Origin of the sequence: Streptomyces sp. NRRL F-4489 (assembly GCF_001509485.1) — a bacterium.
Lineage (GTDB): Bacteria > Actinomycetota > Actinomycetes > Streptomycetales > Streptomycetaceae > Streptomyces.
Map to the genome: position 1 here is coordinate 1 of NZ_LLZI01000240.1, position 47755 is coordinate 47755.

Below are 47755 nucleotides of genomic sequence, written 5' to 3' on the forward strand. Positions count from 1 at the left end.
GCGGCAGCCTGCGGTGGGGTGGGAGGGGTGCGGTGGGCGGGAGGAGGGGGCGCAGACCGGCGGCTTCCAGGACGCGGACGGCGGCGCGGCCGACCTCCGGGGAGAGGTGGTTGGTGAAGGTGTCGGGCCAGAGGATGACCACCGGGCGGTCGCCGTCCGGCTTCACGGGGTACGACCGGCGGCGGCGCCACCACCACTGCCGGAACGTCTCCCCCGCCAGCTCCGGGAGCGGGCGCTCCGGCGCGATCCCGGCGAGGCGCTTGGCGATGGCGGCGAGCGGGGTGCGGGCCAGGGCGTTGACCAGCGGGGCGGCGGGGGCGGCGGCGCGCAGCCAGCGCGGCAGGCGGCCGAGGGCGTAGTGGGCGGCGGGGCGGAGCCGGCCCGCGTAGTGGTGGTGCAGGAACTCCGCCTTGTAGGTGGCCATATCGACGCCTACGGGGCAGTCGCTGCGGCAGCCCTTGCAGGAGAGGCAGAGGTCGAGCGCGTCGCGCACCTCCGGGGAGCGCCAGCCGTCGGTGACCACCTCGCCCGCCAGCATCTCGTGCAGCAACCGGGCCCGGCCGCGGGTGGAGTGCCGCTCCTCGCCGGTGGCCCGGAAGGACGGGCACATGACGTCGGCCGCGCCCGGACCCATCGATTCCGTACGGCACTTGGCGACACCGACGCAGCGGCGCACAGCGGCGGAGAAGTCCCCGCCGTCGTGCGGATACCCGAACTCGACCGGGACCGGGCCCTTGGGCAGCGGGGCGAAGCGGAGGTTGTCGTCGAGGCGGTGCGGACGGACCAGCATGCCGGGATTCAGGCCCGCGGCCGGATCCCAGAGGTCCTTGAACCGGCCGAAGAGGCCGACCAGTTCACCGCCGTACATCTTCGGGAGGAGCTCGGCGCGGGCCTGGCCGTCGCCGTGCTCCCCGGAGAGCGAGCCGCCGTGCGCCACCACCAGGGCGGCCAGGTCCGTGGAGAACTCCCGGAAGCGGCGGATACCGGGCGGGGTGAGCAGGTCGAAGTCGATCCGGACGTGGATGCAGCCGTCGCCGAAGTGGCCGTACGGGGTGCCGCGCAGGCCGTGCTGGGCGAGCAGGGCGCGGAAGTCGCGCAGATACGGGCCGAGCCGGGCGGGTGGCACGGCGCAGTCCTCCCAGCCCGGCCACGCCTCCGTACCGTCCGGCATCCGGGTCGCCGTACCGGACGCGTCCTCGCGGATCCGCCACAGGGCGCGCTGCCCGGCCGGGTCGGTGACGAGGAGGTGGCCGGTGGCGCCGTCCCCGGTGGCCGCTCGGCACAGCTCACGGGCCCGGGCCGCGGCCTCCGCCGGGCTCGCGCCGCCCGTCTCGGCGAAGAGCCAGGCGCCGCCCTCGGGCAGCCCGCCGGCGCCCGCGCCCACCAGGTCGGTGGCCATGCCCTCGATGGTGAGCGGGGCGTGTGGGAGGAGGGTGTGCGCGGCCTCGGCGGCGGCGCTCTCGTCCGGATACGCGAGGACGGCGAGCGCGCGGGCGGCGGGCGCCCGGACGAGGCGGACGGTGGCCTCGGTGAGGACGCCGAGGGTGCCCTCGCTGCCGGTGAGGGCCCGGGCGAGGTCGGTGCCGGCCTCGGGGAGCAGGGCGTCCAGGGCGTAACCGGAGATACGGCGCGGGAGGCCGGCCGGATAGCCGGTGCGCAGCAGCGCCAACTCGCCGTCCACCAGGGCCTTGACGCCCTCCCGGAGGCGCGGTGGCAGGCCGGTGGGGAAACCCTCCCGGTCGGTGCCGCGGCCGGCCGTGACGCGCTCGCCGCCGTACGTCAGAAGCTCCAGGGTGCGGACGTTGTCGGCGGTGGTGCCCCAGGCCACGGAGTGGGCGCCGCAGGAGTTGTTGCCGATCATGCCGCCGAGGGTGCAGCGGCTGTGGGTGGACGGGTCGGGGCCGAACGTCAGGCCGTGCGGGGCGGCCGCGGCCCGGAGGTCGTCCAGGATGACGCCGGGCTGGACGACGGCGGTGCGGGCCTCCGGGTCGAGGGAGACGATCCGGCGCATATGGCGGGTGAAGTCCAGGACGACGCCGGTGCCGGTGGCCTGGCCGGCGATGCTGGTGCCGGCGCCGCGCGGGAGGACCGGGACGCCCCGGGCGCGGCACACCCGGAGCGCCGCGGCGACGTCCTCGGCGTCCCGGGGCGCGACCACCGCGTCCGGCACGCGGCGGTAGTTCGACGCGTCCATGGTCATCAGCGCGCGGTCCGCCGCGGCGGACGAGACCTCGCCCCGTATCGCGGCGGCCAGTTCGCGCGCCAGATCGCGGCGCCGCGCCGCGTCCGCCCCGCCGCCGTTCCGCTCGTCCGTCTCCCTGCGATCAGCCATGCCTCAAGCGTGCCCCCGCGGGGTGGGGGCACGGCAAGGGCTGTGGATAACGGTGTGTTGGCGGCGCGGAGACGGGCCGGGACGAGGCCGCGGGTGCGGCCTGGGCGGGGACTCGGCCTACGACCCGGGCGCGCCCTATGCCCCCGACGCGTCGTACGACCGGGACTCGTCAGGACCGGCACTCGTCGGGACCTGGGCTCGCCAGGACCGGCACTCGTCAACACCGGCACTCGTCAGGACCGGCCCCCGTCGTACGGATGGAACCGGAAGACGTTCTCCGGGTCGTGGGCGGCCTTCAGGGCGGTGTGGTGGTGCCATGCCTCCGGGGCGTGGGTGCTGCGGGCCACCTCGGCGGCGTCCGGCCGGTCGCGGTGCTCGCCGAAGAGGAAGTTGACGCTCCGGCCGATCCGCCAGGGGGCGACCTCGGCGAGGGCCGCCGCGTGCACCGCCCGCGCGGCCGCCAGGTCGCCCTCCGGGTCGTCGGCGCCCAGCGGCGACAGCACGCGCAGCAGGAACCGCGCGTCCCGGTGGCCGACCCCGCCGGCCCCCGCCCCGCTGCCGCCGTCCGGCCCGGTGGCCAGCGCGCCACCCAGGTGGTTGAGCTGGACCACCACCATCACCGGGGACGCCGGGCCGGTGAGCGCCGCCACCTGGCGCAGCGCCGCCGCGTCCACCCCGCTGAGCAGGGCGTTGTCGCCGTTGTAGGCGTGCGGGTCGGCGGGGTCGCGGTGGATGGTGTGGGCCTCGGTGTACGGCATCTCGCGCAGGTCGTCGCTGACCACCGGGCCGACCGCGCGCAGCGGCGCCACCAGGCGCGCGCCCTCCTCGGCGTCCCCGGTGAACGCGATCCGGATCTGGAGCAGATGGCGGCCGCGCAAGGGCGCGGGGAGCTGCGGCAGATCGGGGTAGACGATCAGCGCGAGGGAGGAGGTCAGGGTGTCCGGGACGGTCTCGGTCCAGCGCAGGTACGCCGCCAGCGCGTCGTCGATCTGCCCGGCGCCGAAGACCAGTTGGCCCCCGTAGAGCCGGGCCACCGGCATCAGGCCGAACTCCATCCCGGTGACGACCCCGAGGCCGTGCCCGCCGCCCAGCAGCCCCCGGAAGAGCGCGGGGTCGGAGTCGGCGGTGACCCGCACCTGCCGCGCGTCCGCGGTGACGAGATCGATGGCCCTGACGTGGTCGGCGGCGAACCCGTAGGTGCGGGCCAGCACCCCCACCCCGCCCCCGAGGGTGTACGAGACCACGCCGACCCCGGGGGCGGAGCCGTTGAGCGGGGCGAGCCCATAGGGGGCGGCGGCCTCGATGACCTGGCTCCAGACGGCGCCCGCGGCCACCCGCGCCGTACGGGTCGCGGGGTCCACGGTGACCTGGGACATCCGCCGGGTGCTGATCAGCAGGCCGCCGTCGGTGGCGGCGGACAGGCCGTGGCCGGTGACCTGGACCGCGACCGGCAGCCGGTGCGCGCGGGCGAAGGCCACCGCGGCGGCCACGTCGTCGGCGTCCGCGACACCGGCGATGACCGCGGGGCGGTGCCGGTAGCCGGCCTGGAAGCCGGAGCGTTCGGCGTCGTAGCCCGCGTCGCCGGGGCGGAACACCGGCCCGTGGAGCCGCCGGGCGAGCCCGTCGAGGGCCTCGGGGGTCAGAGGGGCGTCAGGTGCGTCAGGTGCGAGGGGCGCGGCAAGGGGGCCGGAGGCATCGATCGTCGTCATGGGCTGCACTCTGGGGCCATAACCTGACACCCGCCGTCATATTTGGACCGGCCCCGGCGATGACGTATCCGGACCGGCCCCGGCGGCCTCTCCGGACCGACCCCGGCGTCACGGCGTCCCGTCCCTGCTGGACCGACCCCGGCGCCATACGGGGTCCGACCCCGGCGGGACAGCCCTCGGCGCCATACGAGGACAGCCCCGCCCTGCCGCCGCCCCATCGGGCGACCGGTATAAACCCCGTTGTGAAGGCCGACCGTCTGCTCTCGATCCTGCTGCTCCTCCAGACCCGCGGCCGGGTCCCGGCGAGCGAACTGGCCACCCGTCTGGAGGTCTCCACCCGCACCGTCTACCGGGACGTCGAGGCGCTGTCGGCGGCCGGGGTGCCGGTCTACGCCGAGCGCGGGCGGTACGGCGGGATCGCGCTGCTGCCCGGCTTCCGCACCGACGTGACGGGGCTGACCGCCGACGAGGCCCGGGCGCTGTTCGTACTGGCCGCGCAGGGCGCCCATGAGGCGCTCGGCCTGGACGACGCGCTGGGGTCGGCGCTGCGGAAGGTGATGGCGGCGCTGCCCGCCCCGCACCGCCCGGCCGCCGAACTGACCGGCCGCCGCATCCTGGTGGACCCCGACCGCTGGCTCGGCGGCCCCCGCCCGGCGGTGGACCTCGACGCGCTGCACACCGCCGTCCTCACCGACCGGCGGCTGCGGATCCGCTACCGGCACAGCGGCCGCACCGAGCCGCGTACCTACACCGTCGACCCTTACGGGCTGGTCGCCAAGGCCGGCGTCTGGTACCTGGTCGCGGACCGGCGCGGCCGGCCGCAGCTCTTCCGGGCCGACCGGGTCGCCCGGGCGCGGCTCACCGACGCGCCCGTACAGCGGCGGCCGGGCGCCGAACTGGCGGAGGTCTGGGCCGAGCTGCGGCGGCAGGTGGAGGAGCGCCCGGCACCCGTACGCGTCACCGCCCGCATCCGCCGCGACCGGCTGGACCTGGCCGTCCGGATCCTGGGCCCGGCCCTGCTCGCCCCGCCCCGGCCGGAGGACCAGGAGGGCGCGCAGGATGACGAACCGGCCGGCGGCGACGCCCCGCCCGGCGCCTGGGCCGTCCTGGAGATCGGCTATCCGGTGCTCTCCGCCGTGCGCCAGCTGCTCCAGTTCGGCGACTCGCTGGAGGTGCTGGACCCGCCGGAGGCCCGCCGCGTACTGGCCGGCTCCGCCGCCGCGCTCACCACCCTCTACGCCGCCGACGCCCCGTAGGCACACCCGTACGGCGGCCCTCACCGACCCCACGGCCCCCTGAGAGCCGCCCCCGGGAACGAGTCGCCCCAAAGGACCCCGTCCACACTCCGACCACCCCCCATCTCACCCGCTGGACGCCCCCTCCGGCCCCCGGCCGACCCTTTAGGCTTCCCCTCGTGGCTGATATCGAGATCCCCGCTGACATCAAGCCCGCCGACGGACGCTTCGGCGCGGGCCCCTCCAAGGTGCGTACGGAGGCGCTCGACGCGCTGGCCGCCACCGGTACCTCCCTGCTCGGCACCTCCCACCGCCAGGCCCCGGTCAAGAACCTGGTCGGCTCGGTGCGGCAGGGCGTGCGCGACCTCTTCCAGCTCCCCGAGGGCTACGAGGTCGTCCTCGGCAACGGCGGTTCCACCGCGTTCTGGGACGTGGCGACGCACGGTCTGATCGAGAACAAGTCGCAGCACCTCTCCTTCGGTGAGTTCTCCTCGAAGTTCGCCAAGGCCGCCAAGCTGGCCCCGTGGCTGGCCGAGCCCACCGTGATCTCCAGCGACCCGGGCACCCACCCGGAGCCGGCCGCCGAGCAGGGCGTGGACGTCTACGCCTTCACCCACAACGAGACCTCCACCGGTGTCGCCGCCCCGATCCAGCGGGTGGCCGGCGCCGACGAGGGCGCGCTGGTGCTCGTCGACGCCACCTCCGGCGCCGGCGGCCTCCCCGTGGACATCGCCCAGACCGACGTCTACTACTTCGCGCCGCAGAAGTCCTTCGCCTCCGACGGCGGTCTGTGGCTCGGCGTCTTCTCGCCGGCCGCCCTGGAGCGGGCCCGCGCGATCCACGCGTCCGGCCGCCACATCCCGGAGTTCTTCTCGCTGCCCACGGCGATCGACAACTCCCTCAAGAACCAGACGTACAACACCCCCTCCCTCGCCACGCTCTTCCTGCTCAACGAGCAGCTGGAGTGGATCAACGGCCAGGGCGGCCTGGACTGGGCGGTCAGCCGCACCGCCGCCTCCTCGCACGCCCTCTACGGCTGGGCCGAGGACTCCAAGTACGCCACCCCGTTCGTCACCGACCCGGCCAAGCGCTCGCAGGTCATCGGCACGATCGACTTCAGCGACGACATCGACGCGGCCGCCGTCGCCAAGACGCTGCGCGCCAACGGCATCGTCGACACCGAGCCGTACCGCAAGCTGGGCCGCAACCAGCTCCGCATCGCGATGTTCCCGGCGATCGACCCGGCGGACGTCGAGGCGCTGACGGCCTGCATCGACTACGTCGTCGGCAAGCTGTAGCGGCCGGCGCGCCGCGGCGCGCACCGCACCGACGCACGGGCCCCGGCAGCGAGCACCCGCCGGGGCCCGTCCGCGTAACCGGGCCCGTCCGTGACCGGGCCGCTTCGCGCCTCGGAGTGCCTACCGCCCGAACCACACCTCCCGGAGGTTGAAGCAGCCGCGCGAGGTCCGGCGGACGCGGAACACGGAGACCCGCCGGGCCTCGAAGCCCTCGCCGGGGCGGTGCAGCCCGAGAGCGACCGTGCCGAGCGCGCCGTACTCACGCTCGCACGGCTCGCCGTCCGGCTCGAAGCCCGCCTCGGCCGCCGTCTCCCGGTCGGCGCCCATCGCGCGCAGCACCTCGTCCGGGTCGCCGCGGTACACCCAGCCCTCGTCGCCGTCGCAATCCCACCCGCCGGCGAACAGATGCTCCCCGGTGGGCAGGACCACCTCGTGCTCCAGGTAGGAGTTTCCGTAGTCCAGGCTGACCGAGCCGACGAGGCGGGCCTGCGGGTGCCGCGCGCGGAGCTCGGCGATCTCGTTCGACATCGCGTCGGAGAGCAGGTCACTGCCGAGCGCCGGATCGAATATCTGGACCAGACCACCCCAGCAGCCGACCGCTATCAGATCGAGGTCGGCACGCACCTCGGGGCTCGGTATGTCCCACACCGAGCTCGCCGGAAGCTCCTCCAGCACCTCCTCAACGGTGCTCAGCTGCTCCGCGAACGCACGCGCGCGCACCGGATCGAGCGGCGGCAGGGCCGGGCGGACGGTCCCGGCCGCATCGGGAAACGGCGGGAAAAGCAGCGACAGCGTGATATCGGCCCCGCGCCACAGCGCCACCTCTTCCTGCGGATCGCCCTCGCACTCATGAACTTCCGTGCCAGTCATATACGCACCGTAACTCCCGCCACTGACAACGCCGTTCGGCCCGGGACCGCCCCATGGACCAACGGCCGGGGCGGCGACCCCGGGCCGGCGCCTCACCGGCCGAGGCGCTGGAAGCGGCGGACCGCCAGCGGCAGGAACACCGCGGTGAGCACGGCCAGATCGACCGCCGCGTGCAGCAGATCGGCCACGCCCCGCCCGGTGACCACCGCCGACGGCGCCATGGGCAGCGACATGCCGGGCAAGGCCGAACTCCTCGGCCTGATGCTGGATTCGGTGGCCGCGCTCCCGGTGGACGGTCTGCCCGAGCCCGGCCCGGAGACCGGCTGGCGGCCCGCCCTGGAAGCCGTGGCGCACGCCAGCTGGCGGCTGCACCTGGAGCACCCCTGGCTCCTCCAGGTCGACCAGGGCCGCCCGCTGCTCGGCCCGAACGCCCTGGACTGCTGGAGTACCGGCAACCCGCCCTCACGCAAGCCATGCTGAGCGGGCGGTATCCGGCGCTCGCCGGGCTGGACGAGGACGTCTTCGGCGGGGTGTCCGGGGACGGCGGCGCCAACCCGGTCTTCGCCCTGGGGCTGGCGGCCCTGCTGGACGGTTTCGCGGCGGTCATCGCGGCCCGCGCGGCCGCGTCCCCCGCGCCCCCGCCCCGGGGGACGCGCCCCGAACCGCCGCCACCCGGGGCGACGCACCGCGCCGCAACGTGACGAAAAGGGGCGGATACGGCTTTTATGGAGGGCATGAGGATCCCTCCCAGCCCCGGACTCGCCCCCTTCGACCGGCAGGGGACGATCCTGCTGACCACGTACAAGAGGGACGGCACCGGTGTCGGCACCCCGGTGAACATCGCGGTGGACGGCGACCACGCCTACATCCGGACCTTCGGCAGCGCCGGGAAGGTCAAGCGGATGCGGAACTTCCCGGAGGTGGAGTTCTGCGCCTCCACCTGGCGCGGCCGGCCGACCGGGCCGCCGGTCCGGGCGCGGGCCCGGCTGCTGAACCCGGCCACCCGGGAGAACCGGCGCGCCGAACGGTCACTGACCCGCAAGTACCCGCTGATCCACGGGCTGGTGTCGCCGCTCCTGCACCGGCTGCGGCGGGAGCCGACGCTCCACTACGAGCTGCGGCTGATCGAGGACGGGATCGAGGAGGAGCCGCCGGCGTAGCCGGAGAACGCCGGGCCCCCTGGCCGCCCGCTACCCGGCCCCTAGCCGCGCTTGCGGCGGAACAGCGCCCGCCAGGCCAGGAGCAGGGCCGCCGCCCCGGCCAGGACCAGGGCGCCCTTGCCGTAGCTGACGGTGGTGCCGCCGCCTCCGCTCCCGCCCCCGGACGGCCGGTCGCCGGACCCGCCGTCGTCCCGGCGGGCCGTGTCCGGGAGCTGCTCCCCGTTCAGCGCCACCGGCTCGACCTGGCTGCCGCGCCCCTCCGACCCGTACATCAGGGTCCGGCCATCGGCGGTGAAGGTCACCGACTCGCCCTGGCGCTGGAGCGGGACCGGTACCGCGCCGAGGTCCTCGGGGCGGCCGTCGCGCCAGCGGTAGAGCCGGGCGCCGAAGTAGCCGCGCAGCACCAGCCGGGTGCCGTCCGGCGAGAACGCGCCGTCGGTCACCCACAGGTCCACCGGGGCGACCTTGCGGAAGGTGTTGCTCCCGGTGGTGGTCAGCCGGGCCGGGCCCTCGTAGAGCGCCGCCCCGCCGCCCTGCTTCTTACTGGCGAGGTAGACCCGGCCGGTCCCCGGATGCACCATCAGCGCCTCGGCGTCCCGGGGTCCGTCTGCGTACCGCACGGTGAACTGCTCGGCGGTGACGGTCGCGTCGCGCAGCACCTCCGGCTCCGGGAAGCGGTAGATCCAGACGTGGTCCCAGCTGCCGCCGAGGTTGTCGCCGATATCGCCGACGTAGATCCGGCCGTCCGGGCCGAGCGCGATGGCCTCCACATCGCGGGGCGCGCCGATACCGCGCAGGGTGATCGTGGCGACCGTGCGGCCGGTGGCGGAGTCCACCGCGTAGACATATGGGCCGTCGTCGCTGTCGTTGTGGGTCCAGTAGACGCCGGGGTGGGCGCGGCTGGCGGCCAGACCGCTGGACTCGGTGATCCGCGGGTCGGTGACGGTGAACGCGCCGGGTTCCGCGGCGGCGGCCGGTGCGCCCGCCGCGACCGGCAGCACCAGCGCGGCCGCCGCCACCATCGCCGCCCCGGGGCGCGGGAGCCACCGTCGCGGACGCGGAGCACGCGGCACGGCGAGCACGGGTACGGCGGGTACGGCTGCGGCTACGGGCACGGGCTCGGCGGCGGGCATGGCGCACAGCCTGCCACGGCGGGCGGCCGGGCGGGGCCGCGTGGCCAGCGTCACGTACCCGGCGGTAGCGTTGTCGGCCATCATGGCCGGATGAGGATCATGTTCGTCGGGGACTCCATGACGATCGGCAGCTCCGGCGACTACACCTGGCGCTACCGCATGTGGCGGCACCTCGCCACCACCGGCTCCGGGCCGTTCCGCATCGTCGGGCCGCGCCGCACGCTCCACGACCCGGCCGCCGACGCGCCCGTCTCGCTCGACTACGCCGACCCCGCCTTCCCCGAGAAGGCGCGCTGCCACCTGGCGGGCTGGGGCGAGGGCTGGCTGCACATGGCGCCGCTGATCGAGGACGCGGTGCGGGAGCACCGGGCCGACACCCTGCTGGTCTCGCTCGGCCTGATCGACCTCGGCTTCTACACCGACCCGGAGCAGACCGCCGGGAACGTCCGGGAATTCGTGGCCCGGGCGCGGGCCGCCGATCCGCACGTCCGGATGGCGGTGATGCCCGTCATCGCCAATATCCGGGCGCTCGCCGACCCGGATTTCGGCGCGCAGTGCGCCCACTTCAACGAGTTGCTGGCGAAGGCCGTCGCCGACCTCTCCACGCCCGCCTCACCGCTCCTGCTCGCCTCCGAGCCGGCCGGCTGGGACATCGACCGGGCCACCTACGACGGCACCCACCCCTCCGAGCACGGCGAACACCTCCTCGCCGCCGCCTTCGCCGACGCGCTCCACCAGGGGTGGGACGTGGGCGGGCCGTACGCGCGCTGAGGCGGCGCGGGGCGCGCGCCCAGGGGTCAGCGGAGGGCGGCGGCCACGACGACGACGATCAGCAGGACGGCGAGCAGACCGGACATGATCCGGTTACGGGTCTTGGGATCCACCCGTCGAGCGTAACCGGGGCGGAATCGGGGCCCGCACCGACCCGGCCCACGGACGGTGGTCCCCGGCCGGGACCGGCGCGCGGCGGCTCAGCCGGTCAGCGGCCAGCGGGCCAGCGCCTCGTAGCGCGGGCGGCTGCCCGGGACGCCGGGCGGCGGCGGGTGGCTGCGCATCAGGGCGAAGTCGGTCACCGTCCAGGGGGTGCCGGTGAAATCGGCGAGGGCGGCGGCGTACGGGACGAGGTCGAGCCGGCCGGTGCGTTTGCGGGCGAGGGTGAGGTGCGGGGTGTACGGGCGGTGCTCGCCCATGGCCAGGCCCGCGCGGCGGCCGGCGGCCTCGGCGGCGTCCGCGAGGTGGCGCATGGCGGGCCGGTCGCCGTCCGCCCCGGCCCAGACGACCCGGTCGCCGAACCGGCCGCCGCCGGCGATCCGCAGCTCGTACGCGGCGCGGCGGTGCGCGGCGCGGGCCAGCCGCTCCTGGAGGCCGGGCAGCGCCTCCTCGGGCACCTCGCCGTAGAAGGCGAGGGTGAAGTGCCAGTCGTCCGGGCCGGTCCAGCGGAGCTGGTCGGCGCCGGGCAGCCGCCGCAACTCCCCCACCTGCTCGGCGAGTTGGCCGAGCGGGCGGGTCGGGGGCAGCACCGCGGCGAAGAGTCTCATGGGGCCAGTGTCGCCCCGGCGCGCCGCCGGGCGACCGCCGGACACCCGGCCGCGCGCCCGCCGGACCGCTACGCCGCGGCCGCCAGCTCCTTCTCCCGCGCCTCGCCCGGCGCCCCGCCGGACGCCCGCGGTACGAACGCCACATGCCGGTGGCCGGGCCGCAGATCGACCTTCAGGCGCAGGCCGCCGGACCGGGCCAGGGCCAGGCCGACCAGGGCCGCGGCCGCCGCGGAGACCACCCCGCCGGCCAGGAAGCCGATCCGGGGCCCGTAGGCGTCGGTGACCCAGCCGACGACCGGCGCGCCGAGCGGCGTACCGCCCATGAAGACCATCATGAACAGGCTCATCACCCGGCCGCGCATCGCCGGGTCGGTGGCCATCTGGACGCTGGAGTTGGCGGTGACGTTGATCGTCAGGCCGACCATGCCGATCGGGGCGAGCAGCGCCGCGAAGACCCAGAAGCCGGGCGCCAGCGCCGCCACGCACTCCAGCAGGCCGAAGACCAGCGCCGCGCCGACCAGCATCCGCAGCCGGGAGCTCGCCCGGCGGGCGGCGAGCAGCGCGCCGATCAGCGAACCGGCCGCCATCAGGCCGTTGAACAGCGAGTACGTCCCGGCCCCGGCGTGGAAGACCTTGTAGGTGAAGGCGGTCAGCCAGATCGGGAAGTTGAAGCCGAAGGTGCCGATGAAGCCGACCAGCACGATCGGCCAGATCAGCTCGGGGTGGCGGCGGACGTAGTCCAGGCCCTCCCGCAGCTGGCCCTTGCTGCGCGGGACGCGGTCGACCTTGTGCAGCTCGGCGGTCCGCATCATCAGCAGGCCGGTGATCGGCGCGAGGAACGACAGTCCGTTGAAGAGGAACGCCCAGCCGCTGCCGAAGGCGGTGATCAGCACACCGGCGACGGCCGGGCCGATCAGCCGGGCGGACTGGAAGTTCGCGGAGTTCAGGCTGACGGCGTTGCGCAGATCGCGCTGGCCGACCATCTCGGAGACGAACGCCTGCCGGGCCGGGTTGTCGACGACGGTGACGAGGCCGAGCAGGAACGCGCCGGCGTAGACGTGCCAGACCTGGACCTGGCCGGTGAGGGTCAGGCCGGCCAGCGCGACGCCGATCAGGCCCATCGCGGCCTGGGTGCACAGCAGCAGCCGGCGCTTGGCGAAGCGGTCGGTGAGGACCCCGCCGTAGAGGCCGAAGAGCAGCATCGGCAGGAACTGCAGGGCGGTGGTGATGCCGACCGCGCCGGAGGAGCCGGTGAGGCTGAGCACCAGCCAGTCCTGGGCGATGCGCTGCATCCAGGTGCCGGTGTTGGAGACGACCTGGCCGGTGGCGAAGAGCCGGTAGTTGCGGATGCGGAGGGAGCTGAACATGCCCGTGCGCGGGGCGGCGGCCCGGTCGGTGGGGGTGCCGGCCGCCGTGGCCCCGGCGGCGGCCGGGCCGGTGGGGTCGCGGTCAGGGGTGGGGTCGGATTGCGGTGCGGGGGCGGAGTGTGCTCCGGATCCCGTACTCAACGGGCTTCGCCTCCTCGGCGGGGTGTCTGTCTACAGCTGTGCGAGTTTCTCCAGTACGGGCGCGGCGGCCCGGACCTTGGCCCATTCGTCCTCGTCCAGCCCGGAGGCCAGCTCGGCGAGCCAGGTGTTGCGCTTGCGGCGGCTCTCCTCGAGCATCGCCTCGGCCTGCTCGGTCTGGGTGACGACCTTCTGCCGGCGGTCCTCGGGGTGGGCTTCGAGCCGGACCAGGCCCTTGGCCTCCAGCATCGCCACGATGCGGGTCATCGACGGCGGCTGGACGTGCTCCTTGCGGGCCAGCTCACCGGGGGTGGCCCGGCCGCACCGGGCGAGGGTGCCGAGCACCGACATCTCGGTGGGGCTCAGCGACTCGTCCACCCGCTGGTGCTTCAGGCGGCGCGAGAGGCGCATCACGGCGGACCGAAGGGAATTCACGGCGTCAGCGTCGGCGCCGTTGGACAGTTCCGGCATGGTCGTTAGCGTAGCTCATTAGCCTATCTAAGTAAAGCGAGGCGGTCGCTGCCCTGGAGGGAGGCCCCGCTCGTCACCCGTATGAGTGAGGACGGAGCGGAAAACGACACATCCGACCGCGCCGGGCGGGGACCTTTGTCCGTATGGGATCGAGAGTGCTCAGCCTGCGCGTCGACGGGGAGCTGCTGGAGCGCCTTCGGCAGCATGCCGCGAAACGCGGAATGAGCGTCCAGGACTATGTGGTCCGGACGCTCATCCGCGAGGACTTCGATGAACGGTTGTCGACGTCGGTCGAGAAGACCGAGCGGCTGGGCGGCTGGGGGCCCGCCGCCAGCCGCTCCTGACCGCCCGGCTACTTCACGCCGAGGATCTGCTCGATCGGGTTGAGCAGGAAGTAGACCAGGAAGCAGACCCCGACCGCGTTCAGCAGCCAGGGGATCTCCTTGAAGCGGCCGGTGACGGTCCGCAGCAGGATGTACGCCAGGACGCCCATGCCGATGCCGTTGGTGATGCTGTAGGTGAACGGCATCGCGACCAGGGTCAGGAAGGCCGGGACGGCGACGGTGAAGTCGCTCCAGTCGATGTCCCGGACGTTCGCCGCCATGATCAGGAAGCCGACGACCAGCAGGGCGGGCGTGGCGGCCTGCGAGGGCACGACGGTGGCCAGCGGCGTGAAGATCAGCGCGAGCAGGAAGAGCCCGCCGGTGACGAGGTTGGCCAGGCCCGTGCGGGCGCCCTCGCCGACGCCGGCGGTGGACTCCACGAAGCAGGTGTTGGCCGACGCGGAGCCGAAGCCGCCGCCGGCCACCGCGATGCCGTCGGCCATCAGGATGCGGCCCATGTTGGGGAGGTTGCCGGTCTCGTTGTCCAGCAGCCCGGCCTCCTCGCCGACGCCGATGATGGTGCCCATCGCGTCGAAGAAGCCGGACAGCAGCACGGTGAAGACGAACAGGCAGCCGGTGAGCACGCCGACTTCCCTGAAGCCGCCGAAGAGGCTGATGTGGCCGATCAGCCCGAAGTCGGGCGCCCCGACGATCTTGTGCGGGACGTTCGGCACGGCCAGGCCCCAGGACGCGTCCGGGATGTCGGCCACCGCGTTGATGATGACCGCGACGACGGCCATGGTGACCATGCCGATCAGGATCGCGCCCTTGGTCTTCCGGACGGTCAGCACGAACATCAGCGCCAGGCCGAGCACGAAGACCAGCACCGGCCAGCCCTTGAGCTGGCCGCCCTGGCCCAGGCTGAGCGGGACGGTGGTGTGCGCGGCGTCCGGGTTGCGGCTGACGAAGCCCGCGTCGACCAGGCCGACCAGCGAGATGAACAGGCCGATACCGATCGCGATGGCGCGCCGCAGGCCGTTGGGGATGGCGTCCATCACCCGCTGCCGGAGTCCGGAGGCGACCAGGATCATCAGCACCAGGCCGGCCAGTACCACCATGCCCATCGCGTCCGGCCAGCTCATCTTGGGGGCGAGCTGGAGCGAGACCACGGCGTTGATGCCCAGGCCGGCCGCGATGGCGATCGGGACGTTGCCCATCAGGCCCATGAGGACGGTGCCCAGACCGGCCATCAGGGCGGTGGCGGTGACCAGCTGGCCGTTGTCCAGATGGTGACCGTATTTGTCGACACCGGCGCCGAGGATGATCGGGTTCAGCACGACGATGTACGCCATGGCGAAGAACGTGGCCAGACCGCCGCGCAGCTCCCGGCTGACCGTGGAGCCCCGCTCGGAGATCTTGAAGAAGCGGTCGAGGGCGTTCCTGGGGGGCTGCGGGCCAGGGCTTTTCACGGTGTCGACCGGCGAAGGGGTCGAGGGCGACATGCGGGACCTCAGTCGTACGGGCCGGGGCAGGCGCGGCCCGTAGGCCGGGAACACGCACAGGCGGCGGGACGGCAACCAAATGACCTGGAACAGCATGGAGGGATCAGATTGGAGGAATCAACGATCCGAACCGGTCAGTTCCAGAAAGGTTCAGTATGAATAAACAATTCGTTGATCGCTATCTCCGCGCGTAGACACCCGCTGGCCAGCCGCGCGGGCGTCCCTGCCGGGCCGCGTCCCGCACCGCCCCGGGTCCGGACCGGCGCCGCCCCCGGCCCCCGTAAGCTGACACCCATGTGGAAGAAGTCCGAACTGCGGGCGGCCCCGCCGCCGCTCGAAGGTCCCGTCGTCGGCACGATCACCGGCGGCACCGCCCTCTGGTTCGTGCTCTTCCTCGTCCAGCTGCCCTTCTACGGCTGGTACGCCGACCACGGCCACACGTGGTTCCTGTGGACCTGCCTGGCCGGCGGCGGACTCGGCCTGGTCGGCGTCTGGTACGTGCGCCGGCGGGACGCCGCGATCAAGCGCGCGGCGGCCGCGGCGGCGACCGGGACGCCCGCGCCCGACCCGTCCTGACGCCGGGCCCCGCCTGACGCCGGGACCGTCTGTCGCCCCGGCCGCCCGCCGGCGGGTGAACCGGGCATTCCCCCCGTAACGTCGAGGACATGACGGACCCGGCGCGAACGGAAGTCGAGGAACCGGAGCCCGGCGGACGGTCCCCCGGCGGCACCGCCCCGGAGCCCGCGCACCGCGGACTGACCTCCGCCGAGGTCGCCGAACGGGTGGCCCGCGGCGAGGTCAACGACGTCCCGGTGCGGTCCTCCCGCTCGGTCGCGGAGATCGTCCGCGCCAACGTCTTCACCCGCTTCAACGCCATCATCGGCGTGCTCTTCGTGATCATCCTGATCGTCGGCCCGATCCAGGACGGCCTGTTCGGCTTCGTCATCCTCGCCAACACCGGCATCGGCATCATCCAGGAGCTGCGCGCCAAGAAGACCCTGGACAGCCTGGCGGTGGTCGGCGAGGCCCGGCCGACGGTGCGCCGCGACGGGACGGCCACCGAGATCCCCACCTCCGAGGTGGTCCTCGGCGACGTGCTGGAGCTGGGCCCCGGCGGCAAGGTCATCGTCGACGGCGAGGTGGTGGAGTCGGACGGCCTGGAGGTCGACGAGTCGCTGCTGACCGGCGAGGCGGACCCGGTGGTGAAGAAGCCCGGCGACCGGATGATGTCCGGCAGCTTCGCCGTCGCGGGCGGCGGCGCGTTCACCGCGACGAAGGTCGGCCGGGAGGCGTACGCGGCGCGGCTCGCCGAGGAGGCCAGCCGCTTCACCCTGGTCGACTCCGAACTCCGCACCGGCATCAGCCGGATCCTCAAGTACGTGACGTGGATGATGGTCCCGACCGCGCTCGGCCTGATCTGCAGCCATCTGCTGACCCTGGGGCTGCCCGCCGACGCCGCGGTGCGCCGGATGGTCGCCGGGATCGTGCCCATGATCCCGGAGGGGCTGGTGCTGCTGACCTCGGTCGCGTTCGCCATCGGTGTCGTACGGCTGGGCCGCAAGCAGTGCCTGGTGCAGGAGCTGCCCGCGATCGAGGGGCTGGCCCGGGTGGACGTGGTGTGCCTGGACAAGACCGGGACGCTCACCGAGGGCGGGATGGACCTCGGCGAGGTGCGGGCGCTCGACGGGGGCGACCCGGCGCGCACCAAGGAGGTACTGGGCGCGTTCGGGGCGTCCGATCCGCGCCCGAACGCCTCCCTGAAGGCCGTCGCCGACGCCTGCCCGCCGCCGGACGGCTGGCGCTGCACCGGCACCCTGCCGTTCTCCTCGGCGCGCAAGTACAGCGGCGCGGCCTTCGAGGAGCCCGGCGGGGAGCGCTCGGGCTGGCTGCTCGGCGCCCCCGACGTGCTGCTGGCGGACGGGGATCCGGCGCTGGCCGAGACCGGGCGGCTGAACGCGCGGGGCCTGCGGGTGCTGCTGCTGGCCCGGGCCGCACGGCCGCTGGACCACCCCGACGTCGCCCGCGAGGTGGTGCCGGCCGCGCTGGTCGTCCTGGAGCAGCGGCTGCGCCCGGACGCCTCCGACACCCTGCGCTACTTCGCCGAGCAGGGCGTCCAGGCCAAGGTGATCTCCGGTGACAACGCGGTGTCGGTGGGCGCGGTCGCCGGGAAGCTGGGGCTGCCCGGTGCGGACGACCCGGTGGACGCCCGGGAGCTGCCGCACGGCGACGCGGACGCGATGGCCCGCGCCATCGAGCGCGGCGCGGTCTTCGGGCGGGTCACCCCGCAGCAGAAGCGGGAGATGGTCGGCGCGCTCCAGTCCCGGGGCCACCATGTCGCGATGACCGGCGACGGCGTCAACGACGTGCTGGCGCTCAAGGACGCCGACATCGGGGTGGCGATGGGCGCCGGATCGGCGGCGACCCGGGCGGTGGCCCAGATCGTGCTGCTGAACAACAGCTTCGCCACCCTGCCGTCGGTGGTCGCCGAGGGCCGCCGGGTAATCGGCAACATCACCCGGGTCGCCACCCTCTTCCTCACCAAGACCGTCTACTCGGTGCTGCTGGCGGTCCTGGTCGCCTGCTGGCAGATCCCCTACCCGTATCTGCCGCGCCATCTGACGCTGCTGTCGACGCTGACCATCGGCGTCCCGGCGTTCTTCCTCGCGCTGGCGCCCAACAAGGAGCGCGCCCGTCCCCACTTCGTCCGCCGGGTGATGCGGTACGCCGTGCCGTCCGGCCTGATCACCGGCCTCGCCGCGTTCGCCACGTACCTGCTGGCGCGGGCGCACTACACCGGTCCGGACGCGCTGCCCGCGCAAACCAGCGCCGCCACCCTGACCCTCTTCCTGACCGCCCTGTGGGTGCTGGCGATCATCGCCCGGCCGTACACCTGGTGGCGGATCGCGCTGGTGCTGGCGATGGCGGTGGGCTTCCTGATCGTCCTGGCCACGCCGTGGCTCCAGCGCTTCTTCGACCTGCGGCTGGTGGGGACGGTGATGCCGTGGGCGGCGGTGGCGGTCGCGGCGGTGGCGGCCGTACTGCTGGAGGTGGCGTGGCGGTGGGTGGGACGGCGGTTTCCGGCGTGAGGGGGCGGCCGGTGCGGGTCGCGGGCTGCGGCCGGCCCCCGGCCCCGGCCCGGCTCAGGCCGCCGTGGGCCGGCGGAGCACCTCGATGACGCTGGCGTAGCTGTCGGAGCCGTGGCCGGCCGCGGCGGTGCGCTCCATCAGGCCCTTGAGGAGTTCGGCAGCGCGGTGTCCAGTCCGCGCGCCGCGGCGGCGTGCAGCAGATGTCCAGTGGCTGCTCAACCAGCGGCTGGCGCGCGCCCAGGCGCTGCTGGAGTCCACCGGCCTGCCGATCGAGAAGGTGGCCGAGCTGAGCGGTCTGGGCACCGCCAACAACCTCCGCCACCACTTCCTGCGCCACCTCGGCGTCACGCCCGGGGACTACCGACGCGCCTTCCCCGGTCACTGAACCGTTACCGGCGGTCTTGATAACGGCCCGCGCAAGCGGTGATCTTGGGTGCGGGCGGTTCGCGCCGCGCGGTCGCCGCCCCTACCCCACCTGAGGAGAGTCGTGCCCGTGAACCGAGAAGCGCCGGACATCCTGTCACCGGAATTCGCCGCCGACCCCTACCCGGTCTACCGCGTCCTGCGCGACGACTTCCCGCTGCTGTACCACGAGGCCACCCGCAGCTACCTCGTCTCGCGCTACGAGGACGTCGAACGGGCCTTCAAGGACCCGGTGTTCAGCACCGACAACTACGACTGGCAGCTGGAGCCGGTGCACGGCCGCACCATCCTCCAGATGAGCGGCCGGGAGCATGCCGTCCGCCGGGCCCTGGTCGCCCCGGCGTTCCGCGGCAACGCCCTGGAGGAGTCGTTCCGGCCGGTGATCGAGCGCAATTCGCGGGAGCTGATCGAGGCGTTCCGCGGCCGGGGCGGCGCCGATCTGGTCGCGGAGTACGCCACCCGCTTCCCGGTCAACGTCATCGCCGACATGCTGGGCCTGGACCGGGCCGACCACGACCGCTTCCACCGCTGGTACACCGCGATCATCGGCTTCCTGGGCAACCTCTCCCAGGACCCGGAGGTGGCCGCGGCCGGACTGCGCACCCGCGACGAGTTCGCCGCGTATCTGCTGCCGATCATCCGCGAGCGCCGGGAGAACCCCGGTGACGACCTGCTGTCGGCGCTGTGCGCCGCGGAGATCGACGGCACCCGGATGACCGACGAGGACGTCAAGGCGTTCTGCAGCCTGCTGCTGACCGCGGGCGGGGAGACCACCGACAAGGCGATATCGAGCCTGGTGCACAACCTGCTGCGCCACCCGGAGCAGCTGGCCGAGGTACGCGCCGATCCCTCGCTGATCGCGCCGGCGTTCGCGGAGACGCTGCGGTACACCCCGCCGGTGCACATGATCATGCGGCAGGCGGCGGAGGACGTGGAGATCGGCGGCGGCCTCGTACCCAAGGGCGCCACGGTCACCTGCCTGATCGGCGCGGCCGGGCGGGACGAGCGGCGCTACGCCGAACCGGACCGCTTCGACATCCACCGGGCCGACCTCTCGGCGGCCACCGCGTTCTCGGCGGCCGCCGACCATCTGGCGTTCGCGCTCGGCCGGCACTTCTGCGTCGGCGCGCTGCTGGCGAAGGCGGAGGTCGAGGTGGGGGTGGCGCATCTGCTGGAGGCGCTGCCGGACCTGTCCCTGGCGCCGGGCGCGGAGCCGCGCGAACTGGGGCTGTTCACCCGGGGGCTGGACGCGCTGCCGGTGCGGTTCGGACCGGCGGCGGACTAGCGGCCGCCGCGCGAACGCGACGGTGCCGGGCGATGTTTCACGTGAAACACCGTCCGGCACCACAGCGTCGCGTTCGGTGATGTTTCACGTGAAACACCGCGCACGGCCGACCACTTGGCGATGGTTCACGTGAAACACGCATCGGCACCGGCCAGTTGCGGACGGTGAGCCGCCCGCGGTCCTCAGCCGGACAGTCCGCCGCCGGCGCCCACGGCCGGGATCGGGGTGTAGGTGGGCGTGAACTCCACCGGCAGGCTGACCAGTCCGCGCATCCACAGCGACGGGTGCCAGGCCAGTTCCGCGTCCGGCACCGCCAGCATCACGTCGGGCAGCCGGTCCAGCAGCACCTCCACGGCGGCCTTGGCGATCACCTCGGCGATCTCCGGGGCCGGGTAGGGGCAGGCGTGTTCGCCGTGGCTGAAGGACATATGGGCCTGGTTGCCGTCCGAGCCCGCGTCGGTGAAGTCCGGGCGTACCTGCGGGTCGCTGTTGGCCGCGGCCAGGCCCAGGATCAGCAGATCGCCGGTGCGGATCCGGCGGCCGCCGAGCTGGGTGTCGCGCACCGCCCAACGGCCGATGAAGTTCTGCGTCGGGGTGTCGTGCCACAGCACCTCGTTGAGGGCCTGCCCGACGCTGCGCCGGCCGCCGGTGAGGCTGAGCGCGAAGCGGTCGTCGGTCAGCATCAGCCGCAGGGTGTTGCCGATCCAGTTGGCGGTCGGCTGCTGGGCGGCGGCCATCACCACCAGCAGATCGATGACCACCTCCTCCTCGGCCAGCCCGGCCGGGTGGGCCAGCAGCCGGGACGGCACATCGGCGCCCGGCCGCTCCCGCTTGGCCTTGACCAGCCGCGCCATCCGCTCGGCGACCCGCTGGTGGGCGGCGATGGCGCCCTCGTCCTCGTTCAGCGACGCGGCGATATCGGCGGCGAGTTCGGGCACCTCGGTGTGCGGGAAGCCGAACAGCTCGGCGATGACCAGCAGCGGGAGCCGGGCGGCGTACCGCGCCATCAGGTCCGCCTCACCGGAGCCGGCGAACGCGTCGATCAGCCCGTCCGCCAGCCGCTCGCAGATCTGCCGCAGCTCGAACTGGTCGATCGCGGTGAGCGCGTCGCTGATCGCGCCGGCCCGGCGGCGGTGCTCGGGGCCCTCGGCGAACATCACCGACGGCTGGTAGCCGACGAACGGCAGCAGCGGCCACCCCTCGGGGATCCGCTCCCAGGCGTGCCAGCGCCGCGAGTCCCGGGCGAACAGCTCGGGGTTGCTGGTGACCTGGTGGAGTTCGCGGTAGCCCATGACGAACCAGCCGGGGATGTCGCCGTCCAGCAGGATCGGCGCGACCGCGCCGTGGCGGGCGCGCATCTCGCGGTACAGCCGGGCCGGGTCGCCGCTCAGACCGGCGCCGTAGAGCGGCACGGCCTCCGTACCGCCGGGACCGGCCGCCCCGGCCCCGAAGGGGCAGCCGCCGGCGGTGGGGTGCTGCTGCTCGGTCACGGTGCGGTCTCCGCGGTCTCCTGGACGGGTACGGCGTCCCGGGTGGACAGGTCGTAGAGGTGGTTGACCAGGGCGATCAGCACAGCCTTGCTGGACTCCCGGTCGCGGGCGTCGCAGGCGACCAGCGGCACCTCCGGCGAGAGGTCCAGCGCCTCGCGGATCTGCGTGAGGGTGTGCCGGTCGCCGCCGAAGTCGTTGTGCGCGACGATGAACGGCATCCCGTGCGCCTCCAGCCGGTCGATGGCGTACCAGGAGCCGTCCACCCGGCGGGTGTCGACGAGCACCACGGCGCCCAGGGTGCCGGAGAACAGCCGGTCCCACAGGAACCAGAAGCGCTCCTGGCCGGGCGCGCCGAAGAGGTACAGCACCGCGCTGTCGTTGATGGTGATCCGGCCGAAGTCGAAGGCGACGGTGGTGGTCGTCTTGCCCTCGACGCCGGTCGGGTCGTCGACGCCGACCCCGGCGCGGGTCATCGTCTCCTCGGTGTTCAGCGGCCGGATCTCGCTCACCGAGCGGACCATGGTGGTCTTGCCGACGCCGAAGCCGCCGACGATCACGATCTTCAGGCCGTTGTCGGCGGTGGCGCTCAGCGGGGAGCGGTCGGCATCGGTGCCGGCGGCACCGGCCGGATCCGCGCTCTCAGAGGCGGTGGAGTGCATCGAGCACCTCCTTCAGCAGGTCGGCATCGGGGAGTTGGGCGGTCGCGGCGACGCGCGGGTGCCGGGCGGTGACCTGGCCGCGGTCGAGCAGGTCGGACAGCAGGATCCGGACCACGCTGACCGGCATCCGCAGCTCCGCCGAGATCTCCACCACGGCCGTCGGACGCCGGCACAGGGTCAGGATCCGGGCATGCTCGGACTGCATGCCCGGCGTCGGGTCGGATTCGCTGACGATGAGGGTCACCAGGTCCAGCACCCGGTCGTCGGCGGCGCGGCTGCGGCCGCCGGTCACCGTGTACAGCCGGTCCGGATCGTCGTCAGGACCGAGCCGCTTCATGCGGATTGCCCGCTCTCACCACGCGGGGCGGCCTGGAGGTACTCGCCGATCTGCTCCACCAGCTCGTTCATGTTGAAGCCGATCAGGCCGACGTCGGCGTCCTCGACGGCGATCAGCGCCAGATGCGCGCCGTTGCCCGCCTCGACGATGAACAGCACCCCGCCGTGGAACTCCGTCATCGCCTGCCGGACGCCGCCGGTGCCGTCGCCGAACTCCACGGACGCGCCGTGCGACAGGCTCTGGATGCCCGAGGCGATGGCGGCCAGCTGGTCGGCCTGGTCGACGGTGAGGTCCTTGGAGTGGCAGAGCTTCAGCCCGTCCCGGGACAGGACCAGCGCGTGCCGGGCTCCCGGGGTTTTCTGGAGCAGGTTCTCCAGCATCCAGTCGAGGCTGTGGTCGGTGGTGTTCATCGGGTCTCGTCCTCCGGAGGTGCTGGAGAGGGTGCGGGGGGTGGAGCGGGGGTGCCGCTGCCGCGGGGGCGGCCGGCGTCGTCCGGGCCGCCTTTGCCCTGGACGGCCCGGCGGAAGGCGCGGAACCGGGCCGCGGACTCCTCCCGGGAGCGGGCGGGCCGGGGCGCCGCGTCGCGGGCCGGCGTACGGCCGCCGGCCGGGCCGGTGCCCATGGGCGCGCCGGCCAGCGTCTGGCCGCGGCGGCGCTTGGGCAGGCCGCTCTCGCCGATCTCGGGGGCGGGGGCCGGCTCGGGGGCGGGACCAGGGGCGTCGGCGGCGTCGGCGGACGCGGGGCCGGACGCGGGCGCGTCGGCGGCGGGGGCGTCGTCGGCGGAGGCCCCGGGCCGGGGCGCGCGCCGCGGCAGGGGCGCCAGGTCACCGGCCGCGGGCGCCTGCGGGGCCGGCCCGGCGTCGGGGGCCCGGCGCGGCGCGGGGACGGCGGGACGGGTGGCGGACACCGGGCGGGCGGCGGGCGCGGGCCGGCCGGCCACCGGCGGCTCCGCGTCCGCCCGGCCCGGCCGCCGCGCCTCGGTCACCAGCTGCTGCGGGATCAGTACGACGACGCCCGTACCGCCGCGCGCCGACGGCCGGAAGGAGACGTTCAGACCGTGCTTGCGGGCCAGGCAGCCGACGACCGCGAGGCCCAGCCGGGTCCCGGACAGCGACATCAGGTCCAGGGTGTCGGCGGAGACCGTCTCCTGGGCGCGCTGCAGCGCGGCCTCGCCCATCACCAGCCCGCTGTCCTCGACGCTGACCACCACACCGGCCTGCGCCTCCTCCACGTACACGTGCACCGGCGACGACGGCGGGGAGAACGAGGCGGCGTTGTCCATGATCTCGGCCAGCGCGTGCATGATGCCCTCGGCCGCGTGTCCTGCGATCGCGACCTCGCTGCTGTGGTGCAGCTGGATCCGGCGGTAGGCGCTGATCCGGCCCATCGCGCCGCGCAGGATGGACTCCATGGCGATCGGCTTGTTCCAGCGGCGGCCGGAGCGGGCGCCGGTCAGTACCGCGATGCTGTCCGCCAGCCGGCCGGCCTGGGCGGTCGTGTGGTCCAGCTTCAGCAGGTCGCCCAGGACCTCCTCGCCGTGGCGGTTCTCCATCTCGCGCAGATCGGCGAGCATGCCGGTGGCGAGCGCCTGCACCCGGCCCGCGGCGTTGGCGCACGCGGACATCGCCGCGGCCCGCATCCGCTCACCGCGCCCGACCTCCTCGGCGACCGTCCGCAGGATCCGCTGGTGCGCCGCGGCCCGCGGCAGGGCGATCCGGTCCAGCGCGGTGTCCGCCGACGCGCCCTCGCGCACCAGGGCGACCAGTGCGGGCAGCGTCTCGTCCGCCAGCCGCTCGGCCTCGGCCCGGATGTCGGCGATCCGCGCCCGGTGGTGCCGGACCAGCCGCGCCTGGAAGACGGCGGTGGCCAGTGCCGCACCGATCAGCACCGCACCGGCGCCGGCGCTCCACGCGACCGGCGTCCGGGCCGCCTCGGGCAGCAGCGCGACGAGCCAGACACCCAGTCCGCCGGTCACCACGAGGGCGGCCGCCAGGGTACGCAGTGCGGCGCCCAGCGGCGTGGGCGCCGCCCGGCGGGAGGATATCCGTGGTGGCATCAAACAGGTCCTCGGGTGCGATGGCGGCGGCCGGACGGCTGGCGGGCGGACCGCGGAACGGGCCCGGGGCATCGGGGTGCCGAGCCTCGGCGGGCGCCGTCCACGACGGGTTACGGGTGCGACGAGCAGGTGAGCGAAGATCGCCCTGGCACTCTAGCCGGTCGCGGCGATCCGGCAACTCCCGCGGCACACTCCACGTTTGACGCCCCGTTTGCCGGGGCCGTCCCGCTTATCCGGTTACGCACGCCCGGGCGGCACACTCCCGGGCCCGCGACGACCGTACGACGACCGCACGACCGCCCCGCGACGGCCGCGGGGCGGCCCCCGGACCTCCGCCCGCGAACCGCCCCGCCTCCTCCGTACCGGAACCGGACCCGACCCGGGCCCCGGACCCGGCCGTCAGTCGAACCACCGCTCCCGCGCCAGCTCCTCGCCCCGCTCCGGGTCCTCCAGCAGCGCCGCGACCTCGAAGCGCCGCGGCCACTGCCCGGCCGCCCAGGCCAGCCCGGCCGCGAGCCCCTCCAGCGTCGCCGCGTGCAGGGTGCCGTCCGGCGTCCACCGCCAGTCCAGCTCCGCCGTCCCGTCCGGGCCGTCGACCAGCAGCTCCTCGTGCTCGGTGTACGTGACGGGGACGGCCGGGCCGAGCAGCGCGCGGACCGCGTCCGGGACGTCGTGGACCTCGCCCTCGGACCGCACCCGGGCGGTGACCGCCTCGCTCAGCCGCTCCACCTGGAACAGCTCGGCCAGCTCCGCGGCCCGGGCCGGCCGCACCGGCAGCAGCGGCCGGCCGCCGGCCAGCGGCATCAGGTCCGGGGCGTCCGCGACCACCGCGTCCGCCGCGTCCACCACCCGGATCTCCCCGCCGGCCACCGCCCGCACCTCGTCCGGCAGCGTCACCTGATCGGGGTCGAGATCGGCCAGCAGCCCGTACAGGGCGTGCAGTTGGGCGGTGCCCACCGGCCGGTCCGGGTCGGCGAGCCGGGCCAGCAGCTCGGCCGCGCCGCCCGGCTCGTCCAGCAGCGCCGCGACCGAGGTGCGGACGCCGAGCGCGCGCAGCACCTGCGCGTCCACCCGGCCCGCGTCCGCCGCCTCGTACAGCCCGGCCAGCAGCGGATCGCCGCCCGCGGCGCGCAGCCCGGCGGGGCGGCGCCCGTCCAGCACCGGGTGGCCGCGCAGCCACCACGCGGTGTACGGGCGCACCGACTCCGTCGTGCCGTCCGGGAGCAGGACCCGCACCGGCGCGGTCAGGGCGTCCCGCAGCGGCGGCTGGGAGAGCATCTCCAGCACCCGCGGCCAGGCGTCGTCGGCGACCAGGTCCAGATCGCGGACCGCGACCAGCTCGGTGACGACCGGCGGCACCGGCGTCTCCGGCAGCGCGTCGAGGAGGTCCTCGCACCACACGTCGACGGCGTCCAGCAGTCCGGCGTCGTCCGGCTCGGGGAAGTCGCTGTCGCGCGGCTCCAGTTCGTCCGGGTCGAGCACCACATCGGTGGCCCGCACCAGCGCGAAGGTGGCCAGCACGCCCACCGCGGTGAGCGGCTGCCCGCCCCAGCGCTCCGCCAACTCCGCGTCGCAGGCGGCGAGTTCACCCTCCCGGATGACCTGCTCGAAGTCGCTGCCCGGCAGGACCAGTTCACCGGCCGGCGCCAGCTCGCCGTCCTCGTCGGGCAGCGCCAGCGCCGCCAGCCACGGCTCGTCACCGGGCGCCAGACCGGCGTCCCGGACCAGCCCGAGCACCGCCTCGGCCAGCTCCTCGGCGCCCAGCGGCACCCCGGCGCCGGGCGCGAGTTCGTCCTCGAAGACGTCGTAGGCGTCCTCGTCGGCGTCCAGGGAGTTGGCGACCGCGGCCCGCACCTGCGGGGTGGTCAGGACGGCGCGGGGCGCCGCCGGGGTCGCGCCCAGCTTCTCCAGCAGCGGGTGGACCGCCTCCGGGTGGGCGACCTTCAGGCCGAGCCGGGTCAGCGCCCGGTGCCGGCCGGCCGCGTCCTCGCCCCCGTCCGGGCCGCCGCCGGGCAGCGGCAGCAGCACCTGGCGCGGCCCGATGACCGTCCGCCCGGTGCCCGCCAGCGGCACCGGCAGGCCGCTGAGCCGGTCCGGGTCGGTGCCGGCCAGCGCGTCGTAGAGCCGCCACCACCACTCCGGGGCGCGCTCCACGCCCGCCAGCCGGTCGATCATCTCGGTGAGCGGCACCCGGGCCACGCCCAGCGCCCGCAGCTCCTGGCGGCGCTCCAGCCCGGCCGGCAGCAGCCCCGGGAACAGCTCGGCCAGCACTCCGACCGCCGCCGCGCCCGCGCCCTCCACCAGCTCGGCGTCCACCGGCCGCAGCACGTACCGCTCCGCGGCCTCCTCGTCCCACTCGCCGGCCGCCTCCGGGGCGGCCCCGGCGGGCGCCGCCGCGCTCGGCAGGAACCGCACCCGCGGCAGCAGCGCCAGGATCCGCCGCCGCACCTCGCCGTCCAGCGCGCCCTTGCCCAGCGGGCCCGGTACGAGGTCCAGGGTGTCCGCCGACACCGGCTGCCACCGGCCCAGCAGGTCCGCGTACGCGGCGGCGGCCCGGCCGGACAGGAAGTCCGCCAGCGGCCCGGGCGCGACATGGCGCCGGGTCGGCTCCAGCGGGAACGAGGCGATCAGCAGCGCCGGCAGGCCCAGCGGCTCATCGGTCGGGGTCGGCGCGTGCACCACCGGCGCGGTGCCCGGCCGGACCGGCGCGCCGGCCTCGTCCACCGGCACCGCCCAGGTCACCGACCAGAACGGCCGCAGCCGCTCCTCCACCGGGCGGTCCGCCAGCAGCGCCGGGTCCAGCGGCCCGCCGTCGGACGCCACCCGCCAGCGGGTCGCGCCCCGCTCGCTGTCGTCGATGACGACCAGCTCACCGTCCTGACGGCGGGTCAGGGTCCGGACGCCCTCCGGGGTCTCCACCACGACCTCGGCGAGCCCCGGCAGCGTCAGCAGCAGCGCCGCGTCGATCCCGGCCAGCAGCCGTTCGGCGAGGTCCTGCGCGGCGCCGTCCCGCAGCGGCAGCACCACCGCGGTGTCGTAGCCCTCCGGCGCGGTGCCCTCCGCGGGCAGCGGCAGCCGCAGCAGCGGTACGTGGCCCTCGCGGCGCCGGAGTTCACCGCCCAGGCCGGGGCTGTGCGCGGCCACCGCCTCGGTCAGCTCCCGGGCCTCGGCCAGCGACCAGCGGACGCCGCCGGTCCGGCCCACCAGCGCCGGTTCGTCGCTGACCGCCAGCACCGCGGCGAACCCGACGCCGAACCGGCCCACCGCGCCGGCCGCCGCGCCGCTCTCCCGCTTCGCCGAGGCCCGCAGCGTCGAGAGCGATTCGACGCCGGCGGCGTCCAGCGGCGCGCCGGTGTTGGACGCGACGAGCACCGCCGGGGCGCCGCCGTCGGCGGCGTGCAGGGTCAGCCGGAGCCGTCCGGGCACGCCGGCGCGGGCCGCCGCGTCCGCCGCGTTCTGCGCCAGCTCCACGGCCAGCCGGTCCCGGTACCCGCCGAGCGCGAGGTCCTCCTCGGCGTTGGCGTCCTCCCGGAACCGGGCCGGCGAGGCGGCCCAGGCGTCCAGCACGCCGCGCCGCAACCGGGCCGTACCGAAGGGGTCGGCGCCCTCGTCGGCGCCCCGCACCCACGGCATACCTGCCACGTCTCGTCTCCCTCGTCCAAGGTGTCTGGTCCCGACGGTACCCGCACGTTGTCGGCTTTCCCGCCGTGGTGGTTGCTGTTCCGCGCCTTCGGCGCGAGGGGGTGTTGCGGGGTGGGGCCCCGGTGAGTGGTGGGTGCCGGGTGTGGGGCCTCCGGGGTGGGTGTGCGGACTGCTGACGCTTTACGTCCGCACACCCACCCCGGAGGCCCCACACCCTCCCCGCCGTCAGGGGACCCCACCCCAGGAGGGGGACAAGGGGAGGTACGAGGTGCCCACGCACAACGTCAGCTTCTGGCTGAGGGGCCACCCCTACGGGGCCCTGCAACTCCCCCACCGGGCGGGGGTCACCGAACGGGGTAACGGAAGGGGGCCTGTGGGGCGGGCCGGAGGGGGTGGTTGTTCGGACGTAAAGCGAAGCAGTCCGAACAACCACCCCCGGAGGCCCGCCCCACAGGCCCCCGAACCCACAACCAACGGGCAGAAGCAGGCGAACCCCGCCCACACACCACCCCCGCCGAAGGCGAAAGAACCGCACCCCGCACGGCGGAAAACCCGACCACGTGGGCGAGGCGCCAAGCGCTAACTGTGGCCGAGTTCCTCGGCCGGCCCGCCGTCCTCGACGGACCCCCCGTCCGGGGCCGGACGGATCGAGACCGGCTCGACAACGGTCTCGTCAAGCACCGGCTCCGCCGGCTTCGGCGGCTTCGGCATGACGGCGGCCTCCGAGTGCGCCCCGCACCCGTACGAGAGGGAGACCACCCGGCCGTCCGCCGGGGAGAACTCGTTGGCGCAGACGCCGAACGCCTGCCGCAGCGAGCCGGCCATCGGCGTCAGGAAGCCGCAGGACACGCAGCTGGCGGGGGCCGCCTGGGCCATCGGGGTCTTGGGCCCGAAGGCTTCCTCCCAGCGGTCCGCGGCGGCGTGCAGGCCGTAGCGGGACAGGACCCGGGCGCGGGCCATGCCCAGCTCGCCGGCGACCGCGGCGATGCTGCCGCGGTCCGGCACCGGCTGGACCGCGGGCGAGCCGGGGAGGACCTCGGCCTCCTCGGTGTCGGCGACGTCGGCGGCCATGCCCTCGGCGACCGGGGCGTTCGGCGGCGGGACGTCCTCGCCGCTGAAGCCGGGCTCCAGCCGCAGGTCGTCGGCCTCGGTGGGCAGCAGGTCGCCGGGGCCCATGTCACCGGGGCGCAGGCGTTCGCTCCACGGCACCCACTCGGGGGCCAGCAGCGCGTCGGGGCCCGGCAGCAGCACCGACTCGTCGAGGGTGACGACCTTGGCGCGGGCGGCGCGGGTGACGGTGACGGCGTAGCGCCAGCCGCGGTAGCCGGGCTCCCGGCAGTCGAAGAGGTGGGTGACGACGCGGTCCGCCTCGGCGACGGCGTCGAGGTGCTCGCCGACCATGCCGGGCGCGGCGTCCTCCTCGGCCGCCGCCCGGGCAAGGTCGACCGCCTCGGCGCACAGGCGGTCCGGGGTACGGCTTCGCATCGCAGCACTCACAAGAATCGATTCTCTCTTCCACGCCGTCTCACGAGCGCGCCAGCCGGAGCTGTCCTGATCCTGTCCGGACGACCGGCGGGACCGGGGCGGGCGGAGCGGACCGGGGGACCGCGTCGACGTCCGCGCCCGGCTGGATCGTTCGGTCGAGCGCACCTCTTACGTCCCATTCTGCGTGATCGCAGGGAAATGAGGTACGCGGCCGGAACGGACCGCCGGTGGCGCTCTGGACACGCTACCCCTTCAACGCTGTACGACCCCTCGGCGGGAGCGGCAAATCTCTCCGGGGAGCGGCGGCGCGCCGTGCGGACGGCGGCCGGCCGGGGCGGGTGCGGCCCGCCGGGACAGGGGGAGAAAACGCCGTCTCTGGGGTGAGTTGGGGCAGTATGGCCGGGTGGCCGCGGTCAGGGAGTCGAGGGCCCGCCGGGCGGGCCGGGCGGCCGGGCGCGCGCTGCACCGGCCGCTGTCCGGCGCGGCCCGGGGCGTGCGGCGCGCCACCCGCGCGGAGGGCGCCGGCGAGACGGGGCTGGCGCAGCTGATCGAGCTGCACGCGGTGAATTCCGCCGGCGACATGCTGATCACGGTCGCGCTGGCCTCGACGGTGTTCTTCTCCGTGCCGACGCACGAGGCGCGCGGGCGGGTGGCCCTGTATCTGGCGGTCACCATGGCGCCGTTCGCGCTGCTGGCGCCGGTGGTCGGGCCGCTGCTGGACCGGGTGCCGCACGGCCGCCGGGCGGCGATGGCCGGTTCGATGCTGGCCCGGGCGGTGCTGGCGCTGACGATGTCGGCGGCGGTGGCCGGCGGCGGACCGGCGCTGTATCCGGCGGCGCTGGGGGTGCTGGTGGCGTCGAAGGCGTACGGGGTGGTGCGCAGCGCGGTGGTGCCGCGGCTGCTGCCGCCGCGGGTCTCGCTGGTGCGGGCGAATTCCCGGGTGACGCTGGCGGGGCTGCTGACGACCGGGGCGGCGGCGCCGGCCGGCGCCGGGCTGCATCTGCTCGGGCCGGCCTGGCCGCTGTACGGGGCGTGCGCGGTCTTCGCGGGCGGGGCGGTGCTGTCGTTCGCGCTGCCGCACGCGGTGGACTCGGCGAAGGGCGAGGGCCGGGCGCGGCTGGCGTCCCGGGACGGGGCGGGGCCGGCCGGGCCGGGGCGGCGGGCCCGGCCGGGGCTGCGCACGGTCGGCCCGCCGGTGCCGGACGCGCTGCGGGCGAACGCGGCGCTGCGCGCGCTCTCCGGTTTCCTGACCTTCTTCCTGGCGTTCCTGCTGCGCGAGCGGCCGCTGGACGGACTGGGCGCGGCGGTGTCGCTGGGGCTGGTGGCGGTGGCGGCGGGGGCCGGCAACGCGCTGGGGACGGCGGTCGGCGCCTGGCTGCGGGCGCGCGGCCCGGAGGCGATCATCGCCGCGGTGCTGGGGCTGGCGCTGGCCGCCACGGTGGTCGCGGCGCTGGGCTACGCGGTGCTGGCGGCGGTGGTGGTGACCGCGGCGGCGGCCGCGGCGGGCCTGTGCCAGGCGCTGGGGAAGCTGGCGCTGGACGCGCTGATCCAGCGGGACGTACCGGAGACCGTGCGCACCTCGGCGTTCGCCCGCTCCGAGACCGTGCTCCAGCTGGCGTGGGTGGCGGGCGGGGCGCTGGGCATCGCGCTGCCGCTGGTCGGCGCGCTGGGCCTGGCGGTGGCGGCCTGCCTGGTGGCGGCCGGTGCGGCGGTGTCGGCGCGGGGGCTGCTGGGCGCGGCCCGGCGCGGCGGCCGGGCGGCTCCCCGGGTGGTGTGACGCGCCGGTGCGGCCGGTCCGGGCGTGCGGCGCGCCGCACCCGAGCGCGGCGCGCGCCGGGACGCCCGATAGCCTGCCCGTATGACCGCTGCGTTGATCTCCCGGGGCAAGGGCCGCCGGGCCGCCGCCGCCCTCGGTGCCGTGTCCCTGGGCCTGCTCACCCTCTCCGCCTGCCAGCAGCCGACGTCGCTGGCCACCGTGACCGTCGGTTCGGGGACGGCGACCGCGGAGGTGACCCCCGGCTGCGACGGCGACGGGAAGTCCCTCAGCCAGGCCGAGCTGAAGAGCTGCATCACCAAGAAGGGCAGCGAGACCCTCACGGTGCGCCCGGGCGAGAAGATCCGGGTGGGTGTCGACCCGAAGGTCGCCAAGGCCGGCTGGTTCGCCGTGGGCGCCACGCCGTTCATGCAGCCCACCACCGAGACGTACCGGTCGTTCAACGTCGACGACCTCTTCAAGCAGACCAACCCGGTCACCGGCCAGTCCGGCTACGTCAGCGAGGTCACCCTGCTGGTCGCCGAGGCCGGCAAGGAGACCGGCCAGGGCCCGCAGGCGCTGTGGCACTTCAACCTGAAGCTGAAGGACTGAGCGCACTGGGCGCGCGGCCCGTGCGGGTGCTGGTGGTCACCGCGGTGGCCGCCGAGCGCGACGCGGTGTGCGCCGCGCCGGAGCCGGGCGACGGCGGCGGGTACGTCCCCGAGGAGCTGCCCGGCGGCTACGCGCTGCACCGCGCGCCCGGCGGCTCGGGCGCCCCGGACGTGCTCGCGGCCGGGGTCGGCCCGGCCGCCGCGGCCGCCGGCACGGCCACCGCGCTGACCGCCGCCGCGCTGGCCGGCGCGCCGTACGGCCTGGTGGTCTCGGCCGGTATCGGCGGCGGTTTCGCGCCCGCCGCGCCGCTGGGGACGGTCGTCGTCGCGGACGCGATCGTCGCCGCCGACCTGGGCGCGCAGACCCCGGACGGCTTCGTTCCGGTCACCGAGCTGGGCTTCGGGACGGTGCTGCACCGCCCCGATCCGGCGCTGGCCGCGGCCGTCGCGGCGGCGGCCGGCGGGCGGACCGGCCCGGTCGTCACGGTCTCCACCGTCACCGGCAGCGCCGCCCGCGCCGCCGAGCTGGCGGAGCGTCACCCCGGCGTGCTGGCCGAGGGGATGGAGGGCTTCGGCGTCGCCGAGGCGGCCGCCGCGCACGGCCTGCCGGTCCTGGAGATCCGCACGATCTCCAACGCGGTCGGCCCCCGGGACCGCGCCGCCTGGCGCATCGGGCCCGCGCTCGCCGCGCTGACCGGCGCGTTCCGCACGTTCCCCGGCGCCCTGGCGGGCACCCTCGCGGCGGCCCGCGTTCCGGCACCACCCCACACTCTCGGGAGGACCCCATGACCCGGCCGCTGTCCATCGCCTACTCGCCGTGCCCGAACGACACCTTCGTCTTCGACGCCCTGGCGCACGGCCGGGTCCCGGACGCGCCGGAGCTGGACGTCACCTTCGCCGACATCGACCGCACCAACGGCATGGCCGAGCGCGGCGAACTGGACGTGCTGAAGGTGTCGTACGCGGTGCTGCCGTGGGTGCTGGAGGAGTACGCGCTGCTGCCCACCGGCGGCGCGCTGGGGCGCGGCTGCGGCCCGCTGGTGCTGACCCGGCAGCCGGGCGGCCCGGCGGACCTGGCGGGGAAGACCGTCGCGGTGCCCAGTGAGCGGTCCACCGCGTACCTGCTGTTCCGGCTGTGGGTGGCGGACCAGGTGCCGGGCGGGGTCGGCGAGATCGTGGTGCTGCCGTTCCACGAGATCATGCCGGCCGTGCGGGACGGCAAGGTGGACGCCGGGCTGGTGATCCACGAGGCCCGCTTCACGTACCAGGACTACGGGCTGCGGTGCCTGGCGGACATGGGCGCGCACTGGGAGCTGACGACCGGGCTGCCGATCCCGCTGGGCGCGATCATCGCCAAGCGGTCGCTGGGCGCGCCGCTGCTGCGCCGGCTGGCGGACTCGATCCGCACCTCGGTGCGGATGGCCTGGGACGACCCGGAGGCCGCCCGCCCGTACGTCCTGGCGCACGCCCAGGAGATGGACCCGAAGGTCACCGACCAGCACATCGGGCTGTACGTCACGGAGTTCACCGCCGGCCTCGGCGAGGACGGCTACGCGGCGGTGCGCGGGCTGCTCACCCGCGCCGCGGCCGAGGGGCTCGTACCGCCCCTCGGCCGCGATGCGCTGGCGTTCGTCTGAGGACAGCCGCCGGCCGGCTCAGACGTCGAGCTGGTCGGCGACCGCCCGCAGCATGCCGGCGATCTTCGCGCCGTGCTGCTTCTCGGGGTAGCGGCCCCGTTCGAGCTGCTGGGTGACGTTCTCCAGCAGGGTGGTGAGGTCCTGGACGATCGAGGCGAGCTCGTCGGGCTTGCGGCGCATGGCCGCGGCGACCGAGGGGGCTGGTTCGAGGAGGTTGACGCTCAGGGCCTGGTCGCCGCGCTGGCCCGCGACGACGCCGAACTCCACGCGCTGGCCGGGCTTGAGCGTGTCCACGCCGTCGGGCAGCACCGACGAGTGTACGAAGACGTCACCGCCGTCGTCGCGGGAGAGAAAGCCGAAGCCCTTCTCGCTGTTGAACCACTTGACCTTGCCGGTAGGCACGTCTGTCCTCGTCCTCGTACTCGTCGGAAATGCGGGTCTGGTCCGCCGCGGGCACTGCCGTCGAGGCCGCGGCGGGGAAAAAATGGGTCTGGATAGCAGTGCAGCGGGCCACGGAGCCCGCCTACCCCAAGGCTAATGGTCCGGGGCCCGGTGACAAGACGTCGCCGGGGGGATCCTCGGCGCTTCCCAGCCGGACTTACCCTGGTCAGGTGTCTGATGAAACGCCCCAGGCCGGGGATCTGCTGGTCCGAATCGGCGCGATCGTGTTCCTAGTTGGCGCACTGGCCACTCTCGTCACGGTGCTGCCGCTGTTCCTCGGGACGCGTCCGCTGCCGTGGGAGTTCTACTGGGTGTCCATGCTGATGGGCGCCGGTTTCCTGCTCGCCGGGGCCGGAGTGGTGCGCTCCGCGGCCGCCCAGCGGCGTCAGGCGGAGGCGGCCACCGCGGCGGCCCCGCCGGCCTCGCCGTCGCCCTCGGCGAGGTAGCGATCCAGCCACCCGGGGAAGTGCGTGAGGTCGTCCAGCAGTACCTGGGCGCCGGCCGCCCGCAGCTCCTCCGGTGCGCACGGGCCGGTGGCGACCGCGACGGACAGCGCGCCCGCGGTCCGGGCGCCGCGCACATCGCCGGTGTGGTCGCCGACGTAGACGCCGGCGCCGTGCTCGCGCAGCGCGGTGGCCTTGGCCTCGGCCCACAGCGAGCCGACGACGGCGTCCGGGGCGATGTCCAGGTGGGAGAGGTGCAGCCGGGCGTTGGGCTCGTACTTGGCGGTGACGACGACGGTCCGGCCGCCGGCCGCGCGCACCGCGTCCACCGCCTCCCGGGCGCCGGGCATCGCCAGGCTGTCCGCGATGGCGTACGACGGGTACAGCTCGCGGTAGACGTCGCAGACCTCGGCCACCTGCTCCGCCGGGAACCAGCGGGCTATCTCCTCCGCGAGCGGCGGCCCGAGCCGGGTCACCGCGGCGTCCGCGTCGATGTACGTCCCGGTGCGGGCGGAGAGCGCCTCGTAGGCGGCCTTGATGCCGGGGCGGGAGTCGATCAGCGTCATGTCGAGGTCGAACCCGACGGTCAGGGAGTGCGCAGCCATGCCTGCCATTGTGCCTGCGGGCCGAACCGGCCAGGGCATACAGTTAGCCTTGCCTTACCTAACCGGCGGGTCCCGGGCCCGCACCCAGAGTTGACGACCGGAACGGACCCGACCCCTTGATGCCATGCCCGTGACGCCCCGGAAGCGGAGCCGGCGGCTCGGCCTGACCGCCCTGGCGGTGCTGGCGCTGCTGCTCGCGGTGGTCCTCTCGCTCAGCGTCGGCAGCGGCGCGTTCTCGCCGGCCGCGGCGCTGGACGGCCTGGTGCACGGCGGCAGCGGCGACGCCGCGCAGGTCGTCCGGTATCTGCGCCTGCCGCGCACCCTGATCGGCGTGATGGTCGGCGCGGCGCTGGCGGTGGCCGGCACGGTCTTCCAGGGCCTGACCCGCAATCCGATCGCCGACCCGGGCATCCTCGGCATCAGCCAGGGCGCCTCGGCCGCCGTGGTGGCCGCCATCGCCTTCGCCGGGGTGCACACCCTGACCGGCTATGTCTGGTTCGCGTTCGCCGGGGCGGGGGTGGCCGCGGTCGTCGTGCACGGGATCGCGAGCCGGGGCCGGGGCGGCGCGACGCCGGTGAAGCTGGCGCTGTCCGGCGCGGCGATCAACGCGCTGCTGGTGTCGGTGTCGATGGCGATCCTGACGACGAAGGCGGCGGCGCTGGACGAGTTCCGCTTCTGGCAGGTCGGTTCGCTGACCGGGCGGGACGCGGACGTGGCCGCGCGGATCTGGCCGTTCCTGCTGGTCGGCGCGGTGCTGGTGGCGTCGGTGGCGCGCGGTCTGGACGCCCTGGCGCTCGGCGAGGACGTGGCCCGGGGGCTGGGCCAGAAGATCGCCGCGGTACGGATCACCGGCGGGCTCGGCGCGACGGTGCTGACCGGCGCGGGCGTGGCGGCGGCCGGGCCGATCGCGTTCGTGGGCCTGGCCGTCCCGCATGTGGCGCGGGCCCTGGTGGGCGGCGGGCACCGCTGGTCGCTGCCGATGGCGGCGCTGCTCGGCCCGGTCGTCGTCCTGGTGGCGGACACCGTCGGGCGGGTCCTCTTCCCGCCGTCGGAGGTCCCGGCCGGGGTGATGACGGCGCTGATCGGCGTGCCGTTCCTGGTGTCGCTGGTGCGGCGGCGGGCGGTGGCGGCATGACGGCCCGCACCGACACCGCCGCGCCCGCGGCCCGCCCGGTGCCGCTGCGGCCCGCCGGGTACGCCCTGGTGCGGGCCGGGCGCGGCTCGTTCCTGCTGCACCGCCGCGCCACCGCGACCGCCGCGGCGCTGGCCGTCCTGCTGGCCGCGGTGTGCGTGGCGTACCTGTGCGCCGGCGAGAACTGGGTGGCGCCCGCCGAGGTGCTGAAGGTGCTGGCCGGCGAGCCGTCCGGGCAGCAGCTCGTGGTCGGCACGCTGCGGCTGCCGCGGATGGTGGTCGGACTGCTGGCCGGCGCCGCGTTCGGGGTGGCCGGCGGGCTGATCCAGACCGTCGCCCGCAATCCGCTGGCCAGCCCGGACATCATCGGCGTGACGCAGGGCGCCGGGGCGGTGACGGTCGGCGCGATGACCTTCGGCGTCACCTCGTTCGCGGTGCTGCCGTACGTATCGGTGGCCGGCGGGGTGCTGGCGGCGCTGCTGGTCTACGTCTTCGCGTGGCGCGGCGGGCTGCACGCCACCCGCTTCGTGCTGATCGGCATCGGCTTCGCGGTGGCGCTGCGCTCGGTCACCCAGCTGTTCCTGACCAAGGGCGACTACCTGGTCGCGCAGCAGGCCCAGGTATGGATGACCGGGTCGCTCAACGGACGCGGCTGGGCGGAGGCGGCGCCCCTGGGGTGGGCGCTGCTGGCGCTGCTGCCGGCCGTGGCGTGGGCGGCGCGGGCCCAGCGGACGGTGTCCCTGGACGACGGGACGGCGACCGCGCTGGGCGTCCGGCTGGGCCGCGTCCGGCTGGGGCTGGTGGCGGTCGGGGTGGTGCTGGCGTCGATGGCGACCGGCGCGGCCGGGCCGGTGGACTTCGTGGCGCTGCTGGCCCCGCAGATCGCCCGCCGGCTGACCAGGACGGCGCAGATCCCGCTGGTGTGCTCGGCGCTGCTGGGCGCCGTCATCGTCGTCCTCGGCGACCTGCTCGCCCGCAAACTGCTGGCGCCGACCGAGCTGCCGGTGGGCGTGCTCACGGCCGCGGTCGGCGCCCCGTATCTGATCTGGCTGCTGGTCCGGGGCCACCGGGCCCGCGGCCGGGCCACAGGAGGAGAAGCGTGACCGGTACCGGCACCCCGCGGCCCGCGCCCCAGGCGGGCCCCGCCGCCCAGGAGACCCCCGCGGCCCGCCTGGCCGCCCGCGACCTCACCCTGTCCTACGAGGAGCGGACCGTCGTCGAGGGCCTGGACCTGGACGTGCCGGACGGCGCGGTCACCGTCGTCGTCGGCCCGAACGCCTGCGGCAAGTCGACGCTGCTGCGCGCCCTGGGCCGGCTGCTGCGGCCCCGCCGCGGCGCGGTCCTCCTGGACGGCACGGACCTGGCCAGGATCCCCACCCGGCGGATCGCGCAGGCCCTCGGCCTGCTGCCGCAGACGCCGGTGGCGCCCGAGGCGATCACCGTCGCCGACCTCGTCGCCCGCGGCCGCCAGCCGCATCAGCGCTGGTGGCAGCAGTGGTCGGCGGAGGACGAACGGGCCGTCACCGAGGCGATGGCCCGCACCGACGTCACCGCGCTGGCCGACCGGCCGGTCGACGAACTGTCCGGCGGCCAGCGCCAGCGCGTCTGGATCGCCATGGCCCTGGCCCAGGAGACCGACCTGCTCCTGTTGGACGAGCCGACGACCTACCTGGACATCGCCCACCAGGTGGAGGTGCTGGACCTCGTCCGCCGCCTGAACCGCGACCGCGGCCGGACCGTCGTCGCCGTCCTCCACGACCTCAACCAGGCCGCCCGCTACGCCGACCACCTGGTGGCCATGAAGGCGGGCCGGATCGTCGCCCAGGGGCCTCCGGGGGAGGTGGTCACCGCCGGGCTGGTCGAGGAGGTCTTCGGCCTGGCGGCGGTGGTCGTCCCGGATCCGGTGACCGGCTCGCCGCTGGTGGTTCCGGGCCGTCCGTGGGAAGGGGACTCCCGGCGGTGACGGCCGCGCCGCAGGGCGCCCGTCCCGCCGACCGCCGCGCAGCCGAGCCGAAAGGACAGGGGATGCCCCGCTCGACGCCCCGCTCCACCGCAGCCGCCCGCCGCACGACCGCCCGCATCGCCGCTCGTACCGCCCGGCGGGCCGGCGCCCGTATCGCCGGGCGCACCACCGCTCGCGCCGCCGGGCGCGCCACCGCCGCCCGCGCCGCGGCCGCCGCCGTCGCCGGCGCGCTGCTGCTCACCGCGTGCGGCGGCGCGGACTCCGGAGGCTCCGGGGGCTCCGCCGCCGGCCCGGACGGCACCTTCAAGGCCGCCGACTGCCCCGCGCAGCCCACCACCACCTGGCCCGCCCCGGCCCCCAGGGACGGCGGCCACCACCCCGTACGCACCGCCATGGGCGAGGTCTCCGTCCCCGACAGCCCGCGCCGCGTCGTCGTCCTGGACACCGCCGAACTGGACTCCGCGCTCACCCTGGGCGTCACCCCCGTGGGCGCCACCCGCGCCGACACGGCCGCCGGCTTCCCCGCCTACCTCCCCAAGGACAAACTCGCCGCCATCAAGAACGTCGGCACCATCGGCGCCCCCAACCTGGAGGCGATCGCCGCCCTCCAGCCGGATCTGATCCTCACCAGCAAGGTCCGCGACGGGCAGCGCTACGCCGAACTGTCGAAGATCGCGCCGACCGTGATGACCGAGTCCACCGGCTACCCCTGGAAGCAGAACTTCGCCGTCCACGCCGCCGCCCTCAACCGCGTCCCCGAGGCCAAGCGCGCCGTCGCCGCCTACCGGGAGCACGCCGAACGCGTCACCCGCTCCCTCGGCGGCCCCGCCGCGGCCCGCGCGCTGCGCGTCAACGTCGTCCGCTTCGTCCAGGGCGCCGACACCCGCGTCTACGGCTGCCGCAGCTACATCGGCACCGTCCTGGACGACCTCGGCACCGGCCCCACCGCCGTCGTCAACGGCGCCAAGGACGGCCTGATGGTGGAGGTCGGCCCCGAGCAGATCACCCGCGCCGACGCCGACGCCGTCTTCTACGCCACCTACGGCACCCCCGAGAAATCCCAGGAGTCCCAGATCACCGCCGGCCCCCTCTGGAAGCACCTCCGCGCCGTCCGCAACGGCAAGGCCCTGCGAGTGGACGACCAGCTGTGGATCCAGGGCATCGGCTACACGGGCGCGAACAGGATCCTGGACGAGATCGGGCGGGGGGTGGGGCGGAAGTGACCGGGGGCGGTTGGCTTGGGTGCCCCCGGGGCGGTCGGCTGGGGTGCCCCCGGGGCGGTCGGCTGGGGTTCGGGTCAGGCGCCGCCTGACGCCGCACCGCGCGCCGTCCGCCGCAGGCGCCAGAGGAGGAACAGGGCCGAGGCGATCGCGGCCGCGCGGGCCGTGGCGGGGAGGGCGGCGAGGAGTTCCTGGCCCAGGTGGCCCGGGGGCAGCGCGTCGCCCCAGCGGCCCTGGGAGCGGCCCCAGATCCACAGCACCAGGCCGCCGGCGAAGACGCCCGGCACGCCGAGCGCCGCGAACTTGGTCTCCGTACGGCCCAGCCGCCGCGAGACGTAGGCGAGCCCCCAGCCGCCCGCCAGGGCCAGCCAGGAGCCGGTCACCGCGCCGGCCAGCAGGAGCAGGACGGCGAGCGCGGGTACGGGGCTGAGCCAGGCGCGCAGCGGCAGCCGGGCGGGGGCGGTGGCCTCGGCGTCGGTTGTCCCGTCCGTCGCGGGCCCGGCCCCGGTGCCCGTGTCCTTCCCCGGCTCCCCGGTTGCGGGCGCGGCGGGGCGGCGCCCGAGGGCCCGCCGCAGCAGGGCCGGGAGGGCGGCGCCACCGCCGCGTTTGGCCGGGGCCGCGCCGTCCGCGCCCTTCTGCGCGCCGTCCTTCGCCGCGGCGTTCTTCTCCTCCGGGTGCTCCCAGACCTCCGGCAGTTCGATGCCGCCGACGAATCCGGGTACGGAGTCGGCCGCCCCGTAGGCGGTGCCGTCCGGCCCCTGGGGCCCGCCCTCCGGCCCGTAGGGCGCGGCCTCCACCCGCCACCAGTCGGGCGGGTCCTGGGCGTCGCCCAGTTCGTGCGCGGCGGCCAGATGGGGCGGCGCGGCGATCTGCGGCGCCTCGGGGGCGGCGGGCCGGGAACGTTTCGTCAGGAAGCCGGGCCGCCGGCCGCCGTCCTCGGCGTCCCCGTCGCGCGGCGCGGGCACCTTGCCGATGAGCCCGCCGAGCCGCTCCCGGGCCTCGGCCCACGGGGCGGGACGGCCCGGCCCACCGGACGCCGCTGAGGGCCCCGGGCTCGGCGGGGCCGCCGGGGCCGGGCGTGGTCCTGGCGCCGCGCCGCCGTCCTGGCCGGTCCGGCCCTCCGCCTCGGCCGCGGCCCGTACCACCGCCTCCGGTGTCCCCAGCCGGGCCAGCATCCGCTTCACCCCGGGCACCGAATCGGCCTTCTGGTCGGCCCGCTGGGCGTCGATCTCGGCCCGCAGCGAGGCGACCAGCCGCATCCGGGCGCCGGACGGCAGGCCGCGCTGCTGGGCCAGATCTCCCACCCGGCTCAGATAGTCAAAGACGAGCTGCTCGCTCTCGATCCCCACGAAAACCCCTGCGGCAGGCGCTGGTTGCTGCCCCGACGGTACCGGGTGGGCCGGGGCCGCCACCGCCGGCGGCCCGCCCCGCGCCCCGGGGCGGGCGGGGGCCGCACCCACCGGCACCCCGTCCCCGAAACCGCCCGCCCCCCTCGCCTCCTCCCGCGCCCCCGCCCGCCCGGCTAACGTAGGACGAATGACCAGCGCTACGCCCCGCACCCTCGCCGAGGAGCTCAGGACCCGTTCGGACCGGGGGCTCGCCGGGCTGCTGCGGGCCCGCCCCGACCTCCTCAACCCGGTACCGGGCGATCTGACGCAGCTGGCCACCCGGGCCGGCACCCGCGCGTCCGTGGTGCGGGCGGTGGAGCGGCTGGACACGTTCACCCTGCAGACCGCCGAGGCGCTGGCGGTGGCCCCCGACCCCTGCCCGTACGGGACACTGGAGGCGCTGATGGCCGGCGACGCCGGGGATCCGGTGGTCTCCGCGGCGCTGCCCGGCGCGGTGGCGGCGCTGCGCGCCCAGGCGCTGGTCTGGGGCCCGGACGACCGCCTGCGGCTGGTCCGCACCGCCCGCGAACTCCTCATGCCGAGCCCCACCCGCCCCTCCCCCACCGGCCTGGGCCCGACCGTCGCGGAGGCCACCGCCGGGATGTCGCCCGGCCGGCTCCAGGAGATCCTGGCCGCGGCCGGTCTGCCCGCCACCCATGACCCGGTGTCGGCGGTCGCCGCGCTGACCGGCCTGTTCACCGACCGGACGCGGATGGCCGCGCTCCTGGACACCGCGCCCGCCGAGTCCGTCGCCACCCTGGACCGGCTGCTGTGGGGCCCGCCCTACGGGTCGGTCACCGAGCGGCCGGCCGGGCATCTGCGCTGGCTGCTGGACCGCGGGCTGCTGCTCCCGGCCGGCGCCCGCAACGTCGTCCTGCCCCGGGAGGCCGCGCTGCACCTGCGCGCCGGGCGCGCGCACCGCGTCCCCGAGCCGGTGCCGCCCGCCCTCGCGCCGGCCACCGCGCGCGATCCACAGGCTGTGGACGGCGCCGCCGCGGGCCAGGCGTTCACCGCGCTGGCCACCGTCGCGGAACTCCTCAAGGAGTGGGACCTCGGCGGCCCGACCGTGCTGCGCGCCGGCGGCCTGAGCGTCCGCGACCTGAAGCGGACCGCGGCCGCCCTGGACACCACCGAGCAGCTCGCCGCCTTCTGGCTCGAACTCGCCTACGCGGCCGGGCTGATCGCCTCCGACGGCGAGGCCGACGAGCGGTACGCCGCGACCCCGGCCGCCGAGGACTGGCTCCAGCTGCCCGACCACGAACGCTGGGCCGTGCTGGCCGCCGCCTGGCTGCCCGCCACCCGCACCGCCGGGGTGGTCGGCACCTCCGACCCCAAGGGCCGCACGCTGGCCGCGCTCGGCCCGCACCTGGACCGCTCGCCGGCCCCCGAGATCCGGTACCGCGTCCTGAGCCTGCTGGCCACGCTTCCGGCCGGTACGGCCGTACCGGAGGCGGCGGTGCTGTCCCGGTTGCGGTGGGAACGCCCCCTCCGGGCCGCCGCCCCGGCCACCGCCCCCCAGGCCGCCGGCCGCCCCGCGCCCCCGGATACCGCCCCGGACGGCCCCGCCTCCGGGGACCTCCGCTCCCGCCTCGCCCAATGGACGCTCGAAGAGGCCGAGTTGCTCGGCGTCACGGGCCGCGGCGCCCTGTCCACCCACGGGCGGGCACTCCTGGGCGGGACGGCGGCCACGGGGCCGGAGGGGACCGCCCCCTCCGGGGACGCCGGGGCCGCCACCGCTCCCCCGGCCCCGCCCCGGCCCACCCCCGCCGAAGCCGCCACCGCCGCCGGCCGGGCCGCCGTGCTGCTCGCCCCACTGCTGCCCGAACCCCTCGACCACGTCCTCCTCCAGGCCGACCTGACCGCCGTCGCGCCGGGCCCGCTGCGCCGCCCGCTGGCCGAGGCGCTCGGCGTGCTGGCCGATATCGAGTCCAAGGGCGGCGCCACGGTCTACCGCTTCACCCCGGGTTCGGTCCGCCGCGCCCTGGACGCCGGCCGGTCCGCCGCCGAGCTCCAGGAATTCCTGGCCACCCACTCCCGCACCCCGGTGCCGCAGCCCCTCTCGTACCTCATCGACGACGTGGCGCGGAAGCACGGCCGGCTGCGGGTCGGCGCGGCCGGCGCCTACGTCCGCTGCGACGACGACGCGCTGCTCTCCGAGATCCTCGCCGACCGCCGGGCCGCCGCCCTGCGGCTGCGCCGCCTCGCCCCGACCGTGCTCGCCGCCCAGACCGCCCCGGACCAACTCCTCGACGGGCTGCGGGCGATGGGCTACGCCCCGGCCGCCGAGTCCGCCGCCGGCGATGTGCTGATCGCCCGCGCCGACTCGTACCGCACCCCGCCCCGTACGGCACCCGCCCCGGTGCCCGACGGCCCGCCGCCGCCCGGCCGGACGCTGCTGGACGCGGCGGTCCGCGCCATCCGGGCCGGCGACCGCGCCGCCACCGCGCCCCGCAAGCCCGCCCCGGGCACGGGTGCCGGCACCGCGGCCGGAACGGCAACCGGAACGGGCACCTCCGACGCCCCGCCCGGCGCCCCGGCCCCGGGGGCGCTGCCCCGCACCACCTCCGCGGAGACCCTGGCCACCGTCCAGGCCGCGGTCCTCACCAGCTCCCCCGTCTGGATCGGCTACGTCAACGCCGACGGCGCCGCCAGCCAGCGCGTGATCGCCCCCGTACGCGTCGAGGGCGGCTACGTCACCGCCTACGACCACACCTCCGACGAGGTCCGCACCTACGCCCTGCACCGCATCACCGGGGTCTCGGAACTGGCCGACGAGGCGGCCGGCGACCTGGCCGACGACACCGTGTAGCCGGGACGAGGTCGAGACCGGGGCGGGACAGCCGGCGCCGGGGCAGCTCAAGCCGGGGCCGGCCGGCCCGCCGGGCGCGACCGGCCCGCCTTGTCGGTGCGATGCGGCACACTGGAGGTTTGGCACGTACGGCTGCCGCGGCGGACCGCGGGCCGGACGGTTCGGCCCCGGAGAGCGAAAGGCGAGGCGCGTGAACGGACCCCTCATCGTCCAGAGCGACAAGACGCTGCTGCTGGAGGTGGACCACGAGCAGGCGGACGCCTGCCGACGGGCCATCGCGCCCTTCGCCGAGCTGGAGCGGGCGCCGGAGCACATCCACACCTACCGGGTCACGCCCCTGGGCCTGTGGAACGCCCGCGCGGCCGGCCACGACGCCGAGCAGGTCGTGGACGCGCTGGTGCAGTTCTCCCGCTATCCGGTGCCGCACGCGCTGCTCGTCGACGTCGCCGAGACCATGTCGCGGTACGGGCGGCTGACGCTCACCAAGCACCCCGCCCACGGCCTGGTGCTGACCACCACCGACCGGCCCGTACTGGAGGAGATCCTCCGGTCGAAGAAGGTGCAGCCGCTGGTCGGCGCGCGGATCGACCAGGACGCGGTGGTGGTGCACCCGTCCGAGCGCGGGCAGATCAAGCAGACGCTGCTGAAGCTGGGCTGGCCGGCCGAGGACCTCGCCGGCTACGTGGACGGCGAGGCGCACCCGATCGAGCTGGCCGAGGACGGCTGGGCGCTGCGCCCCTATCAGTCGCAGGCCGTGGAGGGCTTCTGGCACGGCGGCTCCGGTGTCGTGGTGCTGCCGTGCGGCGCCGGGAAGACGCTGGTGGGCGCGGGCGCGATGGCGCGCGCCAAGGCGACGACGCTGATCCTGGTGACGAACACCGTCTCGGCCCGCCAGTGGAAGCACGAGCTGGTGAAGCGGACGACGCTGACCGAGAGCGAGATCGGCGAGTACAGCGGCACGAAGAAGGAGATCCGGCCGGTCACCATCGCCACGTACCAGGTGCTGACGACCAAGCGGAAGGGCGTCTACCCGCATCTGGAGCTGTTCGACTCCCGCGACTGGGGCCTGATCGTCTACGACGAGGTGCACCTGCTGCCGGCGCCGGTCTTCAAGTTCACCGCCGACCTCCAAGCCCGGCGCCGGCTGGGGCTGACCGCGACGCTGGTGCGCGAGGACGGCCGGGAGTCGGACGTCTTCTCGCTGATCGGGCCGAAGCGGTTCGACGCGCCGTGGAAGGAGATCGAGGCGCAGGGGTACATCGCGCCCGCCGACTGCGTCGAGGTCCGGGTGGACCTCACCGACGCGGAACGGCTCGCGTACGCCACGGCCGAGGCCGAGGAGAAGTACCGCTTCTGCGCGACGACGGACAGCAAGCAGCGGGTCACCGAGGCGCTGGTGCGGCGGCACGCGGGCGAGCAGACGCTGGTCATCGGGCAGTACATCGACCAGCTGGACGAGCTGGGCGAGCACCTGGGCGCGCCAGTGATCAAGGGCGAGACCAGCAACGCCCAGCGGGAGAAGCTGTTCGAGGCGTTCCGGCAGGGCGAACTGTCGGTGCTGGTGGTGTCGAAGGTCGCCAACTTCTCCATCGACCTGCCGGAGGCGACGGTGGCGATCCAGGTGTCGGGCACCTTCGGCTCCCGGCAGGAGGAGGCCCAGCGGCTGGGCCGGGTGCTGCGTCCGAAGGCGGACGGCCACGAGGCCCGCTTCTACTCCGTCGTCGCCCGCGACACCATCGACCAGGACTTCGCCGCCCACCGCCAGCGCTTCCTGGCCGAACAGGGCTACGCGTACCGGATCGTGGACGCGCATGAGCTGCTGTCGGGGAGGGGCGCGGATGCGGGTGCGGGGGCCGGTTCGGGCTTGGGTACGGGTGCCGGTACGGGCTTTGGTACGGGTGCTGGGTCCGGCTCCGCGGGCGTCGATGCGGACGGGGATGACGACCTCACGGCGGACGGGGTGGCCTGACGGCGGACGGGGTGGCCTGACGGAGGGTCTTGGGGCTGAGGACGAGCGCCGGGCGCCGGGCCGGAGAAGGGCGTTCGCGGGCTGATCACGGCCGCGGGCGGCCCCGCGCCCGGTTCTCACCACGCTCGCCGACCACGGGCTGATCACGGCCGCGGCGGCCTCACGCCCGGTCGTCACCACGCCTCCCCTCCGCTGCTGCTGCCCCTGCCGGGTGCCCTGCCGTCCGTCACCCCGCCGTGGCCCGGCTGCTCGTAGGCCGGGCGCCGGCGGTGCGTGGTGACGGGACGCGGCGAGCCGCCGTACGGGCGCCGGGTATGCCGGGGCCGGTGGCGGACCGGCGGGTCCACCAGGCCAGCGCCGCCAGCAGGGCCAGGCCGAGCAGCGGGTAGGGGGCGGCGAGCGGCTGCTGCCACCAGGAGAAGTGCAGGGCGCGCAGGCCCTGGTGGTGGACCGCCCACATCGAGCGGGCCGTGAACGCCACCGCGACCGCGGCTACCAGCGCCCACCGCCACCGGTCGCGCCGGGCGTGCGCGGCCAGGGCGGCCAGCAGCGGAACGCACCAGACCCAGTGGTGCGACCAGCTGATCGGGGAGACCAGCAGCGCCGTGACGGCCGTGGCGAGCACGCCCCAGTGGTCCAGGCCGCGGCGGACGTACAGGCGGCGGGCGGTCCACAGGCCGCCGGCACCGGTGAGCAGGGCCGCCGCCAGCCACCACACACCGGGCTCGGTGGTGTGCAGCAGCCGGGCCACCAGCCCCTGGACGGACTGGTTGTCGACGATCCAGACCTTGCCGACCCGCTGCGTCTCGAACATCCGCCGGGTCCAGAACTCCACGCTCGCGCCGGGCAGCACCAGCGCGCCGACCAGCACCGACACCGCGAACCCGGCGAGCGCGCCGGCCGCCGCCCGCACCCGTCCGGTGATCAGCAGATAGACCGCGAAGATCGCCGGGGTGAGCTTGACGCCCGCCGCGAGGCCGGTGGCGAAGCCCTTGAGGCGGGCGCCGTCCGGCCGGGAGAGGTCCCACAGCACCAGGCAGGTCAGAGCGAGGTTGATCTGACCGAAGACCAGGGTCTGGAAGACCGGTTCGAGCCAGAGGCCGAGGGCGGTGGCGGCGAGCACCAGCGGCGCGGAGTACGCGGCCCGGCGCAGCCCGGCGGCCTTCGCGGAGAGGTGGACCAGCAGCGCCAGGAACGCGGCGTTGACCAGCACACAGGTGATCTTCAGGGCGGTGAGCGAGAGCCAGGTGGTGGGGATGAACAGCAGGGCGGCGAAGGGCGGATAGGTGGCGGGCAGCGCCCACTTGGTGACCGTGAAGCCGTAGAGGTCACCGCCGGTCGCGGCGGCCTGGCCCTCGGCGCGGTAGACCTCTATGTCGGACATCGGCAGCTGCACGGCCCGCGAGAGCGCGTAGAGCCCGGCGAGGGACAGGAGCAGCAGGGCCGCACCGGTCGCCAGCCGGCCGGGGTCGGCGAGGCTCCGCGCCCAGGTGCGTCTCCACGTCCACGTCCCCGTCCCGTCGGCGGCAGACACCGTTGACCCTCCTCATCGCCCTGAGCGCGCTCTCTGCGGCGACGCTAGTGGATCGGAACCGACCGTCCGTAACGCTTTCCGGTCAACCGGTGGTCCATGCGGTGGCCGGCCGTCGTCCGCAGGGACCGGTGCAGACCGGTGCGCGCGGGCGGGGTCAGCCGTCCGCGTACTCCCCCATCACCACCACGCTGAACGCGGCGGCCGCGAATATCTTCACGGCGCGGAGGGCACCGCCGACCGCTGGACGGTGCGGCCGGGCGCCGGCGGGGCCGCGGGCCGGGGCGCCCTTGGCGGGGCGGCGGGTGGCGGCGTGGACGGAGGCTGAGGACATCGTTGCGCTGCTCATGTCCTCCATCATCGTTTTCACGCGTTCGGCGCACATCGGCCCACGGTTCGATCTCCCGGCGCCCCCGCGTCGGCCTCTGGGCCTACGCCAACCCCTACGGGAGACCTACGGTTCTCAGGGTTCTCCCTCCCGGGTACGGCGCCGGGCCGTCCCGGGCCGCCCCGGGCCGAGCCGCGACGGGTACCGCCGCCCCGCACTGGCCGGGCCCCGGCCGGCGCCACCGCGCCGCCCCGCCCCCGGCCCGGCGCCTCCCCCGCCCGTCCCGTCCCCGCCCGTGCCGTCCCCGTACGCCCCACGCCCGCACCCCGCCCGCACCCCGCCCCCTCCGCCCCAAAAACCGTTGGCGCCCCCGACCACCCCTGACT

The 47755-nt window shown here is 75.4% G+C and carries 42 protein-coding genes and 1 pseudogene; 22 read left to right on the plus strand and 21 right to left on the minus strand.

Going from position 1 to position 47755, the window contains the following annotated elements; all coding sequences use genetic code 11:
* Both ADL22_RS22430 and ADL22_RS22435 read right to left on the minus strand, forming a co-directional pair.
* The coding region (locus ADL22_RS22430; RefSeq protein ID WP_066982644.1) for an FAD-binding and (Fe-S)-binding domain-containing protein at positions 1-2332 on the minus strand (2332 nt) is incomplete at its 3' end.
* Positions 2333-2565: 233 nt separating this feature from the next.
* The gene (locus ADL22_RS22435; RefSeq protein WP_066982646.1) at positions 2566-4041 is read right to left on the minus strand and encodes an FAD-binding oxidoreductase; all 1476 of its coding nucleotides are present in this window, start codon (positions 4039-4041) and stop codon (positions 2566-2568) included.
* Between the two features lie 242 nt (positions 4042-4283).
* On the opposite strand from ADL22_RS22435, the gene ADL22_RS22440 reads away from it, so the two are divergent.
* Entirely contained in the window at positions 4284-5297 is a 1014-nt protein-coding gene (locus tag ADL22_RS22440) for a helix-turn-helix transcriptional regulator (protein WP_066982649.1), read from the plus strand.
* A 158-nt stretch (positions 5298-5455) separates the two neighbouring features.
* Positions 5456-6574 (plus strand): phosphoserine transaminase, encoded by a 1119-nt coding sequence (gene serC / locus ADL22_RS22445; RefSeq protein ID WP_066982652.1) that lies wholly within the window; start codon positions 5456-5458, stop codon positions 6572-6574.
* 120 nt (positions 6575-6694) lie between these two features.
* Here serC and ADL22_RS22450 read toward each other — a convergent pair whose 3' ends face one another.
* Positions 6695-7444 carry a DUF6333 family protein gene (locus ADL22_RS22450; RefSeq protein ID WP_159048711.1) on the minus strand — a complete coding sequence of 250 codons (750 nt, stop codon included), beginning with the start codon at positions 7442-7444 and terminating at the stop codon, positions 6695-6697.
* Between the two features lie 198 nt (positions 7445-7642).
* On the opposite strand from ADL22_RS22450, the gene ADL22_RS22455 reads away from it, so the two are divergent.
* The 3 genes from ADL22_RS22455 to ADL22_RS22465 are packed head-to-tail and all read left to right on the plus strand — an operon-like array spanning position 7643 to position 8604.
* Entirely contained in the window at positions 7643-7924 is a 282-nt protein-coding gene (locus tag ADL22_RS22455) for a TetR/AcrR family transcriptional regulator C-terminal domain-containing protein (RefSeq protein ID WP_079064342.1), read from the plus strand.
* Positions 7918-8145, plus strand: a complete 228-nt coding sequence (locus ADL22_RS35480; protein WP_066982660.1) for a hypothetical protein — start codon at positions 7918-7920, stop codon at positions 8143-8145. The genes ADL22_RS22455 and ADL22_RS35480 overlap by 7 nt, the downstream gene beginning before the upstream one ends.
* A gap of 33 nt (positions 8146-8178) precedes the next feature.
* Positions 8179-8604, plus strand: a complete 426-nt coding sequence (locus tag ADL22_RS22465; protein WP_066982663.1) for a PPOX class F420-dependent oxidoreductase — start codon at positions 8179-8181, stop codon at positions 8602-8604.
* Positions 8605-8645: 41 nt separating this feature from the next.
* Here the strand turns inward: ADL22_RS22465 and ADL22_RS22470 are convergent, their stop codons facing one another.
* Positions 8646-9626 (minus strand): hypothetical protein, encoded by a 981-nt coding sequence (locus ADL22_RS22470; protein ID WP_066982667.1) that lies wholly within the window; start codon positions 9624-9626, stop codon positions 8646-8648.
* A gap of 210 nt (positions 9627-9836) precedes the next feature.
* Here ADL22_RS22470 and ADL22_RS22475 point away from each other — a divergent pair, with 210 nt between their 5' ends.
* Positions 9837-10508: a GDSL-type esterase/lipase family protein gene (locus ADL22_RS22475; protein WP_066982670.1), complete on the plus strand. Its 672-nt coding sequence runs from the start codon at positions 9837-9839 to the stop codon at positions 10506-10508.
* 200 nt (positions 10509-10708) lie between these two features.
* Here the strand turns inward: ADL22_RS22475 and thpR are convergent, their stop codons facing one another.
* The 3 genes from thpR to ADL22_RS22490 form a co-directional block, all read right to left on the minus strand.
* Positions 10709-11275 carry an RNA 2',3'-cyclic phosphodiesterase gene (gene thpR, locus ADL22_RS22480; RefSeq protein ID WP_066982674.1) on the minus strand — a complete coding sequence of 189 codons (567 nt, stop codon included), beginning with the start codon at positions 11273-11275 and terminating at the stop codon, positions 10709-10711.
* Positions 11276-11343: 68 nt separating this feature from the next.
* Positions 11344-12783: an MFS transporter gene (locus ADL22_RS22485; RefSeq protein WP_066982677.1), complete on the minus strand. Its 1440-nt coding sequence runs from the start codon at positions 12781-12783 to the stop codon at positions 11344-11346.
* Positions 12784-12813: 30 nt separating this feature from the next.
* Complete coding sequence (locus ADL22_RS22490) at positions 12814-13251, minus strand: MarR family winged helix-turn-helix transcriptional regulator (protein ID WP_066982680.1); 438 nt, start codon at positions 13249-13251, stop codon at positions 12814-12816.
* A gap of 143 nt (positions 13252-13394) precedes the next feature.
* Here ADL22_RS22490 and ADL22_RS22495 point away from each other — a divergent pair, with 143 nt between their 5' ends.
* The gene (locus ADL22_RS22495; RefSeq protein WP_079064343.1) at positions 13395-13595 is read left to right on the plus strand and encodes a ribbon-helix-helix protein, CopG family; all 201 of its coding nucleotides are present in this window, start codon (positions 13395-13397) and stop codon (positions 13593-13595) included.
* Between the two features lie 8 nt (positions 13596-13603).
* Here ADL22_RS22495 and ADL22_RS22500 read toward each other — a convergent pair whose 3' ends face one another.
* Positions 13604-15076 (minus strand): NCS2 family permease, encoded by a 1473-nt coding sequence (locus ADL22_RS22500; RefSeq protein ID WP_066982686.1) that lies wholly within the window; start codon positions 15074-15076, stop codon positions 13604-13606.
* Positions 15077-15370: 294 nt separating this feature from the next.
* Here ADL22_RS22500 and ADL22_RS22505 point away from each other — a divergent pair, with 294 nt between their 5' ends.
* Together ADL22_RS22505 and ADL22_RS22510 are read left to right on the plus strand one after the other, a co-directional pair.
* Positions 15371-15652 (plus strand): DUF2530 domain-containing protein, encoded by a 282-nt coding sequence (locus tag ADL22_RS22505; protein WP_066982689.1) that lies wholly within the window; start codon positions 15371-15373, stop codon positions 15650-15652.
* 89 nt (positions 15653-15741) lie between these two features.
* Positions 15742-18162, plus strand: coding sequence for a cation-translocating P-type ATPase (locus ADL22_RS22510; RefSeq protein ID WP_066982692.1), 2421 nt, complete (start codon positions 15742-15744; stop codon positions 18160-18162).
* Between the two features lie 54 nt (positions 18163-18216).
* On the opposite strand, the gene ADL22_RS36365 is transcribed toward ADL22_RS22510, so the two are convergent.
* The gene (locus ADL22_RS36365; protein ID WP_420711587.1) at positions 18217-18420 is read right to left on the minus strand and encodes a hypothetical protein; all 204 of its coding nucleotides are present in this window, start codon (positions 18418-18420) and stop codon (positions 18217-18219) included.
* Here ADL22_RS36365 and ADL22_RS34130 point away from each other — a divergent pair.
* Together ADL22_RS34130 and ADL22_RS22515 are read left to right on the plus strand one after the other, a co-directional pair.
* Positions 18365-18547 (plus strand): annotated as a pseudogene (locus tag ADL22_RS34130) (helix-turn-helix domain-containing protein); the annotation flags it as partial. The gene ADL22_RS36365 and the pseudogene ADL22_RS34130 overlap by 56 nt on opposite strands.
* 108 nt (positions 18548-18655) lie before the next feature.
* Positions 18656-19870: a cytochrome P450 gene (locus tag ADL22_RS22515; protein WP_066982695.1), complete on the plus strand. Its 1215-nt coding sequence runs from the start codon at positions 18656-18658 to the stop codon at positions 19868-19870.
* A gap of 182 nt (positions 19871-20052) precedes the next feature.
* Here the strand turns inward: ADL22_RS22515 and ADL22_RS22520 are convergent, their stop codons facing one another.
* The 7 genes from ADL22_RS22520 to ADL22_RS22550 form a co-directional block, all read right to left on the minus strand.
* Positions 20053-21360 carry a cytochrome P450 gene (locus ADL22_RS22520; RefSeq protein ID WP_066982698.1) on the minus strand — a complete coding sequence of 436 codons (1308 nt, stop codon included), beginning with the start codon at positions 21358-21360 and terminating at the stop codon, positions 20053-20055.
* A complete protein-coding gene (locus ADL22_RS22525; protein WP_066982701.1) occupies positions 21357-22019 on the minus strand; it encodes a GTP-binding protein in 663 nt (220 codons plus the stop codon). The genes ADL22_RS22520 and ADL22_RS22525 overlap by 4 nt, the downstream gene beginning before the upstream one ends.
* A complete protein-coding gene (locus tag ADL22_RS22530; protein ID WP_066982703.1) occupies positions 22000-22356 on the minus strand; it encodes a DUF742 domain-containing protein in 357 nt (118 codons plus the stop codon). The genes ADL22_RS22525 and ADL22_RS22530 overlap by 20 nt, the downstream gene beginning before the upstream one ends.
* Positions 22353-22766 (minus strand): roadblock/LC7 domain-containing protein, encoded by a 414-nt coding sequence (locus ADL22_RS22535; RefSeq protein ID WP_066982707.1) that lies wholly within the window; start codon positions 22764-22766, stop codon positions 22353-22355. The genes ADL22_RS22530 and ADL22_RS22535 overlap by 4 nt, the downstream gene beginning before the upstream one ends.
* Positions 22763-24412, minus strand: coding sequence for a sensor histidine kinase (locus ADL22_RS22540; RefSeq protein WP_066982710.1), 1650 nt, complete (start codon positions 24410-24412; stop codon positions 22763-22765). The genes ADL22_RS22535 and ADL22_RS22540 overlap by 4 nt, the downstream gene beginning before the upstream one ends.
* 399 nt (positions 24413-24811) lie before the next feature.
* Positions 24812-28045, minus strand: coding sequence for a sacsin N-terminal ATP-binding-like domain-containing protein (locus ADL22_RS22545; protein WP_066982713.1), 3234 nt, complete (start codon positions 28043-28045; stop codon positions 24812-24814).
* A 588-nt stretch (positions 28046-28633) separates the two neighbouring features.
* Complete coding sequence (locus ADL22_RS22550; RefSeq protein WP_066982716.1) at positions 28634-29539, minus strand: DUF3027 domain-containing protein; 906 nt, start codon at positions 29537-29539, stop codon at positions 28634-28636.
* A 403-nt stretch (positions 29540-29942) separates the two neighbouring features.
* On the opposite strand from ADL22_RS22550, the gene ADL22_RS22555 reads away from it, so the two are divergent.
* From ADL22_RS22555 to ADL22_RS22570, 4 genes are all read left to right on the plus strand, one after another.
* Positions 29943-31316: an MFS transporter gene (locus tag ADL22_RS22555; RefSeq protein ID WP_066982719.1), complete on the plus strand. Its 1374-nt coding sequence runs from the start codon at positions 29943-29945 to the stop codon at positions 31314-31316.
* Between the two features lie 81 nt (positions 31317-31397).
* Positions 31398-31904: a hypothetical protein gene (locus ADL22_RS22560; protein ID WP_066982721.1), complete on the plus strand. Its 507-nt coding sequence runs from the start codon at positions 31398-31400 to the stop codon at positions 31902-31904.
* Between the two features lie 20 nt (positions 31905-31924).
* On the plus strand, positions 31925-32692 hold the full coding sequence (locus ADL22_RS22565) for a futalosine hydrolase (protein WP_066982724.1): 768 nt from the start codon (positions 31925-31927) through the stop codon (positions 32690-32692).
* Positions 32689-33540, plus strand: a complete 852-nt coding sequence (locus ADL22_RS22570; protein ID WP_066982727.1) for a 1,4-dihydroxy-6-naphthoate synthase — start codon at positions 32689-32691, stop codon at positions 33538-33540. Before ADL22_RS22565 ends, ADL22_RS22570 begins: the two co-directional genes overlap by 4 nt.
* An 18-nt stretch (positions 33541-33558) precedes the next feature.
* Here ADL22_RS22570 and ADL22_RS36860 read toward each other — a convergent pair whose 3' ends face one another.
* The gene (locus ADL22_RS36860; protein WP_066982730.1) at positions 33559-33942 is read right to left on the minus strand and encodes a cold-shock protein; all 384 of its coding nucleotides are present in this window, start codon (positions 33940-33942) and stop codon (positions 33559-33561) included.
* A 209-nt stretch (positions 33943-34151) separates the two neighbouring features.
* Between ADL22_RS36860 and ADL22_RS22580 the strand changes: the two genes are divergently transcribed.
* Positions 34152-34427, plus strand: coding sequence for a hypothetical protein (locus tag ADL22_RS22580; protein WP_066982733.1), 276 nt, complete (start codon positions 34152-34154; stop codon positions 34425-34427).
* Here the strand turns inward: ADL22_RS22580 and ADL22_RS22585 are convergent.
* Entirely contained in the window at positions 34367-35029 is a 663-nt protein-coding gene (locus ADL22_RS22585) for an HAD family hydrolase (RefSeq protein ID WP_079064345.1), read from the minus strand. The two genes, ADL22_RS22580 and ADL22_RS22585, sit on opposite strands and share 61 nt — an antisense overlap.
* Before the next feature lie 124 nt (positions 35030-35153).
* Between ADL22_RS22585 and ADL22_RS22590 the strand changes: the two genes are divergently transcribed.
* The 4 genes from ADL22_RS22590 (at position 35154) to ADL22_RS22605 (ending at position 39347) form a co-directional block, all read left to right on the plus strand.
* The gene (locus tag ADL22_RS22590; protein WP_066982740.1) at positions 35154-36164 is read left to right on the plus strand and encodes a FecCD family ABC transporter permease; all 1011 of its coding nucleotides are present in this window, start codon (positions 35154-35156) and stop codon (positions 36162-36164) included.
* Positions 36161-37264 (plus strand): FecCD family ABC transporter permease, encoded by a 1104-nt coding sequence (locus tag ADL22_RS22595; protein WP_066982743.1) that lies wholly within the window; start codon positions 36161-36163, stop codon positions 37262-37264. Before ADL22_RS22590 ends, ADL22_RS22595 begins: the two co-directional genes overlap by 4 nt.
* Positions 37261-38124 carry an ABC transporter ATP-binding protein gene (locus ADL22_RS22600; protein WP_079064346.1) on the plus strand — a complete coding sequence of 288 codons (864 nt, stop codon included), beginning with the start codon at positions 37261-37263 and terminating at the stop codon, positions 38122-38124. Before ADL22_RS22595 ends, ADL22_RS22600 begins: the two co-directional genes overlap by 4 nt.
* 62 nt (positions 38125-38186) lie before the next feature.
* On the plus strand, positions 38187-39347 hold the full coding sequence (locus tag ADL22_RS22605) for an ABC transporter substrate-binding protein (protein WP_079064347.1): 1161 nt from the start codon (positions 38187-38189) through the stop codon (positions 39345-39347).
* Positions 39348-39421: 74 nt separating this feature from the next.
* On the opposite strand, the gene ADL22_RS22610 is transcribed toward ADL22_RS22605, so the two are convergent.
* Positions 39422-40693 (minus strand): hypothetical protein, encoded by a 1272-nt coding sequence (locus ADL22_RS22610; protein WP_066982746.1) that lies wholly within the window; start codon positions 40691-40693, stop codon positions 39422-39424.
* Between the two features lie 187 nt (positions 40694-40880).
* Here ADL22_RS22610 and ADL22_RS22615 point away from each other — a divergent pair, with 187 nt between their 5' ends.
* Entirely contained in the window at positions 40881-43541 is a 2661-nt protein-coding gene (locus ADL22_RS22615; RefSeq protein ID WP_066982750.1) for a helicase C-terminal domain-containing protein, read from the plus strand.
* A gap of 190 nt (positions 43542-43731) precedes the next feature.
* A complete protein-coding gene (locus ADL22_RS22620) occupies positions 43732-45510 on the plus strand; it encodes a DNA repair helicase XPB (protein WP_234430810.1) in 1779 nt (592 codons plus the stop codon).
* 226 nt (positions 45511-45736) lie between these two features.
* Here ADL22_RS22620 and ADL22_RS22625 read toward each other — a convergent pair whose 3' ends face one another.
* Positions 45737-47044, minus strand: coding sequence for a glycosyltransferase 87 family protein (locus ADL22_RS22625; protein ID WP_066982753.1), 1308 nt, complete (start codon positions 47042-47044; stop codon positions 45737-45739).
* Positions 47045-47198: 154 nt separating this feature from the next.
* Entirely contained in the window at positions 47199-47390 is a 192-nt protein-coding gene (locus ADL22_RS22630; RefSeq protein ID WP_066982763.1) for a hypothetical protein, read from the minus strand.
* Positions 47391-47755 lie beyond the last annotated feature (365 nt).

What these genes read in the sequence shown, in the direction of transcription:
- ADL22_RS22525 (WP_066982701.1), bottom strand. Translation starts at nt 22,019, where the DNA reads ATGCACTCCACCGCCTCTGAGAGCGCGGATCCGGCCGGTGCCGCCGGC.
- ADL22_RS22590 (WP_066982740.1), top strand. Translation starts at nt 35,154, where the DNA reads ATGCCCGTGACGCCCCGGAAGCGGAGCCGGCGGCTCGGCCTGACCGCC.
- ADL22_RS22545 (WP_066982713.1), bottom strand. Translation starts at nt 28,045, where the DNA reads ATGCCGTGGGTGCGGGGCGCCGACGAGGGCGCCGACCCCTTCGGTACG.
- ADL22_RS22510 (WP_066982692.1), top strand. Translation starts at nt 15,742, where the DNA reads ATGACGGACCCGGCGCGAACGGAAGTCGAGGAACCGGAGCCCGGCGGA.
- ADL22_RS22605 (WP_079064347.1), top strand. Translation starts at nt 38,187, where the DNA reads ATGCCCCGCTCGACGCCCCGCTCCACCGCAGCCGCCCGCCGCACGACC.
- ADL22_RS22570 (WP_066982727.1), top strand. Translation starts at nt 32,689, where the DNA reads ATGACCCGGCCGCTGTCCATCGCCTACTCGCCGTGCCCGAACGACACC.
- ADL22_RS22500 (WP_066982686.1), bottom strand. Translation starts at nt 15,076, where the DNA reads ATGTCGCCCTCGACCCCTTCGCCGGTCGACACCGTGAAAAGCCCTGGC.
- ADL22_RS22470 (WP_066982667.1), bottom strand. Translation starts at nt 9,626, where the DNA reads ATGGTGGCGGCGGCCGCGCTGGTGCTGCCGGTCGCGGCGGGCGCACCG.
- thpR (WP_066982674.1), bottom strand. Translation starts at nt 11,275, where the DNA reads ATGAGACTCTTCGCCGCGGTGCTGCCCCCGACCCGCCCGCTCGGCCAA.
- ADL22_RS22540 (WP_066982710.1), bottom strand. Translation starts at nt 24,412, where the DNA reads ATGCCACCACGGATATCCTCCCGCCGGGCGGCGCCCACGCCGCTGGGC.
- ADL22_RS22550 (WP_066982716.1), bottom strand. Translation starts at nt 29,539, where the DNA reads ATGCGAAGCCGTACCCCGGACCGCCTGTGCGCCGAGGCGGTCGACCTT.
- ADL22_RS22495 (WP_079064343.1), top strand. Translation starts at nt 13,395, where the DNA reads ATGGGATCGAGAGTGCTCAGCCTGCGCGTCGACGGGGAGCTGCTGGAG.
- ADL22_RS22505 (WP_066982689.1), top strand. Translation starts at nt 15,371, where the DNA reads ATGTGGAAGAAGTCCGAACTGCGGGCGGCCCCGCCGCCGCTCGAAGGT.
- ADL22_RS22530 (WP_066982703.1), bottom strand. Translation starts at nt 22,356, where the DNA reads ATGAAGCGGCTCGGTCCTGACGACGATCCGGACCGGCTGTACACGGTG.
- ADL22_RS22560 (WP_066982721.1), top strand. Translation starts at nt 31,398, where the DNA reads ATGACCGCTGCGTTGATCTCCCGGGGCAAGGGCCGCCGGGCCGCCGCC.
- ADL22_RS22490 (WP_066982680.1), bottom strand. Translation starts at nt 13,251, where the DNA reads ATGCCGGAACTGTCCAACGGCGCCGACGCTGACGCCGTGAATTCCCTT.
- ADL22_RS22435 (WP_066982646.1), bottom strand. Translation starts at nt 4,041, where the DNA reads ATGACGACGATCGATGCCTCCGGCCCCCTTGCCGCGCCCCTCGCACCT.
- ADL22_RS22595 (WP_066982743.1), top strand. Translation starts at nt 36,161, where the DNA reads ATGACGGCCCGCACCGACACCGCCGCGCCCGCGGCCCGCCCGGTGCCG.
- ADL22_RS22630 (WP_066982763.1), bottom strand. Translation starts at nt 47,390, where the DNA reads ATGAGCAGCGCAACGATGTCCTCAGCCTCCGTCCACGCCGCCACCCGC.
- ADL22_RS22615 (WP_066982750.1), top strand. Translation starts at nt 40,881, where the DNA reads ATGACCAGCGCTACGCCCCGCACCCTCGCCGAGGAGCTCAGGACCCGT.
- ADL22_RS22475 (WP_066982670.1), top strand. Translation starts at nt 9,837, where the DNA reads ATGTTCGTCGGGGACTCCATGACGATCGGCAGCTCCGGCGACTACACC.
- ADL22_RS22535 (WP_066982707.1), bottom strand. Translation starts at nt 22,766, where the DNA reads ATGAACACCACCGACCACAGCCTCGACTGGATGCTGGAGAACCTGCTC.
- ADL22_RS22465 (WP_066982663.1), top strand. Translation starts at nt 8,179, where the DNA reads ATGAGGATCCCTCCCAGCCCCGGACTCGCCCCCTTCGACCGGCAGGGG.
- ADL22_RS35480 (WP_066982660.1), top strand. Translation starts at nt 7,918, where the DNA reads ATGCTGAGCGGGCGGTATCCGGCGCTCGCCGGGCTGGACGAGGACGTC.
- ADL22_RS22585 (WP_079064345.1), bottom strand. Translation starts at nt 35,029, where the DNA reads ATGGCTGCGCACTCCCTGACCGTCGGGTTCGACCTCGACATGACGCTG.
- ADL22_RS22450 (WP_159048711.1), bottom strand. Translation starts at nt 7,444, where the DNA reads ATGACTGGCACGGAAGTTCATGAGTGCGAGGGCGATCCGCAGGAAGAG.